The sequence below is a fragment of the Nonomuraea sp. NPDC005983 genome, from assembly GCF_040614375.1.
Taxonomy (GTDB): Bacteria; Actinomycetota; Actinomycetes; order Streptosporangiales; family Streptosporangiaceae; genus Nonomuraea.
The window spans coordinates 1-47,142 of record NZ_JBEXUP010000063.1; the positions used below are offsets into that span (position 1 = coordinate 1).

Annotated in this window: 41 protein-coding genes; 18 read left to right on the forward strand and 23 right to left on the reverse strand. The window is 70.6% G+C overall.

Annotated elements, in window-relative coordinates; all coding sequences use genetic code 11:
- Window positions 1-169: 169 nt before the first annotated feature.
- Window positions 170-664 (reverse strand): hypothetical protein, encoded by a 495-nt coding sequence (locus ABZ297_RS25680; RefSeq protein ID WP_355350814.1) that lies wholly within the window; start codon window positions 662-664, stop codon window positions 170-172.
- 381 nt (window positions 665-1,045) lie between these two features.
- On the opposite strand from ABZ297_RS25680, the gene ABZ297_RS25685 reads away from it, so the two are divergent.
- On the forward strand, window positions 1,046-3,784 hold the full coding sequence (locus ABZ297_RS25685) for an AAA family ATPase (RefSeq protein WP_355350816.1): 2,739 nt from the start codon (window positions 1,046-1,048) through the stop codon (window positions 3,782-3,784).
- Here the strand turns inward: ABZ297_RS25685 and ABZ297_RS25690 are convergent.
- Window positions 3,759-4,298: a ferritin-like domain-containing protein gene (locus ABZ297_RS25690; RefSeq protein WP_355350818.1), complete on the reverse strand. Its 540-nt coding sequence runs from the start codon at window positions 4,296-4,298 to the stop codon at window positions 3,759-3,761. The genes ABZ297_RS25685 and ABZ297_RS25690 overlap by 26 nt on opposite strands.
- Before the next feature lie 252 nt (window positions 4,299-4,550).
- Between ABZ297_RS25690 and ABZ297_RS25695 the strand changes: the two genes are divergently transcribed.
- The 7 genes from ABZ297_RS25695 to ABZ297_RS25725 all read left to right on the forward strand — a co-directional run bounded on the left by ABZ297_RS25695 (window position 4,551) and on the right by ABZ297_RS25725 (window position 11,202).
- Window positions 4,551-4,856: an antibiotic biosynthesis monooxygenase gene (locus ABZ297_RS25695; RefSeq protein WP_355350820.1), complete on the forward strand. Its 306-nt coding sequence runs from the start codon at window positions 4,551-4,553 to the stop codon at window positions 4,854-4,856.
- A gap of 32 nt (window positions 4,857-4,888) precedes the next feature.
- Window positions 4,889-5,812 carry an alpha/beta hydrolase gene (locus ABZ297_RS25700; RefSeq protein ID WP_355350822.1) on the forward strand — a complete coding sequence of 308 codons (924 nt, stop codon included), beginning with the start codon at window positions 4,889-4,891 and terminating at the stop codon, window positions 5,810-5,812.
- The gene (locus ABZ297_RS25705; RefSeq protein WP_355350824.1) at window positions 5,809-6,396 is read left to right on the forward strand and encodes a methyltransferase domain-containing protein; all 588 of its coding nucleotides are present in this window, start codon (window positions 5,809-5,811) and stop codon (window positions 6,394-6,396) included. The genes ABZ297_RS25700 and ABZ297_RS25705 overlap by 4 nt, the downstream gene beginning before the upstream one ends.
- A 2-nt stretch (window positions 6,397-6,398) precedes the next feature.
- On the forward strand, window positions 6,399-7,577 hold the full coding sequence (locus tag ABZ297_RS25710; RefSeq protein WP_355350826.1) for a low temperature requirement protein A: 1,179 nt from the start codon (window positions 6,399-6,401) through the stop codon (window positions 7,575-7,577).
- A gap of 108 nt (window positions 7,578-7,685) precedes the next feature.
- The gene (locus tag ABZ297_RS25715) at window positions 7,686-8,210 is read left to right on the forward strand and encodes a 2Fe-2S iron-sulfur cluster-binding protein (RefSeq protein WP_355350894.1); all 525 of its coding nucleotides are present in this window, start codon (window positions 7,686-7,688) and stop codon (window positions 8,208-8,210) included.
- Window positions 8,207-9,148, forward strand: coding sequence for a xanthine dehydrogenase family protein subunit M (locus ABZ297_RS25720; RefSeq protein WP_355350828.1), 942 nt, complete (start codon window positions 8,207-8,209; stop codon window positions 9,146-9,148). Before ABZ297_RS25715 ends, ABZ297_RS25720 begins: the two co-directional genes overlap by 4 nt.
- Window positions 9,145-11,202 carry a xanthine dehydrogenase family protein molybdopterin-binding subunit gene (locus ABZ297_RS25725; RefSeq protein WP_355350830.1) on the forward strand — a complete coding sequence of 686 codons (2,058 nt, stop codon included), beginning with the start codon at window positions 9,145-9,147 and terminating at the stop codon, window positions 11,200-11,202. The genes ABZ297_RS25720 and ABZ297_RS25725 overlap by 4 nt, the downstream gene beginning before the upstream one ends.
- Window positions 11,203-11,208: 6 nt before the next feature.
- Here ABZ297_RS25725 and ABZ297_RS25730 read toward each other — a convergent pair whose 3' ends face one another.
- Window positions 11,209-12,105 (reverse strand): AraC family transcriptional regulator, encoded by an 897-nt coding sequence (locus tag ABZ297_RS25730; RefSeq protein ID WP_355350832.1) that lies wholly within the window; start codon window positions 12,103-12,105, stop codon window positions 11,209-11,211.
- Between the two features lie 610 nt (window positions 12,106-12,715).
- On the opposite strand from ABZ297_RS25730, the gene ABZ297_RS25735 reads away from it, so the two are divergent.
- From ABZ297_RS25735 to ABZ297_RS25750, 4 genes are all read left to right on the forward strand, one after another.
- A complete protein-coding gene (locus tag ABZ297_RS25735) occupies window positions 12,716-14,503 on the forward strand; it encodes an aldehyde ferredoxin oxidoreductase C-terminal domain-containing protein (RefSeq protein WP_355350834.1) in 1,788 nt (595 codons plus the stop codon).
- Between the two features lie 53 nt (window positions 14,504-14,556).
- Complete coding sequence (locus tag ABZ297_RS25740; protein WP_355350836.1) at window positions 14,557-14,688, forward strand: hypothetical protein; 132 nt, start codon at window positions 14,557-14,559, stop codon at window positions 14,686-14,688.
- Between the two features lie 99 nt (window positions 14,689-14,787).
- Window positions 14,788-14,937, forward strand: a complete 150-nt coding sequence (locus ABZ297_RS25745) for a hypothetical protein (RefSeq protein ID WP_355350838.1) — start codon at window positions 14,788-14,790, stop codon at window positions 14,935-14,937.
- Window positions 14,924-15,232: a hypothetical protein gene (locus ABZ297_RS25750; RefSeq protein ID WP_355350840.1), complete on the forward strand. Its 309-nt coding sequence runs from the start codon at window positions 14,924-14,926 to the stop codon at window positions 15,230-15,232. Before ABZ297_RS25745 ends, ABZ297_RS25750 begins: the two co-directional genes overlap by 14 nt.
- Window positions 15,233-15,320: 88 nt before the next feature.
- Here ABZ297_RS25750 and ABZ297_RS25755 read toward each other — a convergent pair whose 3' ends face one another.
- From ABZ297_RS25755 to ABZ297_RS25765, 3 genes are all read right to left on the reverse strand, one after another.
- Entirely contained in the window at window positions 15,321-16,157 is an 837-nt protein-coding gene (locus ABZ297_RS25755) for an amidohydrolase family protein (protein WP_355350842.1), read from the reverse strand.
- Window positions 16,158-16,476: 319 nt separating this feature from the next.
- Window positions 16,477-18,576, reverse strand: a complete 2,100-nt coding sequence (locus tag ABZ297_RS25760) for an AAA family ATPase (protein WP_355350844.1) — start codon at window positions 18,574-18,576, stop codon at window positions 16,477-16,479.
- Window positions 18,577-18,584: 8 nt separating this feature from the next.
- Window positions 18,585-20,939 (reverse strand): LuxR C-terminal-related transcriptional regulator, encoded by a 2,355-nt coding sequence (locus tag ABZ297_RS25765; protein ID WP_355350846.1) that lies wholly within the window; start codon window positions 20,937-20,939, stop codon window positions 18,585-18,587.
- A gap of 274 nt (window positions 20,940-21,213) precedes the next feature.
- Here ABZ297_RS25765 and ABZ297_RS25770 point away from each other — a divergent pair, with 274 nt between their 5' ends.
- The 4 genes from ABZ297_RS25770 (at window position 21,214) to ABZ297_RS25785 (ending at window position 24,624) form a co-directional block, all read left to right on the forward strand.
- Window positions 21,214-21,408: a hypothetical protein gene (locus ABZ297_RS25770; RefSeq protein WP_355350848.1), complete on the forward strand. Its 195-nt coding sequence runs from the start codon at window positions 21,214-21,216 to the stop codon at window positions 21,406-21,408.
- A gap of 368 nt (window positions 21,409-21,776) precedes the next feature.
- Window positions 21,777-22,661 carry a serine protease gene (locus ABZ297_RS25775; protein ID WP_355350850.1) on the forward strand — a complete coding sequence of 295 codons (885 nt, stop codon included), beginning with the start codon at window positions 21,777-21,779 and terminating at the stop codon, window positions 22,659-22,661.
- A 161-nt stretch (window positions 22,662-22,822) separates the two neighbouring features.
- Window positions 22,823-24,055 (forward strand): MFS transporter, encoded by a 1,233-nt coding sequence (locus ABZ297_RS25780; RefSeq protein ID WP_355350852.1) that lies wholly within the window; start codon window positions 22,823-22,825, stop codon window positions 24,053-24,055.
- 155 nt (window positions 24,056-24,210) lie between these two features.
- The gene (locus tag ABZ297_RS25785; protein WP_355350854.1) at window positions 24,211-24,624 is read left to right on the forward strand and encodes a peptidase inhibitor family I36 protein; all 414 of its coding nucleotides are present in this window, start codon (window positions 24,211-24,213) and stop codon (window positions 24,622-24,624) included.
- Window positions 24,625-24,800: 176 nt separating this feature from the next.
- On the opposite strand, the gene ABZ297_RS25790 is transcribed toward ABZ297_RS25785, so the two are convergent.
- The 12 genes from ABZ297_RS25790 to ABZ297_RS25845 all read right to left on the reverse strand — a co-directional run bounded on the left by ABZ297_RS25790 (window position 24,801) and on the right by ABZ297_RS25845 (window position 39,844).
- A complete protein-coding gene (locus ABZ297_RS25790; RefSeq protein WP_355350856.1) occupies window positions 24,801-29,222 on the reverse strand; it encodes an AAA family ATPase in 4,422 nt (1,473 codons plus the stop codon).
- Window positions 29,203-29,628, reverse strand: coding sequence for a hypothetical protein (locus ABZ297_RS25795; protein ID WP_355350858.1), 426 nt, complete (start codon window positions 29,626-29,628; stop codon window positions 29,203-29,205). The genes ABZ297_RS25790 and ABZ297_RS25795 overlap by 20 nt, the downstream gene beginning before the upstream one ends.
- Before the next feature lie 243 nt (window positions 29,629-29,871).
- Window positions 29,872-31,131, reverse strand: coding sequence for an SGNH/GDSL hydrolase family protein (locus tag ABZ297_RS25800; RefSeq protein ID WP_355350860.1), 1,260 nt, complete (start codon window positions 31,129-31,131; stop codon window positions 29,872-29,874).
- A 149-nt stretch (window positions 31,132-31,280) separates the two neighbouring features.
- A complete protein-coding gene (locus tag ABZ297_RS25805) occupies window positions 31,281-32,108 on the reverse strand; it encodes a hypothetical protein (protein WP_355350862.1) in 828 nt (275 codons plus the stop codon).
- A gap of 149 nt (window positions 32,109-32,257) precedes the next feature.
- On the reverse strand, window positions 32,258-32,623 hold the full coding sequence (locus ABZ297_RS25810; protein ID WP_355350864.1) for a hypothetical protein: 366 nt from the start codon (window positions 32,621-32,623) through the stop codon (window positions 32,258-32,260).
- Between the two features lie 9 nt (window positions 32,624-32,632).
- Window positions 32,633-33,943, reverse strand: coding sequence for an alpha-glucosidase/alpha-galactosidase (locus ABZ297_RS25815; RefSeq protein ID WP_355350866.1), 1,311 nt, complete (start codon window positions 33,941-33,943; stop codon window positions 32,633-32,635).
- Window positions 33,940-34,908, reverse strand: coding sequence for a carbohydrate kinase family protein (locus ABZ297_RS25820; protein WP_355350868.1), 969 nt, complete (start codon window positions 34,906-34,908; stop codon window positions 33,940-33,942). Before ABZ297_RS25820 ends, ABZ297_RS25815 begins: the two co-directional genes overlap by 4 nt.
- Before the next feature lie 26 nt (window positions 34,909-34,934).
- Complete coding sequence (locus ABZ297_RS25825; RefSeq protein ID WP_355350870.1) at window positions 34,935-35,816, reverse strand: carbohydrate ABC transporter permease; 882 nt, start codon at window positions 35,814-35,816, stop codon at window positions 34,935-34,937.
- Window positions 35,813-36,763, reverse strand: a complete 951-nt coding sequence (locus tag ABZ297_RS25830; RefSeq protein ID WP_355350872.1) for a sugar ABC transporter permease — start codon at window positions 36,761-36,763, stop codon at window positions 35,813-35,815. Before ABZ297_RS25830 ends, ABZ297_RS25825 begins: the two co-directional genes overlap by 4 nt.
- Window positions 36,764-36,774: 11 nt before the next feature.
- The gene (locus ABZ297_RS25835) at window positions 36,775-38,079 is read right to left on the reverse strand and encodes an ABC transporter substrate-binding protein (RefSeq protein ID WP_355350874.1); all 1,305 of its coding nucleotides are present in this window, start codon (window positions 38,077-38,079) and stop codon (window positions 36,775-36,777) included.
- 62 nt (window positions 38,080-38,141) lie between these two features.
- Window positions 38,142-38,957 (reverse strand): endo alpha-1,4 polygalactosaminidase, encoded by an 816-nt coding sequence (locus ABZ297_RS25840; protein WP_355350876.1) that lies wholly within the window; start codon window positions 38,955-38,957, stop codon window positions 38,142-38,144.
- A gap of 263 nt (window positions 38,958-39,220) precedes the next feature.
- Entirely contained in the window at window positions 39,221-39,844 is a 624-nt protein-coding gene (locus tag ABZ297_RS25845; RefSeq protein WP_355350878.1) for a methyltransferase domain-containing protein, read from the reverse strand.
- A gap of 91 nt (window positions 39,845-39,935) precedes the next feature.
- Between ABZ297_RS25845 and ABZ297_RS25850 the strand changes: the two genes are divergently transcribed.
- Window positions 39,936-40,544 (forward strand): XRE family transcriptional regulator, encoded by a 609-nt coding sequence (locus ABZ297_RS25850; protein ID WP_355350880.1) that lies wholly within the window; start codon window positions 39,936-39,938, stop codon window positions 40,542-40,544.
- A 66-nt stretch (window positions 40,545-40,610) separates the two neighbouring features.
- Here the strand turns inward: ABZ297_RS25850 and ABZ297_RS25855 are convergent, their stop codons facing one another.
- A complete protein-coding gene (locus ABZ297_RS25855) occupies window positions 40,611-41,468 on the reverse strand; it encodes an alpha/beta hydrolase (RefSeq protein ID WP_355350882.1) in 858 nt (285 codons plus the stop codon).
- Between the two features lie 541 nt (window positions 41,469-42,009).
- Between ABZ297_RS25855 and ABZ297_RS25860 the strand changes: the two genes are divergently transcribed.
- Window positions 42,010-43,218, forward strand: coding sequence for an FAD-binding oxidoreductase (locus tag ABZ297_RS25860; RefSeq protein WP_355350884.1), 1,209 nt, complete (start codon window positions 42,010-42,012; stop codon window positions 43,216-43,218).
- Window positions 43,219-43,297: 79 nt separating this feature from the next.
- On the opposite strand, the gene ABZ297_RS25865 is transcribed toward ABZ297_RS25860, so the two are convergent.
- The 4 genes from ABZ297_RS25865 to ABZ297_RS25880 all read right to left on the reverse strand — a co-directional run.
- Window positions 43,298-44,116: a nucleotidyltransferase domain-containing protein gene (locus ABZ297_RS25865; RefSeq protein WP_355350886.1), complete on the reverse strand. Its 819-nt coding sequence runs from the start codon at window positions 44,114-44,116 to the stop codon at window positions 43,298-43,300.
- 185 nt (window positions 44,117-44,301) lie between these two features.
- A complete protein-coding gene (locus ABZ297_RS25870) occupies window positions 44,302-45,210 on the reverse strand; it encodes an LLM class flavin-dependent oxidoreductase (RefSeq protein ID WP_355350888.1) in 909 nt (302 codons plus the stop codon).
- A 184-nt stretch (window positions 45,211-45,394) separates the two neighbouring features.
- Entirely contained in the window at window positions 45,395-45,916 is a 522-nt protein-coding gene (locus ABZ297_RS25875) for a MarR family winged helix-turn-helix transcriptional regulator (protein ID WP_355350890.1), read from the reverse strand.
- Window positions 45,917-46,123: 207 nt separating this feature from the next.
- A partial coding sequence (locus ABZ297_RS25880) for a DUF2264 domain-containing protein (protein WP_355350892.1) occupies window positions 46,124-47,142 on the reverse strand: 1,019 nt, incomplete at its 5' end.

Genomic DNA, 47,142 nt, shown 5'->3' on the forward strand with positions numbered 1-47,142 from the left:
GCCGTGGACAAAGTCCATCAAGTCCTACGGAACGGTCAGCTCGCCGGACGGCCAGAGTGGCACATAGAGCCGCGAGCACTCCCTAAACGCCCTCTCAGAGGGCGTTGCGCGAGTTGATGCCCCTTTCGTCCTTTGTCTTGGGGAAGGCGGGCCGGTCCGGCCTCGGGGATCAAGCGAACCATGGTTGGCGCTGAGATTGATCATGGCCCGGTAGTGAACGCAAGGGCGTTGATGCGGTTCGCGTATTCGCGGCGGGCCTTGCGCTGCGCCGGGATCGCCGAGGCGCCGTCGAGCGGCTGGCAGTGTCCAGCAGCTCGGTGATCGCCCGCCCCGCCTCCACCTGGGATAGGGTTTCGTCGCCCAATTCGCGCAACAGTTCCCATTGGACGCGCGCGGCGTCGTCCTCGGCCACGCGCAGCAGCAGCGCGTTCTTGTGCTCGGCGGGCAGGCCGCCGATCCAGGCGGCCAGGGCCCTCCGATCATGTTGTACGGATTGCGCCGGTGGGCTGGCCTCGGCGGCGGCCGCGAGGAGGTCGTCGTCCAGGCGCAGGAAGTCGACTAGGGCACGCTGGGCGGCACTGAGCGAGCCCAGTCCAGGCGGGACAGGTGGCTCCGGCTCGTCCTCTTCGGCGTAGTCGAAGGCTTCCTCGTCGCGCTCCCACATGCCGTAGGCCGACAGCCAGGCCAGGTAGAGGGGCCGCAGGTCGCCAGCGGCGAGCTCGGCGCGAACACAACGACCGCCGACAGAGACCGTTCGACGTCGTCCTCCCAGTACTCCTCTTCTTCCTCTTCTTCCTCGCTGGTGAAATTGAGACGGCCGACGACTGGCCTCGCAGACCGGTGCAATTCGCTCTCGCTATCGGCCCGCCGATGTGCCCGCAAGAGTTGCTCAATGGTCGCGACCTTTTGCCCAATGCCCGCCTTTTGTGGGCAGAGGCGAACGCATCATGTGAGGTCGATGGGGTGACGGTTATGCTCGCAGCAGCTTGTAGTTGGGCGGCACGCCGGGTGGCTGGTGGGCAATAACCGACGCCGTGAGGTACCTGTGGCCAGCGTTGAACTTTTTGGCCGCCGTGCTGAACTCGAAGAGCTGTCCGGCTTTCTCGACAGCGCTCGGCGGCATGGCGACGCGCAGCTGATGCGGGGCGAGCCCGGTGTGGGCAAGTCCGCTCTGTTGAGCGCCGCGGCCGAGCTCGCCATAACGGCAGATATGCGGGTGCTGCGGGCGTCCGGGTCAGAGTTCGAAGCGGACGTCAGCTACTCCTGCCTCAATCAGCTGCTTCTTCCAGTGAACGCGGACATCGAGCGGCTGCCATCAGCTCTGCGGGAGGCGCTGTCGGTGGCGCTCGGGTTCGGCGTCGGCGCGCCCACGGACGCGCTCCTGGTCTGCAACGCGGCCCTCCTACTGGTCAAGACGGTGGCCGCCGAGGTGCCGCTGGCCCTTCTGGTGGACGACTTCCAATGGATTGACCGGGCCAGCGCCGTGGTGCTGGGATTCGTCGCGCGCCGTCTGGAGGGCGTGCGAGCTGGTCTGCTGGTCTCCGCGCGGACCGGGTCGGTGAGCTTCCTGGACCCGCGGGGATTGGCGGAGATGGTGGTCCATCCGCTGGATCACGTGGGGGCTCGGCAGCTGGTCGATGCCAACCATCCGGAGATGCCCGCGCGAATCCGGCAACGGTTGCTCGATCTCGCACAGGGCAACCCGCTGGCGTTGACGGAGCTGCCGTCCACATTGCTCGGCTCGGCGCATCAGGCGATGGTGCAACCCGAGGTGGTGCCGCTCAGCGACCGGCTCCAGGCGATGTTTGCCGCGCGGATCGCTGATCTGCCGGAATCGACCCGCAGGATGCTCTTGCTGGCCACGTTCGAGGGCACCGGCGACGTTCGGCCGCTCAGGGCCGCCCTTGAGGACGGTCAGGGGCTGGCCGACCTCGCCCCGGCCGAGCGGGCGCAGCTGGTACGCGTGGACGATGCCACGGCGCGGATCGCCTTCCGCCACCCGCTGATCCGGTCGGCGATCGTGGCAGAGTCCACGCACGAGGAGCGCCGGAGCGCGCACATCGCACTCGCGGGCGCCCTGATCGATGATCAGGAACGCCGGGCATGGCACCTCGCCGCGGCCGCCGCCGGCCCGGACGAAGCGGTCGCGGCCCTGCTCGAGGATTCGGCGCATCGCGTCATGCTCCGCGGGGACGCATTCGCGGCGATCGCGGCGCTGATCCGCGCCGCCGAGCTGAGCGCGACAAGCGCCGATCGGGGCCGGCGGCTCTCCGAGGCCGCCTACATCGGCGCCGAGGCCAGCGGCGCTCTCGACGATGCGAAGACGCTCCTGTCCGATGCGCGTAGGGCGGCCCCGGATTCCGTCGGCTCGCTCCATGCGGCGAACGCGGCCGCCTTCCTGATGCTCAACGGGGACGGCGACGTAGCCACAGCCCACCGACTGCTGGCCGGCGCCATCGAGACCGCGGACCACGGCTACCACGCCGAGGATCCCGCGCTGATCGAGGCTATGCACACGTTGATGCTGCTCTGTTGGTACGGCAGCGCCCCGGAGTACTGGGAGCCCTTCGATCGAGCGCTGCGGAGGCTGGAGCCACGACCGCCAGACGTCCTGGCGCTGGCGAGCAAAACCTTTCCCGATCCGGTCCGCACGGCAGCGTCGGCGCTGGAGAGCAGCCAGGCCGTCCTCGCCACGCTCGCTGATGAAACCGACCCCACGCGGATCATGCGGATCGGCACGGCGTCGGTCTACCTGGACCGCCTGGGTGACTGCCGTGAGTCCTCGTGGCGGCTGGTCCAGCAGGGACGAGAGGGGGGAGCTCCGCGTCGGCACCTCGGCGCCCTGATGCACCTGTGCCTGGACGACTACCTCGTCGGCCGGTGGGAGGAGGGCGAGCGGCTCGCCCTCGAGGGACAGCGGGTCTGTGACACCAGCGGCTTCTCCTTCTTCAGGTGGTACTTCTTGTACAACAGGGCGATCCTCGCCGCCGGACGAGGGCGGTTCGACGAGGCGTACGCGCTAGCCGACGAGATCACCCACTGGGCGCTCCCACGCGGCGTGACGGCCGCGGCCCTGTTTGCCCAGCATCCGCGCGTCCTCTCGGCAATGGGCCAGGGAGACTTCGACGCCGCCTTCCACCACGCTGCGGCGATGAGCCCGCCGGGCGTCCTGGCCTCGCATGCGCCCCACTGCACGTGGGTCATGTTCGACCTGGTCGAGGCGGCGATGCGGACGGGGCGCACGGTCGAGGCCAGAGCGCACGTCGAGGCTATGCGGGCCGTCGACGTGGCCGGGCTGTCGCCCAGGATGGCACTGATTCAGGAGGCGGCAGAGTTCCTCGTGTTCGACGGTGATCCTGAAAAGGTGCAATCCCTGCTGTTGGATCCTGCGGTGGAACGCTGGCTGTGGGACGCGTCGAGAATCCGGCTCGTCCTCGGCGAGCGGCTGCGGCGTGCCAGATTGGCCGCGGAGGCCCGCCGCCACCTCCTCGCCGCGCGTGACGGTTTTGCTGCGATGGCTGCCGAGCCCTGGCTCGAGCGCACGCGGAGGGAGATCCGCGCTACCGGATTCCGGCAGGCCGACGGGTCGTCCAGCGGCCCCGCCGCTCTGACGGCGCAGGAGTTGCAGATCGCGCGGCTGGCGGCGAGCGGACTGACCAACAAGCAGATCGCGGAGCGGCTGTACCTGTCTCATCGCACGGTCGGCGCGCACCTGTACCGCATCTTCCCCAAGCTTGGCGTCACGACGCGGGCCGGGCTCAGGGATGCGCTGTCGGACCGGTAGCGGTTCTCGCCTGTGACTGCGCGCTGAGTTCGTCTGCTTGGGCCTCCTTGTCCTCCAGTAGCCGCTCCAGAAGGCGCCGGGTGGTGGGATCGTCGGCCCCGACCCAGCGCGCCGCCTCCTGCAGCGTCTGAACGAGGATCCGCACCCCGACCAGGTCCTGTGTCACGATGCCGGCGAGGTCTCCGTCCGGGAACGTCTGGAAGGTGAGGCGCGACCACGCGGGCAGGTGCTGCGGGTCGTACTCGGCGACGAAGCCGAGCTGCCCGATGCGTACAGCAAGCATCCGCGCGCCGGCGCGGTCGCGGTCGGCGCAAGCGTAGAGAAACTCGGCCACCGGCCGATATGACGGTGCACGGACCAGCAATGCATGTTGCTCGTACTGCAACGAGGACACGACCATGCTGGCCAGCAGGGCGTTCAGCAGGTGTGCGAGCGCGGTCAGCTCGGCGCGGTTCGACGGGGTGACCGGCCCGTCGTCCAGGTCGAACAGGGCTCGGTCCCGGACCTCGCGCATGCGCAGGACGACTGGCGGCTCTGGAGGACTCGTCACGTGACGATGGTCGAGCATGGGCCGGAGCCATGCATCTGTCAAATGACCTAACGCCCCCGACCAGGCCTGATGGGTGGGTCGCGGGGCCCGCCGTACATAAGCGGTTAGGTCATCGGCTGCGGCGGGCCATCCCCCGCAGAGTCGGATGACTGATGTGGTACGGCCGGGCCACGCCGACAGTGGGCTGCAACGAGTTCCACGAGTGAGGAGAACCTCATGACCATCGGCCACGGCTTCCACGCCACCATGACCGCGCAGGCCGGAAAGGGCGACGAGCTGGTCGAAGCCCTGCTCGACGCGCCGTCCCTGCCGAACGACGACTGCGTCGTCTTCCTGGTCGGCCGCTCGGCCGGCGACCCGGACACCGTCTATGTCACCGAGGGCTGGGTCAGCCAGGAGGCCCACGCCAGGTTCTTCGCGACCGAGCCGGCCAAGGCGATGGTCGCGGCGCTGCAGCCGCTGCTGGCTGGCGAGTCGCGGTACACCGACGAGGTGCCGGTCGGCGGTAAGGCCGCGCTGTGAGCCCGCACCGTTCCCAGCGAGGGGAGTCCACGATGGCACGACCCCACCTCGACCCTGAGCTGCAGGCGCTCCTCGCCGACTTGCCCCTCAGGTCCGAGCTCGACACCGAGATACTCGCCCAGCTGCGCCTGCTCCCGTCGACGGCGATCGACGCCCTCCTCGAAGGGCGTTGCGTCGCTCGCCGGGAGGTCACCGACCCCGTCCCGCTGTCGATCTTCAGCCCGGCCGGTCACCCGGCGGGGGCGCCGTGCGTGTTCTGGATCCACGGCGGCGGCATGGTCATGGGGGACAGATTCTCGCAGATCGGCATCGCCCTGGACTGGCTCGACCGGTTCGGCGCCGTCGTCGTCTCCGTGGAGTACCGGCTGGCGCCTGAGGCCACTGGTACGGCCCTGGTCGAGGACTGCTACCGGGGCCTGCTCTGGGTCGCCGAGCACGCCGCCGAGCTGGGGGTCGACCCGGATCGCATCATCGTCGCGGGGGCCAGCGCCGGTGGTGGCCTCGCCGCCGGGCTCACCCTGCTGGCTCGTGACCGCGGCGGCCCCTCGATCGCCGCGCAGGTACTGATCTGTCCGATGCTCGACCACCGCAACATCACCACCTCCAGCCACCAGTACTCCGGCGACCCCGGTGTCTGGACCCGCGAGATGAACGAGTTCGGCTGGCGCTCGGTGATCGGGAACGGGGAGGTTTCCGGTTACGTGTCACCCGCGATCGCCGACGACCTGTCCGGCTTGCCGACCACCTACATCGACGCCGGGACCGCCGAGGTGTTCCGCGATGAGGACGTCACCTACGCCACCCGGATCTGGGCCACCGGCGGCCAGGCCGAGCTGCATATCTGGGCGGGCGGCTTTCACGGCTTCGACGCGCTGTACCCGAAGGCGCGGATTTCGCTCGCGGCTCGCCGTACCAGAAACGACTGGCTGGCCCGGATCCTGGAGGACGTCGAATGAGCGAGCGTGCCGCGTTCCTGCACGAGTTCGTCCGCGCCCCCTTGACCGTCGGCGCCGTCGCGCCGAGCGGTGAGCCGCTGGCCGACCTTGTCACCGCGCCCGTCCCGCGGAACGGCGCCCCGCTGGTGGTCGAGCTCGGGCCTGGCACGGGGGCGTTCACGGCCGCTATCCAGCGGCGGCTGGACGGCCGCGGCCACCACCTGGCCGTCGAGGTCAACGAGCGGTTCGCGCAGCGTCTCGCCACTCGCTTCCCGCAGGTCGACGTCGCCGTGGCCGACGCCCGCGAGCTCCGCGAGGTGCTGGCGGCGCGCGGCCACCACCGGGCGGACGTGATCGTGAGCGGCCTGCCCTGGGCGGCGTTCGCCGCGAGTACACAGCGCGACCTCCTCGGCGCCGTCACTGACGTCCTCGCCCCGGACGGCGTGTTCACCACGTTCGCGTACACGTACACGCGGTGGGCGCCGTCGGCGCGACGGCTGCGGAAGTCCCTGGCCGGGCGGTTCGAGGAGGTCGTGGTCAGCCGGACGGTGTGGGCCAACCTGCCGCCCGCGTTCGCCTACATCTGCCGGAGACCCAGAGGTTGATCATGAAGGTGCGACATGGCAAGAACCGGCCGGCCGTACGCTCGACCGGCGAGGACCACCGGGCGACGCCCTTCGAGCTGTTCTTCGACCTCGTCTATGTCTTCGCGATCACCCAGATCACCGGGCACATGGCGCGCGAGCGCAGCGCCGGCGGCGTGCTCCAGGGGCTCTTGACGCTGGCCTTGCTGTGGGGTGCCTGGTCGGGCTACACCTGGCTGGGCAACCATTCACGGGCCGACGAGGGCCTGCTGCGGGCCAGGATGATCGTCGCGATGGCGGCGATGTTCGTGGTCGCCCTGACCATCCCGGAAGCCTGGGCCGACGGGCCGGGCGGCTTGAGCAGTCCCCTCGTGCTGGTGGTGGCCTACTTACTGGTGCGCTGGGTGCACCTCACGGTCTATGCCGTGGCCGCGGACGGTGATCCCGGCCTGCGGCGTCAGATCGCCATCACCTGGCTGCCCTTGCTGGCGAGCGCGGCGTTGCTCGTGTCCGGGGCCCTGCTCGGGAGCTGGGCACAGGTCCTGCTGTTCGGCGTCGCTCTGTTGGTGGACTGGGCCGGTATCTACTTCACCACCAGGCACGGCCACTGGCGGCTGCACAGCCCGGCGCACCTGACCGAGCGGCATGGCCTGTTCATGATCGTGGCCATCGGCGAGTCGGTCGTTGCCATCGGGGTCGGCGCCGCAGGCCAGCCGATCAGCGTGGCCCTGCTACTCGCGGCCATCCTGGGCATCGCCGTCGCGGTGTGCCTGTGGTGGCTGTACTTCGACGTGGTGTCGCGCGCTGCCGCGCACCGGCTCGGCAGCCTGCGTGGCGAAAGGCGGGTCAGCCTGGCGGTCGAGGCCTACACCTACGGGCACTTCCCGATCGTCGCCGGCATCATGCTCACCGCGCTGGGCATCGAGGGCGTGGTCGCGTACGTCGACGACGGCGAGCCGCTGGGAGTGTTCTCGGCGCTCGCGCTCTACGGCGGTGCCGCGCTCTACCTCGTCGGGCATCTGCTGTTCAGGTTCCGGATGCACCACACCTTCGGTCCCCCTCAGTTGGTGGCGGCCTGCGCCCTCCTGGCGGTCGCGCCGGTCGCCGCGCTGCTCCCGCCGCTTGCCGGGCTGGCCGGCGTGGTGGCTGTCCTGACTGCCCTGATCGTCGTCGAGACCCGGCGATACGCGGGGTTCCGGTGACGGTGTGGCAGGCAGGAATGGGCAAGGACGCGCGAGTTTTGGGGCTCGTTCTGCCCCTGGCCTGCCTGGTTGCGTGAATCCATGCTTGTCGAGAAAGGAAGAACGATGATGAACGAGCATCGCAGCGAGATATCGCTGCGGGTCAACGACGTGACGCATCGGTTGACCGTCGACAATCGCACGACGCTGCTGGACGCGTTGCGTGAAGACATCGGCTGCACCGGACCGAAGAAGGGCTGCGACCACGGGCAGTGTGGCGCCTGCACCGTGCTGATCGACGGCAGGCGCGTGGTGTCGTGCTTGACGCTGGCGGTCGCGGCCGAGGGCGCCGCCGTCACGACCGTCGAGGGCCTTGCCGTGGATGGCGAGCCGCTGCCGATGCAGGAGGCGTTCATCCGGCTCGACGGCTTCCAGTGCGGCTATTGCACCTCCGGGCAGCTCTGCTCGGCCGTCGGCATGCTGGCCGAGCATGCGGCGGGCTGGCCCAGCGCGGTCACCGCCGATGTGTCACCGGACTGCCCGGCGCCGGCGCTGGACGCGGCGGAGGTGCGCGAACGGATGAGCGGCAACCTGTGCCGCTGCGGCGCGTACCCGTCGATCGTGCGTGCCGTGCTCCAAGTGGTGGCGGAATGAAGGAGTTTGCCTATCAGCGTGTGGTGGACGTCCATGACGCGCTGATCGCAGCCGACGGCGGCGCCCGCTACCTGGGCGGCGGCACGAACCTCGTCGATCTTATGAAAGACGGGGTCGAGGCGCCCACCCGCCTGGTGGACGTGCGCTTCCTGCCGCTCGACGGCATCCGCGAGACAGCGGACGGCCGGCTGGTCATCGGTGCCACGACGACCAACAGCGACCTTGCCGCCCATCCCGACGTGCGGCGACGGTATCCGGCGCTGAGCCAGGCGGTGCTGGCGGGTGCGTCGGGCCAGCTACGCAATATGGCCACGGTGGGTGGCAACCTGCTGCAGCGGACCCGGTGCGGGTATTTCGCCACGCAGGTGTGCAACAAGCGGGTGCCAGGCACCGGGTGTCCGGCGATCGCCGGGGAGCACCACAACCACGCGATCCTCGGCTGGACCTCAAGCTGCGTGGCCACCCATCCTTCGGACATGGCGGTGGCGCTGCTGGCGTTCGACGCGGTCGTGCACTACGAGACGCTCGACGGCCCCGGGGAGATCCCGCTGGCGGGGTTCTACCTGCCCGTCGGGGACACGCCCCACGAGGAGTCGGCGCTGCCGCCGGGAGCGTTGATTACTGCGATCAGTCTCAGTGGGTCGTTTCCGCGGTCGCGCTACCGGAAGGTCCGCGAGCGTGCATCGTATGCCTTCGCCACCGTCTCCATCGCGGTGGGCATCGATGATGAGGGCTCGGTGCGGATCGCCCTCGGCGGGGTCGCCTCACAGCCTTGGCGAGCCCGGACCGCTGAGGCCGTTCTGCTGGACAATCCTGGCGATTTCCGGGCCGCCGCCGATGCCGAACTGTCCGCCGCCGAACCGCTGCCCAGCAACGGCTACAAGGTGACGCTGGCCCGCAATCTCATCGTCTCCGTCCTGAGCGAGGTGTGCGCATGAACGCCGTCGGAGTCGCCCGGCCGCGAATCGAGGGACCAGCCAAGGTCACCGGGGCCGCACGGTACGCGGCCGACGTGCCGATCGAGGGCCTGGCCTTCGGTGCGGCCGTCCTGTCGACCGTGTCCCGGGGACGCATCCGCGACATCGACATTTCGGCCGTCCAGGATATGCCCGGCGTGCTCGGCGTGCTCGACCACCGCAACGCGCCCCGCCTCAACCCGAAGGCGGGCGGCTTCTTCGGCCCGGACGGCCAGCTCCAGCTGTTGCAGGACGAGGTGATCCCCTTCGCCGGCAGGCCGGTCGCGCTGGTGGTGGCCGAGACGCTGGAGCAGGCCCAGGCGGCAGCGGAGGCGCTGCTGGTCACCTACGACGAGGAGCCGCACGACACGGAGTTCAGCGCCGATCATCCGGCGGGCCGTCCGGCGATCACCCTCTTCGACGGGCCCGTGGATGTCGGTGACGTGGAGGCCGAGCTGGCTGCGTCAGCGATGATCGTCGAGGAGCGGTATCGAACGCCTGAGGAGCATCACAGCGCCATGGAGCCGCATTCGGCGACCGCCTGGTGGGAGGGCGACCGGTTGGAGGCCATCGACTCCAACCAGGGGCCGTTCACCATCGCCGCCGCCCTGGCCACGCTGTTCTCCCTGCCGCTTGATCGGGTGCACATCCGTACCGAGCATGTTGGCGGCGGTTTCGGATCAAAGGGTCTATGCGGCCCGCAGCTGATCCTGGCAACGATGGGTGCTCTTCGATTCCAAAGGCCGGTGCGGGTCACCCTGACCCGCTCCCAGGTGTTCCTCTCGACCGCGATGCGGCCGGCGACCGACCAGCTGATCCGGATCGGCGCCGAGGCCGACGGCAAGCTGCGGGCGATCTGGCACGAGCCGGCCTTCGAGATCTCGCCGCTGGCGGAGTACATCGAGGGCTGCACCGAGCTGACCAAGACCCTCTACGCCGCCCCCGCCATCCGGACCGGACTCACCGCGGTCCCGCTGGACATCCTGCCGCCGTACTCGATGCGGGGACCCGGCGCCGCGCCCGGATCGTTCGCCCTCGAATGCGCTATGGACGAGCTGGCCGAGCGGCTGGGCATGGATCCGCTCGAACTGCGGCTGCGCAACGAGCCGTCGGTCGGGCCTGTTTCCGGCCTGCCGTTCAGCAGTCGCAACCTCGTCGCGTGCCTGCGGGAAGGCGCGCGACGGTTCGGCTGGAACACCCGTGATCATCGGCCGCGGCTGCGCCGGGAAGGACCGCTGCTGGTGGGCACCGGACTGGCCGCCACGTCGTTCAGCGTCGGGGCGTTCCCGTCGTCGGCGTCGATCAGCGCCGAGCCGGACGGGACCTTCACGGTGGCCATCGGCGCCACCGACCTCGGCACGGGCGCCCGCACCGCGCTGACCGCGGTCGCCGCCGACGCCCTGATGGTCGACACCGAGCGGATCCGGCTCCAGATCTCCGACAGCGCCCTCGGCCCGGCCTGGAGCGCGGGCGGATCCCGGGGCACCACCTCCTGGGTCTGGGCGATCATCGAGGCCGGGACGAAGATGCGCGAGCAGGGATGCAGCGGGACGGTCACGGTCGACACCACCCAACTGCTCGGCGACCTCGCGTCTATGGAGCGGCATGCCTTCAGCGCCGTCTTCGCCGAAGTGACCGTCGATCCGGCCACCGGCGAGGTCCGCGTGCGCCGGTTGCTCGGGATGTACGCCATCGGCCGCGTGGTCAACCCGCTCATGGCCCGCAGCCAGGTCATCGGCGGCCTGATCGGAGGGCTGTCCATGGCCCTGCACGAGGAAGGCATCCGCGATCGGGTCTCGGGCCGGCACGTCAACGCGGACTTCGCTGGTTACCACATTGCCGCGCACGCCGACGTGCCCGATATCGAGGCCGACTTCGTGTCCGACTACGAGCCCGGCATCCCCATGGGCGTCAAGGGTGCCGGTGAGATCGGCAATGTCGGTACGGCTGCCGCGATCGCAAACGCCGTTTGGCACGCCACCGGGACTCGCCAACGATCCCTGCCGATCCGCCTCGACCGCGTACTGGAGGAGTAAGCCCTGTCAGCGCGTTGATCCCGTGGCGGAAGCGCGCAGACGCGAGGCGTCCTGACGGGGAGGGGCGCCGAACTGGCGGCGGTACTCGCGGCTGAACTGCGAGGGGCTGTCGTAGCCCACGCGGCGGCTGACGGTCGCGATGTCGCTGGGGGCTGCAGCGAGTTGGAGTCGAGCCTGCTGGAGCCGGATCTGCTTCTGGAATTGGATCGGGCTCATCCCGGTGACCGCCTGGAAGTTGCGGTAGAAGGTCGAGACGCTCATCCCCGCCAGCTTGGCCACATCCTCGACGCGGAACGGCTGGGCGTAGTGATCGCGGATCCACTGCACGGCGAGGGCGATGTGGCTGAGGCTGCTGTCGGGGAGGCCGAACTGGCGCACAATTGCGCCCTGATCGCTGGTAATCAAGCGCCAGACGATCTCCCGCTTGATGAGCGGCGCGAGGACGGTGATGTCCTCGGGCCGGTCGAGCAGGCGCAGCAGGCGGATGACGGCGTCGAGAAGCTCGGCGGAGGCGGTGCTGACGGCCAGTCCAGGCGGTGCGCCCTCGCCGAGCTCCGGCAGATCGCCCGGCGCCGCCTGCAGCAGCACTTCGGCAACGGTTGCCTGGCACAGGGTCAGCCCGACTCCGAGCCCCGGCAGGTCCGGGCTGGCCTTGGCGAAGTGGGCGGTCACCGGCAGGTCGACCGAGGCGATGAGAAACTGCCCCTCCCGGTACTCGTACATCTGCTCGCCCAGCGCGAAACGTTTCGTGCCCTGGGCCACGATGGCCAGCACCTTGCCGTAGGTCGTCGGCATCGGTGGTTGAGGCTGCTCGGCCTTGAAGATCAGGACGTCCTCGATCGAGGTGCTGAGATCGGGGCGAGCATGGCGGTTCAGGAGGTCGCGTAGCTCATCTAGGACCATGATCCCAATCCAAACACTGGCGAGGCGCAGCAACAACAGACAGCCCTGCCCGGTCGTCGAATATCGGCAAGGTTGGCGGCGCTTTCACCTGCACAGTTGAACCTACAGCTCTCTGACTCCTCGGGCGTGGTCACCGATGGTGAGCGTGAGCGTGCTGCAGGTTCGAAGACAATCACGTACGACGAGTGATCACGAGCAGATCCGTTCGGTAGAAGGGATGTGAGCGGCAGCCGCGGTGAAAGTAGGCGGCATCGGTCGAAGGCGGCTTGAGCAAGGCTTGGACGGGGCTGCAACCAGGCCGGGCGTGTCCCGCTCGAAAGCCCGGCAGCCGGTACCGGGTACGTCCGGGACGGCCGCACCTCCGGCTGGCCATCGCCGCCCTCACCGAGGATCCGGGCGAGCTCGACGAGCCGGCGGACGTGATCGCCCTGGCCGTCAAGCGCCCCGGCGCCGACCAGCAGCCGACAGTGACCGGCGCTGACCGGCGCTGCCAGCGGTCTTGCGCTTTCCGGGGTTCTGTGATGTCGTGCCGCGTCGGGGACCCAGCGAAGAGCCAGCCCGTTCGCGTCCGTCCCGTCCTTCGCGTCGCGTGGCCCTGGGAGGCTCTGCCGTGCCGTTCATCGTCGATCTGACCGCCGGGACCGTCGAGCGGGAGGACCGCTCCGCCGAGAAGGGGCACTTCGGCGGGTCCGTCCTCGGGCTGCGGCTGATGGCCGAGCGCACGCCCCCAGGGCTGGACCCGTACGACCCGCGGGCGCTGCTGTACGTGGCGGCCGGGACGCTCGGCGGGGCTGCCGCGCCGGGGCTGGCCAAGGCGGTGTTCCTGGCCAAGTCGCCGCTGTCGGGGGTGGCCGGGGAGGCGCACGCGCTCGGCCCGTTCGCGGCGGGGATCCGCGGCGCGGGCGCCACGGCGCTGGCCGTCGTCGGACGGGCCGAACGGCTCTCCTACCTGCTGGTCCAGGACGGCCAGGTCTCCGCGCACGAGGCCGAGGAGCTGCGCGGCCTCGGCGTCGCCGCCACGACCGACGCGCTGCGGGCCCGCCACGGCCACGGCGCGCACGTCGCGGCGATCGGTCCCGCCGGGGAGAACCTGGTCCGGTACGCGAGCGTGGTGACCGACTACGCGTACCCCGCCGCGCGGTACGGGCTCGGCGCCGTCTTCGGCGCGAAGAACCTCAAGGCGATCGTGTGCGTGGGCGACGCCCCGGCGGCGGTCGCCGACCCGGCCGTGCTCGCCGAGCTGGCCGCGGGCTACCGCGACTCGATGGCCACGAACCCGCTCGCGGCGCTCCAGGCCGGTGAGCCCGGTTTCGCCGGGTGGGTGGGCGAGCCGCTCGACCCCGGCTACGCGTCCGTGCGCAACTTCTCCGTGCCCGGCGCGACCGGCCTGCGGGTCCCCGGCCCGCGCGACTACGACGGGCGCGCGATGGCGACGTCGGGGGGCTGCCCCGGATGCCCGAACGACTGCCTCAAGGTGTACGCGCCGCCGGCGGCGTCCGAGCGCAGGACGGGCGGGCTCGGGCAGGAGGCGTTCCTGTCACTGGGCTGGAATCTCGGGATCGACGACCTCGACGCCGTGCTCGGCGCGAACGCGCTCTGCCACGACCTCGGCCTCGACCCGGTCTCCCTCGGCGGGACGCTCGCCTTCGCGATGGAGTGCGCCGAACGCGGCCTGCTGCCCGGAGGTCCCGCCTTCGGCGACGCCGCGTCGCTGCCCGGCCTGATCCGGGACGTCGCGGCACGGGGCGGCGCCCTCGGCGACCTGCTCGCCGAAGGGGCGGCGCGAGCCGCCCGGCGGCTCGGCCCGGAGGCGGCGGCGTACGCGATGACCGTCAAGGGCGTGGAGCTGCCGTGCTTCGACCCGCGGATCCAGCCGGGGCTCGGGCTCGGGTACGCGATCGCGCCTGGCGGCCCGCGCTACGACGCCCTGGAGCACGACCTCGACTTCGACCCCGAGCTCGGGCTGGCGTACAGCTTCCCCGAGGCGGAGCGGATCGCGGTCGAGCCCGCCCCGGTCGCCGCGCTCGACGCGGAGCGGGGCCGCCGCACCGCCCGCCTGCTGCGGCTGTGGAGCGGCCTCGACGCGCTGAACCTGTGCGTCTTCGCGTCCTCGCCGACCAGGCCGCTGACCATCCCCCGCCTGACCGCGCTGGTCACCGCCGTCTCCGGGGAGGACTTCACCCTCCGGGACCTGCTGGACGCCGGGCAGCGGCGGCTCGACGAGATGCGCGCCTACGCCGCGCGCGAGGGCGGCGGCCCCGACGAGCTGCCCGCCCGCCTGCACGACGAGCCCATCACGGCGGGACGCCACGCGGGCGCGGTGCTGGACCGCGCCGCGTTCGAGCAGGCCCGCGACGCCTTCCACGCCGAACTGGGCTGGCCCCCCGCGCACCACTGAGCGGGGACATCCCTCATCGCCTGCCCGAAGCGCGGCTGGTCTACGTCCGCGGCGTGGGGCACAACGCCTACCAGGACGACCCGCAGGTGATGGCCGCCATCGCCGCGTTCCTCAATGATCGCCCTCTGCCTCTTCCCCGCTACGACGCCGACACCCCACCCGCCGGTTACCAGGGGCCGCCCTGAGCGGTGACCCCATGGCCACGGTGCGCTCCCGTGACGGGACGGTCGCATTCCGGTTACGGACCGTGGTCGAACCCCGTTCACCTGGGTACGGTTCGTGCCATGGCTAAGGACGACGAGCCGGAGCAGGTCAAGTGCGGCGCATGCTTCGGCGAGGGCGGAAACTGGGAAGAGCTCAACGGCGAGCAGAATCAGGAGCGGCTCTGGAACACGTGCCGCTCGTGCGCCGGGAGCGGCTTTGTCGACGCCTGACCCGATCACCTGCCCCGAGTGCGGTGGCACGATGGTCGAGTGGGTGGCCGGGATGGCGCTGGCCTGCGAGTTCTGCAACGGCAGGGGCCACGACGGCCGTCCGCAGTGGACACCGGAGAACCCGCCGCCGCGCCCGCCCGTGTGGGCCGACCCGCGGTGGAACGACCCGCAGTACGCCCGGCTCAACCTGTGCCGCTACTGCCTGGGGGCCCGCGAGGTGACGCACCTGAACGAGGTCACCCGGACGATGGTGATGGTGTCCTGCCCCGGATGTGCCGGCCGCCCGTCGGAGTAGCCGGCCCGGCACAGCGGCCGGGGCGTCGGCGCCGTGGCCTACAGGTCGTTGTCCACCCCGGTCTTCTCGCAGGCCGGAGCGGCCCGCGTCAGCCGTCCCCCAGCCGGTAGGCGCGCCGGGCCGTCCCGGCGAAGACGTCCGCACGCTCGCCCGCCGACAGGCCCGCGCACAGCTCGTCCGCGGCGGCGGCCACCTGCCCGTACTCGGCCGCGAGCAGGCAGACGGGCCAGTCCGAGCCGAACATCACCCGCTCGGGCCCGAACGCGTCCAGCACGGTCTCGGCGTACGGCCGCAGCTCGGCCACCTGCCAGGACGCCCAGTCAGCCTCGGTGACCATCCCGGACAGCTTGCAGTACACGTTGGGGTGCCCGGCCAGTTCCCGGATCCGGCTCGCCCAGGGTTCGAGCTCCCCCGAGGCGATCGGCGGCTTGGACAGGTGGTCGAGGACGAACGTCAGCTCGGGCATGGCGGCGACCGTGTCGATGGCGGCGGGCAGCTGGTACGGGAGCGTGAGCAGGTCGTAGGCCAGACCCGCGGCGGCGACCGCGCCGAGCCCGCGGCGGACGTCGGGGCGGGTGAGCCAGCCGGGGTCAGGCTCGGACTGCACGCCGTGACGGACCCCCACCAGCCCGCCCGGCAGCCCGGCCAGCACGTCGGCGGCGTCGGGCGCGGTGAGGTCGATCCAGCCCACGACGCCCGCCACCAGCTCGGACTTCGCGGCCAGGGCCAGGAACTCAGCCGTCTCCGCCAGGTCGGGCAGCACCTGCACCAGCACGGTCGCGCTCACCCCTGCCGCGGCCGCGTGCTCGGTGAGGTCGTCGAGGGTGTAGGTCCGGCGGATGGGCGCCACCGGCTCGGGGTCGAGCCATTCGTGCGCCCGGGCGGCGAGGTCCCAGACGTGGTGGTGCGCGTCGATGCGGCTCATTCCAGCTCACTCCAGTCGGTACGGGTCATTTCTGATCGCTCCGGTCGATGCGCCCCATTCTTCCCACCTCCGGCCGCCGCGGATCCATTGCCCGCCTCCGGTTGCCGTGGCTCACTCCGGCCGCCCGGTCGCTGCGGGTCACTGCGGCCGCCTCCGGTCGCTGCGGGTCGCCACCTCCCGCTCCCGTCAGCACGGGTCGTTCCCGCTGCTTCGTGTTCGGCCAGCGTGCGGTCGGAGCTGCCCGCCACCACCGTCCCGCGGCTGGTGGATGTCCAGCGGTGCTACCCGGGCCGAGAACGGCGGTGCCCGCTGGTGCTCGTCATGGCTCTTCCAGCGCGTAGGCGACCGCCTCGGGCAGCCCGAGCCGCGTACCGTCCCGGAAGGCCGCCCTGTACGCCTGGGCCCCCAGTGCGCGACGTGCCCGCTCGGCGCACTCCTGGTGCGATCTCGCCTGGAACCGCAGCCGCATCGGAGAGGCGGCGACCGCCTCCCACAGGAGGTGGGCGGCGCCCAGCAGCCGGGCGGCCCGCTCGTACCGGCCGCGCGCCCCAGCCGTCCACGCCAGCGCCTCCAGGCACTGGGGCAGGCCCCACCGGTCGTCCGCGACGCTCCAGAACGCGGCCACCTCCCGCATCCTGGCCTCGGTCTGCTGCCAGTCGCCCTGCTCCCAACAGGCCATGCCGACCGCGTACAGCGCGTACGCACGGAAGAGCGTCGCGTTGCGCTCCTCGCACAACCTCACGAGTTCCTCACCGTAGGCGGCGGCCCGGTCCGGGCTCGTCGTGGCGGCGAAGAGCGCGGCGAAGTACAGGGTGATCCCCACGGCGTGGACGTCGCCTCTCGCCCGGTGCCGGGTGCGGGCCTCCTCCAGGAGCGCGATCCCGCCCCGGGTGTCGCCCTCGGACAACGCCGCGACGCCGGAGAGCTGGACGGCGAACGCGAGCGCCGCCTCGTCCCTCAGCTGCCGCGCGAGCGCCAAGCACTCCCTCGTGTCGGCCGCTGCCGCCGGATCACCCTGGTAGTGGGCGAGCAGCCCGTCGGCCCAAAGGCCCATCACCCTGGTGACGCTCGATCCGGGTACGAGCGCGAGGCCGCGTTTCAGCCAGTACCGGCCTTCGCTGAGAGCACCGGCGACGAGCCAGTTGCCCCACAGCGCAGCGGCGATCTCCAACCCGGCGGGAGCGTCGACGGGCCTGCCGAAACAGAGGTCGAGGGCGACGCGCACATTGGGAAGCTCCGGCTTCAGCGTCCGGATGCGATCGATCTGGTCCGGCTCCATCCGGTCCGCGCGCAGTCGCCCGGCCAGTCGGCGATAGTGGTCGATGTAGCGCTCGCGCAGCGCCTCCGCGTCCGCGGCGGGCAGCTGTTCGCCTCCGTACGCGCGGATGGTCTCCAGCATGCGGTGGCGGACACCGGTGCCGTGCTGCTCCGCTCCGCCCAGGATGGACTTGTCCACGAGCCCGATCATCAGATCCAGCACGTCCTCGCGTGCCAGCCCCTGCCCGGGGCAGACGGCTTCGGCGGTCTCCAGATCCACACCCCCCGGGAACATCGACAGTCGCTCCCACAACCGTCGCTCTCCGGACGAGCACAGCCCGAAGCTCCAGTCCATCGTCGCCCGCAGAGTCTGATGGCGTGCCAGCGTGCCGGGGCCGCCTTCGGCCGGTACTTCCAGACGCTCGTCGAGCTCGTCCGCGAGGTCTTCCACCGATGCCGTACGCAGCCGTACCGCCGCCAGCTCGATGGCCAGCGGAATCCCGTCCAGGTGCCGGGTCAGCCGGGCGACCGCCTGGGCGTTGGCCGCGTTGACGAGGAAGCCCGGCCGGGTCGTCGCCGCCCGCTCCGCGAAGAGGCGCACGGCGTCACGCCGTGCGATGTCGCGGGTACTCTCACCGGGCTGCGGGATCGGCAGTGACGGTACGGGCAGCACCTGCTCGCCGTACACCCCGAGCGACTGGCGGCTGGTGGCCAAGATCTGCAGCCGCGAGGTGCCGCGCAGGAGCCGGTGCACCAGTCGGGCGCACGCGCCGAGCAGATGCTCGCAGTTGTCCAGCACCAGCAGCAGTTGTTTGTCCGCCAGATGCTCTATCAGCAGGGCCACGAGGTCCGGTGTGGTGTCGCGGACTCCCAGTGCGGCGGCCACGGCCGGGGCCAGCAGGTCCTCGTCGTCGATGGTGGCCAGCTCCACCAGCCGAACCCCGTCCCGGTACCTCTGCGGCACGACGCGACTGACCCGTCGCGCCAGCCGAGTCTTGCCCACCCCGCCCGCGCCGGTCAGAGTCAGCAGGCGGGTCTTGGCCAGGATCCGCCTGACTTGGGAGATCTCGTGCCGTCGTCCGACGAAACCGTCGGCGTCGGCCTGCTGCCGGTCCGCCGCTGACCGTTCAGCGCCTGGGACGTTCCAGATCGTGTCTTTCACCGGCATGCTCACTCGCCGCCTGGAGGCTCCTCGCCAGTGAGGCGGGCCTGCTCTGCGATCCAGCCGACGACCTGGGTTCTGGAGGTGAAGCCGAGTTTGCTCAGGATGTGCTCGGCGTGGCCTTCGACGGTGCGCTGAGCGATCACCAGCGCCGCCGCGATCTCCTTGTTCCGCATTCCCCGGGCGATGAGCTGGGCGATCTCCATCTCCCGTGGGGTGAGCGGCGAGTACTGACCCTGCTCACCGGATCGGCTGCAAGGTGGCGCTTCCTCCATGAGGGCGTAAGCGAGCATCTGGTCATGGGAGCGTCTGGCGCCTTGCTTGACGGCCGTCTGGAAGGCCTGTTCGCGAAGGGCGCGACGCGTACGGAGCTCGCATTCGTCGTGGTAAGGGATGAGGTGGCCGAACCCTAGGAGTGGCGCGCCGATCGCGTCCCAGATGGTGCGCAGGATGCCCAGCAGCTCGCCGGCCCGCGCGTACTCCCCTTGTGAGCCGGCGATCCAGGCCAGCACCTCGATGGCGAGCCCGACCCCGACCGCGTCGTCCAGCGCGTGGAAGACGCGCAGGCTCTCCTGCGCCAAGGCGGTCGCGCGCCGCGTCTCGCCTTGGCGCCAGAGCTCGATGCCGAGCGCCGTCATCGAGTACGCCCTGTGCCAGCTCTCGCCGTGAGCGTCGCAGATGGCGATGCTCTCCTCGGCCGCGGCGACGGCGCGCTCCGAGCCGCCGAGGAGCGAATGCGCGAGGGAGAGCCAGGTCAGCGCCTGGACTTCGCCCTCGGGGTCTCCGCCGGCGCGATGGTGGGTCACCGCCTCCTCGAAGAGGCTGATAGCCGATGCGGTGTCTCCGTCATGCATGGCGACCATTCCGGAGTAGAGCGCGACGTAGCCGAGCACCGGTTCCAGCCCGAGTTGCTCGCCGAGCGCTCTGCTCTTGGCCAGCAACCCGATGGCCGAGGCCTGATCGCCCTGGATGATGGCGAGCCAGCCGCATGCGCAGAACGCCCGCGCCCTGACCTCGGACCGGCCGGCAGTGTCGGCGAGTCCCTGTTCGAGCCAGTCGCGTCCCTCGCCCAGGTGGCTGCTGGTGATCCAGTGGTCGAGCAGGTCGCTCGCCATGTCGATGCAGAGCCCGGCGTGCTCGGCGTGGCAGTATTCCAGGGCGGTGCGCAGGTTGGGATGCTCGGCGCGCAGCCGGGTCAGCAGCTTGGCCTGCGCCGGGCCGAACAGCTGCGCCCGCGCCTCGCGCGAGAGCTGCTGGTAGTAGTCGCGATACCGGCGTTTCAGCTCCCGCTCCCGCCCGGAGGCGACGAGGCGCTCACGCCCGTACTGCCGGATCGTGTCCAGCAGCCGGTATCGCACTCCGTACGGATGGTCCTCCCGGATCAGGACGGACTTCTCCACCAGGCCGATCACCAGATCGATGATCTCGTCACGGGCGATGCCTTCCCCGGCGCAGACCGCTTCGGCCGCCTCCAGATCCAAGCTGCCGGTGAACACCGAGAGGCTCCCCCACAGCAGGCGCTCTTGCTCGGTGCAGAGCCCGTAACTCCAGTCGATCAGGGCGCGGAGCGTCCGGTGGCGGGGCGCGGTGGCGTGCGATCCCGCGCTGAGCAGCCCGAAGAGATCGTCCAGCCGGTCGAGCAGCTGGCGGATCGAGAGCACGCGCAGTCGCACGACGGCGAGCTCGATGCCGAGCGGCAGACCGTCCAGGCGGCGGCAGATCTGCTCGATGGTGTCCTGGTTCTCACTCGTGACCGCGAAGTCGGGCAGCACGGCCGTGGCCCGCTCGGCGAACAGCCGTACCGCGTCGGACATGGGGGACGGCGTGTCGAGCTGGGATTCGCTGCTTGGCAGCGGCAACGTCGGCACGGGGAACGCCTGCTCGCAGGCGACTCCCAGTGGCTGTCGGCTGGTGGCCAGGATGCGCAGTTCCGGGGCGGAGCGCAGCAACGTCTGGGCCATCATGGCGGACTCGTCCAGGACGTGCTCGCAGTTGTCCAGGACGACCAGCGCCCGCTGCTCACGCAGGTGCTCGGTGAGCACCTCGATCGGCGGCTGGGCGGAGTGACTCTGGATCTTCAGCGCGGCGACCATGGCCTGAGGCAGCAATGCCGGGTTGTCCAGTTCGGCGAGTTCGACCAGCCGGACCCCACCGGGGAAGGCCCGTCGCACGTCGGTGGCGACGCGCAGGGCCAGCCGGGTCTTGCCCACGCCGCCGGGCCCGGTGAGGGTCACCATCCGGGCGTCGGCCAGCAGGCGCTTGACTGCCGCTACTTCGTGCCGACGCCCGATGAAACTGGTTACCTCAGCGGGCAGCCCGCTGGCGTACGTCTGCGCCGAGGTGCGCAATGTGGCAGTGGTCATCGATGCCTCGCATCGGCTTGAGCGTGTGGGTCATCCCACGCCGACAAGAGCCGATATAACCAAAATATGCCCCGGACGGGCGCTGACCACCCGGACAATATGCCTGGTCACCGCACATGTCGGGCGGTATACCAGATTATCGGCGACCTATGGTGAACACCGGACTCGCAGATGGGACAGATTTTGTCGAGAGCCGCCCGGCGACGATCACGATCAATGATCATGCGCATGGCGTGCCGGACCGGTCGCCGACTGTGGGGCGATCGGGGAGCGCTTGACGTCGTGGGCATACCGCCATCAGGGTGCCGAGCGCGAGAGCGGCATCGTCCACTTCGAGAGCAAGGCCGCGATCGAGCGGCACATCCTGGCCCTCGGCGTGCCCACGACCATCCGCGTGATCCCGTACGCCCCACCCATCTCCCCCGCACCAGCCGCCGATCACGTCCCGGCGCGAACGCACGTTTTGTGATGATCGAGCCCGGGGCCCGGATCGGCGGTCCGCTCGGCGGTCTCGGGCGTTCGCAGGCCCTCTGACCTGGGGCATCGCGTTTCTTTCAGGAGAAGTGGCAGGTAGCCTGTCGCCTGCGGCTTCATTAGCTGAGCCGGTGGGTGCTTCATGGCCCCAGCCGCACAGCCCCCCTCCCCCGCATGATCGTCCGGCTCGTCGGCGATCGGAAGTTCGCGGTACGGAATCGGTGTGCGAGGTGGGTCCTGCACGGCTGCCACCGGGATGAGCATGCCGCCGGCAACCCCCAACCGAATCCCGGAACGTTCCAAGGTGTCTCCTCAGACGCACCCCTCAACGCATGGGAGATGTGTGTGTTCAAGATAACTGGCATGCGATCAGCCGTGCTCGCCACCCTCATGGCCGCCGGACTCGCCCTGACCACCGCTTCGACGGCCGCCGCGGCCACCGTCCTCCAGACGTCCCCCGCCGGCGCGGCGAGCGTGGGCCGCCCCGCGATCATCGGCGGGAAGGCGGCGACCGAGCCCTACTCGTTCATGGTGTCCTTCCGGCTGAACACGCTGCGCGAGCACCACTGCGGCGGCGCCCTCATCGCCCCCGACTGGGTCGTCACCGCCGCCCACTGCGAGGGGCTCATGAAGCCCGGCAAGACGCAGGTGCGGATCGGCTCCCCCGACCGCGACAACGGCGGGGCCCTCACCAGCGTCAAGCGCATCATCACCCATCCCGGCTGGACGGACCCCAGCGGGGAGCCCGAGGGCGACATCGCGCTCGTCCAGCTGGACCGGCCGGTGGACCTGCAGCCCATCCGCATCGCCGACAGCCCCGGACGGGTGGGCGAGCCGACCCGGATCATCGGCTGGGGCATGACCTGCGAGTACCAGAAGGACTGCGCGTACGGCCCCAAGCAGCTGCAGGAGCTCGAGACAGTGCGCGTCCCCGACAGGCGATGCGTCTCCCTCGACCGCGGCACCGAGGTGTGCACCGGCGCGCTCGGCAAGAAGGCGGCCAACGCCTGCAACGGCGACTCCGGAGGCCCGCAGATCCGGAAGGTGAACGGCCGTTGGGAGCTCATCGGAGCCACCTCACGCGACGGCGACGACGTTGAGGAGCGCCAGGACGGCGGCGCAGGCTGCGCCACCAACCCCGACGGCAGGCCCGGCCTCGGCATCTGGACGGACGTGACCCACTACCGCTCCTGGATCGCCGACACCATCGGCAAGGACGCCCCCGCGGACCTGCGCAACGCCGCCTGATCGCGTCCAAGCACGCTCCCGCGGGCGCGGGCGCGGGCGACGCCGCCTGATCGCGTTCGAGCACGCCGGCCCGGCTCCCCTGGCCGTCCGACAGCGCGCTGTCGTACAGTCGGGTGGGTCGTGCCGGCGCTGCTGTCGACTGGCGAGGAGGGCGACGGTTCTTGACGCAAGGGAGCCTTTTCGCCAGGGTCCAGGCGCTCGCCAACGCGCAGTTCCGATCACTCCTGTTCAGCCAGATCGCCTCGGTGGTCGGCGAGCAGGTGTTCGCGGTCGCGATCACCGTCTCCGTCCTCAACGCCGGCGGTGACGCCTCGACGCTCGGCCTGGTGCTCGCCGTCCGCGGCGTGGCCCTGGTGATCTTCCTTCCGGTCGGCGGCGTATGGTCCGACCGGATACCACGGCGGCGGATCATGCTGGCCGCGTACGGCGTCCAGGCGATGATGGCCGCCGGGCTGGCGCTGGCGTCCACGCTCTCGTTCTGGGCCGCCGCGGCGGCCGTCTTCGTCTCCGGCGTCGCCGAGGCGTTCGTCCGGCCCGCCTTCAACGCGATCCTCAGAGGCGTCCTGGCAGAGGACGAACGCGTCTCCGGCAGGTCGCTGATCAGCGTCTCGGTGCGCACGGGCATCATGCTGGGACCGGCGCTGTGCGTGGCGCTGGTCGCCGTCGCCGGAACCCGATCCGCGTACGTGGTCACGGCGGTCGTCTTCCTGGTCTCGGCCGTGCTGTTCTGGCGCGTCAAGGAGCCGGCGTGGAGTCCGGCGCCCCGCGCGTCGTTCGCGAGCGACATCGCGACGGGGGTGGCGGAGGCACGGCGGCGTCCCTGGGTTCTCGCCATCCTGCTCTTCTCGACCGTCAGCCTCATGTTCGTGCTGGCGCCGACCCAGGTTCTGCTGCCGGTCGTCAGCACCGCGCACTTCGGATCGCCCGCCGTCTACGGGGTCGCCCTCACCTGCTACGGCATCGGGGGCCTGGCAGGCGGCCTGCTCACGATGGCGTGGCGGCCCCGGGCCGTGGGGGTCGTGGCCATGGTGTCGATGGCCCTCTACGCCGCGGCGCCGCTCTCGCTGCTGCTCTCGGGCTCGGCGCTGCCGATCTTCGTCTGCTTCGCGGTCGCCGGCGCGGGCGTCGAGATGTACGCGATCCAGTGGGAGGTGGCGCTGCAGCGGGAGATCCCCGACCACCTGATCGGGCGCATCACGTCGTTCGCGTGGCTGTGCAGCTTCGGGCTGATGCCCTTCGGCCAGGCGCTGACCGGGCCGCTGGCCGAGCTCACGAGCACGGGCGTGGTTCTCGGGGTGGCGGCGGCCATCGTGCTCGTCGTGCCGCCCTGCCTCCTTCTGGTACGGGGAATGACGATTTTCCGGACGTCCTCACCCGGAGACGCACCGCTGTAAGCCGCCTCGGTCAGGAATCGAGAGGTCAGCCGAGTTGGACGGATTCTCGTGCCCATAAATCCCGAAATCCGCGGGTGTTCTTCCCTTCCGTCAGCAAGATCGGAGCGTGTATGTTCATCGCGTCAGCGAAAGAAAGTTTCAAGCAATGAGGGGTAATGGGCAAGAAACTTCACCTGCTGGTGCTGCCTGCAGCGGCCGTCGCGCTGTCCGTCCTGCCGACCGTTCCGGCCCAGGCCGCCACCGGCTATGACCGGTGTCACGCCGGCTCCTACTGCATGTTCTCCGGCCTCGACGGCACCGGCGACGTCATCGAGATCCAGAGCGACACCCCCGATCTCGCCGCGCTGAACATGGCCGGCCGGGGCAAGTCCGACTGGAACCGGACCGCTTCCTACATCCACCTCTTCTCCGAGGCCAACTATGGCGGCTGCTCGGCCGTGACCACTCCTGGCGGCAAGGGCAACTTCTTCAGCACGTACCGCGACTTCTTCAATTCCGTCCGCATCGGCGGCGCGAACGGCCCCTCGTGCAATACCCCCGTCGAATTCCGGGTCAAGTCTCATACCTGACAGAAACGGCGTAGGGCCCGGCATCGTGTTCGCGATGCCGGGCCGTCCCGTGCTGTCTCGGCCGCTGACTCTGCCGGCTGATCTGGCTGGGCTGCGGCCATTCCGCGCCGATGACGTGACAAAGGGAGGGCCATGCGAACGTCGCAGAGGGGGCATGCAGGTGGCGCAGCCGCTGATCAGCAGGTCGGCTTGTAGGCCATCCCTGCGGGTAGGCGACTCCCCCATTCCTGCTCCGTCATCCCCCCGCCGGCTCGCCGGCAGACCGCGTGGACCGCATCGTCAGTGACTAGATCGATGTCCAAGAGCCTGCCGTCCGCCCCCAGGGTCCGCAGGGTCCGGCTGTCAGCGCTGAAGAACACGGCGACAACGTCGCTCGCATGGTCGGAGATCGGGACCCCGATCGGGGCGTGAGTTTCCGCGTCCCACAGGCGGACGGTGTCGTCGGCGCCGGCTGTGGCAAGCATGGTGCCGTCAGGAGAGAAGACCGCAGCTATGGCTGGCTCCGAGTGGCCCGACATGGGCGGATTTAACGGCTTTCCTGTTGCCGAGTCCCACATCCAGACCCTGGCGTCAATGGACGGGCCGATCGGCCCGCCGCAGGCGCAGTCGTTCTCGCCTCGCACCACCAGTTTGCGCCCATCAGGACTGAAGGCGAGCGCCTCGCTGCTGTGTTCCAGGGCGAAACCCCCCTCCGGCTTGTTCGTGGCGGAGGCCGGATCCCACACCATCGTCTGGCTCGGGTGGCTGAGCGCGAGGTGCCGGCCTTCCCTGTCCCAGGCAAGCGTAGTGATCACGCGGTCGACGGGGACGACCAGTTGGGTCATGCGGTTGACGTCCCACAGCCGAACGTGGAAGTCGCGATCAGAGATGGCGAGAACGTCATGGTGCGGTTGAAACGCCAGGGCGAGCACCTCGTCCTGGTCCTTGGCACGCTCGGACACCGTGATACGCGTCCGCTCGACCGTGCGCGCCACGTCGATGAGCGAGACGACGTGATTGGATCGCACGACCGCCAAGGTCTTTCCATCCTCGGAGAAAGACATGGCCGGAACCATGACCGCCACAGGCTGGAGGGTGTCCCACGTCGTGTCCCAAGGCCCTTTGACGTCCTCGCCCACCTGCTCGCCAGTGCGGCTGTCCCAGAACCGGACGGCGTCCTCGGCGACCGTGGCGACGGTGTGCCCGTCAGGGCTGAACAGCGCCCCCAGCACCGGGCCGCCGGCGACACCGGCCTTGGTGTGCAACACCGTGGGACGGGTGAGCGAGCGCACGTCGACCATGCGCAGGGTTCCGCCACGACCGCCGACCATCAGTGCGGTCTCGTCCCTGCTGAAGCCCACAGTCGTCACCTGGAACCCGGGATAGCTGAACCGGTGCAGTTCCCTCAGCGTCTCGGTGTCCCAGAGCTGTACGGCCCATCCGTTCGCGGTCGCCATCACTCGGCCGTCCCTGGTGAAGGCGCCCGCGTTGACCGAGTCCTCATGCGTACCCGTTGCCGCCTTCACACGCCTGGCTTTCCGCATGCCCGTGGTGTCGAGCAGCATGGCGTCACCGATCGCCAAGACCCACCGTCCGTCCGGGCTCACGTGCAGATCGTTCGGCCCGTACTCGCTACCGGAAGCGCCGTCCGGCCGCAACGCCAACCTGGTGATCCGGGTCGCCGTCGTCCCGATTCTGTACAGGTCGACATGATGATCAGTGGTCGTCACCGCGGCCAGCCCGCCGGACGGGTCGGTCTCCACGCGAAAGGCCCCGGCGGGCAGGCCGGCGATGGGCGTGAGGCCGGGGAGCCGGACGAGCCTTTCGTTCTCTCCGGCCGCGGACGCGACGAGTCCTGACGCCGCCACGAGCCGAATCCGCCCTGACGGCACCGCGAGTGATCGGCCCTCCCGGGTGACGTCCCAAAGAGCGCTACTTCTTCCCGTCTCGTTGCTGTCGCCGAAATTCGTGCCCAGCAACCCCCCATCGTGATTGAGCATTATTTCCGACACGTTCCTGGCCGCGCCGCGCAGAACGGTCTTCAGTCGCCTGGTTCCGATGTCCCAGACCTGGATGTCGTTGCCGACCACCACGGCCTCGGTGGAACCGTCCCCGCTGTACGCGGCGTAGTCCGTCATGGCCGGCGTGAACACGGACAGCTCCGGCTGAAGCAGCGACCCGAGCAGAGACGATCGGGTCTCGTCGGTCTGCGCGATGGCATGAGCCGCCAAGGAAAGCCGCATGGCGGTGATGGGGTCGGACTGGCGCAACTGCGCCGCTTTGGCCGTGAGGTTGTTCGCCTCCGCGATGTCCCGCTGCGCGTTGGCGCTGCGCCGGAGATACTCGGTCATGCCGACGAGACCCACGCTGACGACGAGCAGCACTGTCAGTGCCAGGATGGCCGCGTTCCGCAGGCGTCCGCGAGTGCGGGCAGCCCTCCGCTGCATGGAGTCGTGCTGGATGCTCGCGTCGAGGAAGGCACAGGCGAGCGGCCCGAGGCTCGCCCGATGCGCGGCGCGTTCTGCCCAGTCGCGGGTGAGCGCAAGCCGGTTACCGCGGTAGAGCCCGCTGGAGTCCCGCTCGTCCAGGTCCCATCGGTGAGCCGCCTCCAGCAGTTGCTGTTCCACCAGCAATCCGGCCCGATCGGTGTCGATCCAGGAGCGAAGCGTCGGCCACGCGCGCAGGAGCGCCTCGTGGGTGATCTCCACCAACCCGTCGTCCACGGTGATGAGACGTGCGTGGTCGGAGGCGAAGCACTCCAGCAGCTCACCGACCTCGTCCGCCGCCTGTGGCAGCTCGGCCAGCAGGTGTTCGCGCGGAACACGTCTGCGGGTGTCCTCGGTGCCTTCACCGCCGATATGGACGAGCCGCAGGAACAGGGGGCGCGCGAGGGCGCGCAAGGACTCGTCCATGCCGTCCAGCACCCGGTCTGCCGTGTGAGCTAGCGCGCCATGTATCCCGCCCGTGCTCGTGTAGGAGGCGACGGTCAGCACCTGGCTCTCGCGCCGCTGCCAGGTCATGCGAAGAGCGTGCGACAGCAGCGGCAGCCGTCCCGCCTCGTAGGCTGCTCCGCTCTCACGGGCTCCCAGGTCCTTCAGAAGCAGGTCGGTGAGCCCCGGCTCGACGTCCAAGCCGAGGGTCGCCGCGGGACGTTCGATCGCCGCCCCCAGTTCCGAAGCCGTCATGGGACCGACGACCACGGGACGGGCTAGAGCACGCGCGAGTTCGGGATGGTCAGCGCAGCGGCCCAGAAAATCAGCGCGCATCCCCAGAACGACGAGGGCGGCGGGCTCGGACGCGTGCAGCGCGCGAATGAAGCAGAGCCGACGCTCCCTGTCCGCGCACTCCGTGAAGATCTCCTCGAACTGGTCCACCACCAGGACCAGCCGGCCGGGGAGCGTCTCATCGGGGAAGGCGGCGTTCGCGATCTCCTGCCAGACCTCGGCCGCCTCCGTCAGGCCGCCGGCAAGCCGCGCGGTCAATTCGTCGGCGGGAATGTCGCACACGAGGGCAAGGCGTGACGCCAGGGCAGCCAACGGGTCGGTGGACGGTGTGAGCACGAGCCTCGGCCACCCGGCAGAGCCCGCGATCCCCAGCTCACCCCGCGCGATCGCCGGGAGCAACCCGGCCCTCAGCAGCGAGGTCTTGCCAGAGCCCGACGCCCCGGTCACCAGAAGTGCCGCGGGATCGTCGTAATGCTCGGCAAGTCTCCGGACGAGGTCGGCCGTCGCCTTCTCCCTGCCGAAGAACCACGCGGTCTGCTTCTCCAGGTACGGGCTGAGGCCGGGGTACGGGCACAGGTCCTGCGCCGGCGCGCCCACCTGCCCGGACGGCCGCGCCTCCGGCGCACCCCTCGACAGATGCGCCACGTTGGGCGCGAGAACCAGGTCACCCGCCAGCCCCGTCACCTTCCGCCGTGGGCGAGGGCAACCGGCCGCGGGCAGGACCCGGCTCAGGTATCGGAAGACGTGATTCAGTGTCAGGAATTCGGGCCCCACTAAATCACCGTGGACGAGCAGGCGAATAAGCGCGCCGAAGAAGGCGGTGTGCTCTGCGTTCCTCGGGGCGAGTGCGAGCTCGTCCCTTCCCGCGGAGGTGAGCACGAATGCGCCGGCTATTTCAGTCAGCTCCGCGATTCCCTCTGGATCGCTTAACGAGCCGACGGCCCGCCCCGAGAAGCAGCAGTCGAGTATCACTATCTTCACGCGCGCCGGACTGTCCAGTACGAACTGTCGCAGATATTCGTAGGGCCACGCGGTGTACTCGTGGCGCCTGTGCCTGCCGCTCTCTCGCGTGGCCAGATGCAGCACGCCTCGATCGGTCAGCAAGCCGTGACCGGCGAAGCAGACCAGCAGGACGTCCGATGCCCGCTCCGCCAGGGATTGGAGTGCGTCACCGAATTCGCCGTTGTTCTCGGGATCCACAACGATCCGGATCCGGTCACGAGCGGCGTTGCACCGTTCGACCAGCGTGTCGGCCAGGTCGGCAAGAGTGCCTGGAATGGCCGGCACGTCCGGTAAGCGCGAGCCGGGCAGGTGAGTGCCGGTTCCCACCAGCAGGATGTCCGCTTCCGCCAGCCCGACGAGAGCCGGCCTGGGGTCACTGGTCAGCTGTGTCATCGCTACCCGCCAGTTCACGCAGAGGTGGTCGCCCGGGTTCCCCCTCCAGCCAGCCTCCGAGCTCCCGGGTGAGCGCTGTGAGAGCCTGACCGTCCAGGGCGCGGACCCGTTGCGCCGAGATCTTCACCTCGGTGCGGTCCTCACGGCGGATCGTGATCGTGGCGGTGCCCGTTCGATGGCGAATCCAGGTGATGACAGCCGCGGAGAACGCGGTCACCGCTCCACCTGGAGCGAGCATCAGCATGATCACGTCCGTCGGCACACCCAGACGATCCGGCTCCGGAGTTCCCTCGCTCAGCTTGACGCGGCCCGCCAGTTCGTCCTCCGCGACCAGCCAGTCACGCAGTCCGCGAGCATCGTCTCCCGCTGCGGTCCCCCGTGCGACCACGGTGATATTCGCCGTCACCGGTCCCCCTTCATCCACCGCCGGACCAGTTCACCAAGCTACTAAAAACGTCCTACCCAGCCCGGGCAACCTTTTTACTTGTCGTCGGATACGGATTACTAACGTTACGCTCTTCGGGTGAGCCGGATTTCCCGGAGTCATCGAGCGGGTCAGGCGCATCCATATCCGATCGACGAAGTGAATACACATACATAAAGGTGCGCCGCTCGGGAAGAGGATCTCGCGCTTGAGGCGCAGTCCTCGCTACGAGGGGAGGCGCGGGCCTCCGGCCCCGAGCTTCAGGTCCTCCAGGCGCAGGGCGGACGCGATGGCGTGCGAGCCGGCGTCGTTGGGGTGCAGCCCGTCCACGAAGACGTAGCCAGGCCGGGGACGACCGGGCGCGGCGGGGTCCGCGACGGCGTGGTCGGCGTCCAGGACGGCGTCGTACCCGCCGCCGGTGCGGATCCACTGGTTGAGCGCCGTTCTGGCCTTCTCCACGTCCTCGTTCCAGAACGGGAACAGCGCCCCCTTCAGCGGGGGGATGGTGACGCCGATGGCTCTGACGCCGCGGGCGTGGGCGGACCTGATCAGCGCCTGGTGACCTTCGATGAGCTGCGCCACGGTGACGCGCGGGTTGGGCTTGGTACACGCGCTGTCGATCTGGGGGTAGCCGAGGTCGTTGGCGCCGAGGTGGATGACGACGGCCTTGACGCCGGGGCGGTCCAGCACGTCGCGGCGGAAGCGGTCCGGCGCCTTGTCGCCGAAGCAGGCGGAGTCGTTCAGCAGGCGGCTGCCCGCGATGCCCGCGTTGACCGTCCCGGCCCGGCCGCCCGCCTCGACGAGCCGCTCCGCGAGCTGGTCAACGAACCTGACGTCGGCGCCGGCGCTGGAGCCGACGCCGTCGACGAGCGAGTCGCCGAAGGCCACGACGACGGGCGCGTCCGCGGCGACCTCCACGCCGCTCAGGTAGTACCACGCGCCGGTGGACTGGTTGAAGGCGTCGACGCCCTGGTCGGACAGGTGGTCGCCCTGCGCGCGGTAGGAGGTCGCGGTGGTGAAGCGGTGGAAGGTCGCGGGGCCGGTCGCGCCGGACAGCCGCAGGGTCACGGCCAGCTTCTCCAGCGGCGAGGTGGTCAGCGCGACCGGGTCGCTGACGGCCTCCTTGCCCGGCGGGATCTCCGTCGCCGGCTTCCCGCCGAATCGCAGGACGCGCGAGCTGCCCGGCCACACCAGCGCGCCCCCGGCCGACCTGCCGAGCCGGGCGCCCGTGATCTTCAGGGGTTTCGTGCCGTACAGGTTGGACAGCCGGATGCGCGCCTGGGAACCGGCCGCGGTGACCCTGACGACCTGCCGGAGCGTGTGGTCCCTGAACCCTGCGACCGACCAGTTGGGCCCGTCGTCCTCGGTGCCGGGGGTGGGGCGCTGGACCGCCGCCCCCCACGTCGCGACCCAGTTCTCGGCGGCCGCGCGGTCCTGCGCGGCCGCCGGCACGGCCGTGGCCGCGCACAGCGCCACGGCCAGCACTACCGATCCTCGCCACCTCGATGGCTTTCTCACTTCGGCACTCCAAGTCAGTTGTCGGAACGATCGTCGAAGATCGTCCCGAGAACCGCTCAGGCCGGGGATCGGCCTTTCGGTCGAGCCCGCGTCCGCCATTCGGTCAAATCGCCGCGTCAGGTGTCGAGGAACCGGTGAAGGGACGCCTTCACGCCGGCGACGAAGGCGTCGCGGGTCCGCTCGGGGACCAGGTCCAGCGACAGGTACGGGTTGAGGTCCTCCAGCTCGACCAGCAGCAGCGCGCCGTCGCGGGTGCGGCAGGCGTCGACGCGCTGGATGCCGTGGTCGATGGTGTTCCACTCGACGAAGCGCCGGGCGAAGTCGAGGTCGGCTTCGGTGGGCTCGTACGGTTCCAGGCTCCACCGCTGGTCGGGACGGGGGGCGTGCAGGGCGTACTGGAAGGTGTGGTCGACGTAGTAGAACGACACCTCGTAGCGGAAGTCGACGCGCGGCTGGACCAGGACGTCCCCGTAGGCGACGTCGGCGAGCCGGTCGCGGGTGACGAACTCCAGGCCGATGGAGTCCGCTCCGGCCTTGGGCTTGACCGCGTACTGGTCCGCCTCGGGCAGGCGGCCGAGGTCCTGGGGGCGGTCGACGGTGGGGATGACCGGGTATCCGGCTGTGGTCAGGTCAAGGAGGTACTGTTTGCCCGCCATGTCGGCCCGGCCGGACAGCGGGTTGTAGACGCGGGTGCCGCGCTGGGCGGCCTGGGCGCGGAAGGCGTCGTACTGCTCCTGGTAGTGCAGGACCGGCCCGCTGTTGCGGACCACGACCGCGTCGAAGGCGTCCATCAGGGCGGCGGCGTCCACCGGGTGGCACAGGGCGAGGTCGAAGTCTTCCCGCAGCCGGGAGGACAGGAAGATGTCCTCGTCGCAGTAGCGCCGCCCCCGGGCCTGGTAGGCGAGGTCGGTGACGAAAAGGACTCGGGGCCGGGTGGACGCCATGCTTCTCCTGACAGTTCGGGGTTGCCCCAAACCTACATAAAGCACACCGCCGACCCGTTCCGCGAGAGCGCCGCCGCCTGACGCGCGGCCCTGACGTCCGTCGGGCGGCCGCGAGAGCGCCGCCGCCCGACGGACGTCAGGCCCGTGGCTCAGACTGCCGCGCCGGTGACGAAGGAGACGATGTCGGGAAGCCGGAAGACCCGCCCGGCGGCGCCCCAGTTCCCATCGGAGATCTCGACCACGTGGACCCAGGCGACGGGCCGGTCGTAGAGCCGCTCCGGGTCGTCCTCGGCCTGGGACAGGACGCGGGTGATGCGGGTGATCATGTCGGCTCGCTTGTCGTCGTCCAGCGACCCGGCGGGAACGCTCACCCGCACGACGTAGCGGGGAGGCTCCTCGTCGAGGACCTGCCGCCCGCCGACGTACCAGGCGTCGGGCTCGTTGACCACGAGCCAGGAGATCTCGCGCGCCTCCGGGCTGTCGGGCGCGCCCTCGGCCAGCATCACCTCGGACACCAGCTACGTTCAGCTACCCAGGGTGGCGCGCAATGCGGGCTGAAGGCGGTCGGCGTGGGCCGTCACCATGTCGTCGCACAGCTCCCAGATCTGTTCGACGGTCAGCGTCGCGGCGGTCGCCGGGTCGGTCATGGCGGCGTGGCGGATGTGGCGCGGCTCGTCCTCGATCGCGGCCCTGACGACGAGGTCGGTGACGCTCAGGTAGGTCCGGTTCAGCGCCGCCAGCTGGGCGGGCAGCACCCCGATGCGGGTCGGCTGCACGCCCAGTGCGTCGACCAGGCAGGGCACCTCGACCACGCCGTGGCCGGGCAGGTTGTCGATCAGGCCGTGGTTGGGGACGTTGCCGTAGACGGTCCGGGGCATGCCCGTGGTGATGCTGTGGATGATCTGGGGGGCGTACTCCAGGGTCCCCTCGACCGGGAGCGGTTCTCCGGCGGCCAGGGCGTCGCGTGTCCGCTCGTAGCTGGCCACGTTCTGCTCGACGATGTCGAGGTAGGCGCCGACGGGCAGGCGCAGCCGCTCGATCTCGCCGTCGTGGTGCAGGTACCAGGGCACGTACTCGGAGGAGTGCTCGCTGGTCTCGGTCGGGTAGTAGCCCAGCCGCCGGTACATGTCGACGCGGACCCTGCGGCGCAGCTGCTCGTCGGCCGCGATCAGGGCGTCCAGGCGGGGGTACAGGTCGACGCCGTCGTGCTCGAAGCGCAGCACCCACGCCTGGTGGTTGACGCCCGCGGCACGGTAACGGACCTCCTCGAACGGCACCTGCAGCAGGTCGGACAGGCCGCGTATCGTCCAGTACACCGAATGGCACAGGCCGACCACGCGCGTCAGCCCGGCGGCCTGGGCGAGGTACTGGACGTTCATCGCCATCGGGTTGGTGTAGTTGAGCAGCCACGCCTGGGGGCAGACGGCGGCGATGTCCTCGCCCAGGGATCGCAGCAGCGGGAAGGTGCGCAGCGCGCGGAAGATGCCGCCGATGCCGAGGGTGTCGCCGATGGTCTGGCGCAGACCGTACCTGGCGGGGACGGCGAAGTCGGTGCGGGTCGCCTCGCCCATGCCGACCTGCACGATGTTGATGACGAAGTCGGCGCCGTCGAGCGCCTCCCGCCGGTCGGCGTGGGCGGTGACGCGGGGGTGGGCCCCGCGCTCGGCGGCGATGTGCCGGGCGGCCCGCTCGGCGGTGGCCAGGCGCTCGGCGTCGATGTCGTGCAGGGCGACGTGGACGTCCTTCAGCTCGGGGAAGGCGAACAGATCCGCGAGCAGGCCCTGGGTGAAGACGACGCTTCCCGCGCCGATGAATGTGATCTTGATGGTGCTCATGACAGGTGCTTTCCGATACGGGTCACGTGCGCGACGGCCTCGTCCCAGGTGGCCTGGGCCGAGGTGCCGCCGTGGGCACGGGTGGACAGGGCTCCGCAGGCGGCGGCGACGTCCAGGGCGTCGGCGGGGGGCAGGCCTGCCAGGGTCGCGGCGACGAAACCGGCGTCGAAGCTGTCTCCGGCGCCGACGGTGTCGACGGGGGTCACGGTGATGCCGCGGGTGCTGGTGAGGGTGGTGCCGTCGTGGCAGAGGGCGCCGTCGGCGCCGTTCTTGACGGCCACCAGCGGCCCGCGCGCGGCAAGGAGGGCGGCGGCCGCCTCCGGCGAGTCTGCGGCGGGCCCTATGAGGTGGCGCGCGAGGTGGCGCGCCTCGCGGGCGTTGGGGAGCAGGATGTCGGTCTCGGCGAGCACGGCGGGCAGGCCGAGGGGGTCCCACCGCCCCGACGGGTCGTCGTTGGTGTCGAGCGAGGTGGTGGCGCCGTGGGCGCGCGCGGCGCGCAGCAGGCGGGGCAGCGCCCGCGCGAGCGCGGGCATCAGGAAGTAGGAGGCGGCGTGCACGTGCCTGCTGTCGGTGAGCAACGACTCGGGGACGTCGTCACCGGTGGTCGCCGCCAGCGTGCCGGGGGCGGTGAGGATCGCGCGGTCGTCCGCGCGGGTCACCACGACGGTGAGGGGGGTGGGCAGCTCCGCGTCCATGCGCAGGGCGCCGGTGTCGACCCCGCGAGCGGCCAGGGTGTCGCGGACGTAGCGGCCGGCGTCGTCGTCGCCGACGCGGCCGGCGAAGGCGACCTTGAGGCCGAGGCGCGCGGCGCCGCAGGCCATGATCGCCGCGGAGCCGCCGAGGGTGAGCGCGCCGGCGCCGACGAGCTGTTCACGCTGCTCGAAGGCGAGCGGCGCGTCCAGCGGGCCGACGATGACGTCGGGGTTGGCGTCCCCGATGACGAGCAGGTCGAAAGTGTGGTGCATCGGTTTCCCGTAGTCGGTTGCGGAGGTCAGCCCTTGAGGCCGCTGGACGTGATGGACTGGATGAACGCCTTCTGCGCGCCGACGAAGGCGAGCAGAACCGGCAGCACCGTGATCACGTTGCCTGCCATGACGGCCGCCCACTGGGTGTGGTGCTGCCCCTGGAAGGTCGCCAGCCCGAGCTGCAGGGTGTACTGGGTGTCGTGGTTGATGGCGATCAGCGGCCAGGTCAGATCGTTCCAGGTCGACAGGAACGTCAGGATCGCCACGGTGCTCAGCGCCGGACGCGACAGCGGCAGCACGACGCGGAACAGCACCCGCAGCCGCGAGCAGCCGTCGATCCAGGCGGCCTCCTCCAGCTCCCTGGGCAGGGAGAGGAAGAACTGCCGCAGCAGGAACACGGCGAACGGCGTGACCAGCGAGGGCACGATCAGCGCGCCCAGCGTGTCGATGAGCCCGAGGCGCTTCATGACGAGGAACGTCGGGATCATCGTCAGCTGGAAGGGGATGGCCATCGTGGCCAGCATCAGCACCAGCAGCACGCGGGAGCCCGCGAACCGCATGCGGGCGAAGGCGTACCCGCCGAGCGCGCCGAACAGCAGGTTGGACGCGACCGCGACGGCGGAGACGATCAGCGAGTTGGCGAACCAGCGGGGGAACATGGCGTTGCCCAGGACGTACCGGTATCCCCCGAGGTCGATGCCCGACGGCCACAACGCTGGAGGGAACCGGTTGATCTCCGCGTTGCTCATCACGGAGCTGAGCAGCAGCCAGATCAGCGGGATCGCGAAGACCAGCGCGAGCGGGGCCAGCAGCAGGTGCCAGGGGCTGAACGGCAGCCGGGCGCGGCCCCGCCGTGGCGCGCCGGCGTGCGCGGCCCGGTGAGGGGAGGTGGTCAGGGTCGCCGTCATCGGGTGGCTCCTTCGAGACGCCGGCCTTCGCGGCCCCGGAGCACGCGAAGACCGGCGGCGATCACGAACAGGGCCACGGCGAGGACGTACGCGGCCGCGGCCCCGTAACCGGCGGTGAAGTTCTTGAACGCCTGCTCCCAGATGAAGTAGACGATCACGGTGGTGGCGCCGAGGGGGCCGCCCTTGGTCGTCACGTACACCAGGTCGAAGAGCTGGAGTGCGTTGATGGTCTGCCAGAGCACGAGGAACACACTGACCGGGGTGATCGTGGGCAGGGTGACGTGCCGCAGCAGGTGCCACCGTCCGGCGCCGTCCAGCCGCGCCGCCTCGATCAGGGGGCGCGGCACGTCCTGGAGGGCCGCGAGGTACACCACCACGCAGAAGCCCAGTCCGCTCCACAACGTGACGGCCACGAGGACGGGCATCGCCTGGCCGGGGTCGGTGAAGAACCCCTGCGGGGAGACGCCGAGCGCGTGCAGCACCGCGTTGGCCGCGCCGAACTGCGGGTCGAGGATGAAGGAGAACAGCGTCCCCTGGGCCGTGGCCGAGGCGACGAACGGCACGAAGATCAGCGTGCGGTACAGGCCGACGAGCCTGATCCGCTGGTTCAGGACGAGGGCGAGCGCCAGCCCCAGGACGATGCTGAGCGGGACGTACAGCACCGTGTACACCAGCGTGTTGCGTACGGCCTGCCCGAAGTGCGGGTCCTTGGTCAGCGCGTAGTAGTTGTCCAGCCCCACCCAGCGGCTCGGCGTGACCAGGTCGTCGGCCTGGAAGGACAGCAACAGCGACCAGACCGTGGGCACGATGCTGAGCCCGAGGATGACCAGCACCGACGGGGAGATGAACGCCCAGGCGGTCCTCGACTCGTGGCGGCGTGACCGGCGCAGGGCACGTTGACGCAGTTCGTGGTCGGAGATGGTGAACGGTTTGGGGGGACCGGGCATGGAAGTGCTCCTCAACGCGGGATGAGCAGGGCAGCGTTGGCCTCGTCGGCGCAGCTGCGCAGCGCTTCGGCGGGGGTGCTCTTGCGGAGCAGCACGGCGACGATGGCCTGCCCGAGCGCCTGGGAGATCTGGGGATAGGCGGGATGGGCCGGGCGTGCCCGCGCCGACTCCAGCGCCTGCGTGAACACCTTCAGGCCCTGGGAGCCGGCGGTCTTCTCCCGCCAGGCGGGCAGGGACTGGGTGGCCCGGCTCAGCGGCAGGCTGCCCGCCTCCACGTCCCAGCGGACGTCCTGGGCGGGCTGCATCAGCCAGATCAGAAAGGTGCGGGCGGCCTGTACGCGCGCGCTGCCGTTGTCGAACACGGTCCACGTGTCGGGGCCCGAGATCGTCACCGGCCGGCCGCTGAAGGTGGGCAGCGGCACCACGTGGTAGTCGATCTCGGCGTCCTCGATGTCGGGCAGCTGCCACGGGCCGGTGAGCACCATCCCCATCCGGCCGGACAGGAAGACCTGGTACATCTGCTCGCTGCCCGGCTTGGGGTCGATGTAGACGCTGGAGGCGCGGGCGAGCGCCTCCAGCACCTGCAGGGCCTGGACCCCGACGCCGGCGAACCCGATGCTGCGGCCGTCGCCGGCGATCACGTCGCCGCCGAGGTCCCAGACGAGGGGCCACAGCCGCCACACGGTGTCCTCGTCGCCCACGCCCGGCCAGCCCGTGCCGAACGTGCCGCGTCCCGCGTCGGTGAGCCGCTGGGCCGTCTCGACGAACTTCTGCCACGTCCAGCCGGGCTCGGGCAGGGGCACCCCGGCCTGGCGGAACAGCTTCTTGTTGCAGACCACGGCCAGCGCGTCGACCACCGCGGGAGCGGCCCGGACCTGGCCGTTGACGGTGACGGCCGCCCGCGCGGGCGCCCAGTAGTCGGTCCACGGCGTGGGGCCGGAGTTGACGGTGCCGGTCAGGTCGACCACCTGCGGGCTGCGCGCGATGCTGGCCAGGTCCGAGCCGAAGATGTAGGCGATGTCGGGGTAGGAGCCCGACGCGAGCGCCGCGGTGATCTTCTGCAGCATCGCGTCGGCCAGCACTCCCCCGCCGATGTCGACCCTGATGCCGGGGTGCGCGCGTTGGAAGTCGGCCACCAGCTGCTTGATGGCTTTCAGGGCCGTGTCGGTCTGTCCGTGCCACAGTTCGATCGTGACCCGCCCGTCGGGGCCGACGCCGTCATCGGCGCCTTTCCCGCACCCGGCCACGGCCACGCTCCCGACCGCGGACAGCGCCAGGGCGCCGGCGCCGCGCAGGAGTCCACGACGTGATGGCATGGGGGCATCGCGATGGATCGCCTCCATCTGTACCTCCGAGATAACAGGGAAACCGGACGTTATCAGCAGGTCTGCCGGACGTATCCGCTGCTGCCCTTGGCAGAGACGTTCACGTCGCGGCGGACGACGCTCAGCCGGCCGCCCCAGCCCGAGCAGGCCTTCGACAGGCCCCGCGCGGTGTACTCGATCACGATCACGTTGTCGCCGAACGCCGCGGTGTAGTCGCCGCACTCGTCGTAGGCGCCGCACTCCTCGGCGACCGCGAAGTCCAGCCCGTTCTGCCGGCGCGAGCCTGCCAGCTCCACGGTGTTCTTCTGGGCGATCGCCAGGCCCTGGGCGTGCGCGTGCGCGGACAGCAGGCGGATGTACGCCTGGGCGTTCGCCTTGCTCACCAGGCCGAGCGACCGCTCGTAGCTGTCGTAGTTGTCGGGCTCGACCGCCTGGAACCCCTTGGCCTTGCAGCCGTCGATCCAGCCGTTCACCTTCGCCGCGACACGCTGCCGCTTGGCGTCGGTACGCAGGTCGAGCAGCGCCTCGTTCCAGTTCTCGTCGACCACCACCTTGCCGTTGGCGTCCCGTAGCAGCAGGTCGGCGTCCCACTCCTGCTCGGCGCCGGTCTGGACCTGGAAGGCGTTGACGTAGCAGATGTTGTACAGACCGGCGGCTGGGCTCGCCTCGTGGTCGCGGCTGACCACCTTGACCCCTGACGGCGGCGTGTACGGGCCGCCGATCTGGTAGTCGAACCCGGCGTGCGCGGGGGGCGACACGACTGTGGCGGCCGACGCCGTGGACGGAGTGAGGAGCGGGGCGGCCAGCGCGGTCGTGAGGGCCACGGCGGCGCCGAGAGATCTACGGGTGGGGAGACGATTCGCTCGCATCGTCGCGCTCCAGACGCTGGAGGGTACGTCCCCGCCTCGGACGCTGACAGCGATCCTGGCGACTTAGTCCGGGCTCGGGCGCGTGCCACATACCGGCTAGGCGTACCTCTGCCGCCGGATGCTCAATCCGGCGTGCATCGGAGTAAATCGAGCGAGAACTCTCCTGTCAAGAGCGTGGAGTTGCTCGAATCAGGCTGATACAGCGCAACATTGCTCACCGGCGGGCCGGTCCCGTTCCACGGGACGGCCCGCCATCCGCGTGGCTAGGCGAGGCGTCTGACCGCGACGACGTTGTCGATGAGGGTGCCGCGCTGCCCGTCCGGGCCCGTGGCCTCGCGCTCCGGGGAGCCCAGCCGTTCGGTGCGCCACTGCCCGGGGCTCAGGTCGAGCACGGCCAGAGTCTCCTCCGGGCTGGGGAAGCGCGGGTGCGGTTCATGGTGCCGTGCCCAGGGCGGGAAGGCTCCGTGCTCGACGATCAGCAGGAGCCCGCCGGACGCCACGGCGCGGGCCGCCGCCCGCAGGACGCGGTCACGGGGGAACTCCACCGGCGACTGCAGGAACTGGGCGGAGACCAGGTCGAACGCACCGGAGGGGAAGGAGTGGGCCAGGTCGTGTCGCTGGAAGTCGATGCGGGCCTCGACGCCGGCCGCCTCCGCGGCGGCAGAGGCTCGGCTGAGGGCGGTGGCGGACACGTCCACGGCCGTCACCTGCCAGCCCAGCCCGGCCAGCCAGACCGCGTCGCCTCCTTCCCCGCAGCCGAGGTCCAGCGCGGCGCCGGCCGGCAGCGGGCCGACAACGTCCACCAGGACGGGGTTCGCCCGCCCGCTCCACACCCGGTCACGCTCCTGATATCGCTCTTCCCAGAACCGCTCTGCCTCGTCGGTCATCGTCAGCCTTCCTTTCCCGTGGCTGGCGCGATCCTGCACGGCCCGGCTCCGGACTGACAACCTTCGTTGCCGATATGGCAAACTGGAGGCCGTGGAAGATGACGAGACGGACCTGGACGAGGTCCTGCAGGCCGTCGGGCCGCGGCTGCGAACCCTGCGCCGGCAGCGCGGGGCCACCCTGACCGAGCTGTCGGAGTCCACCGGCATCTCCATCAGCACCCTGTCGCGCCTGGAGTCCGGGCAGCGCCGGCCGACCCTGGAGCTGCTGCTGCCCCTGGCGCGGGCCCATCAGGTGTCGCTCGACGAGCTGGTCGACGCGCCGCCCACCGGAGACCCCCGCGTCCGGTTGCGCTCGTTCCAGCACCACGGCAGCACCTACATCCAGCTCACTCGCCGGCCCGGCGGGCTGCACGCCTTCAAGCAGGTCATCCCGCCAGAATGGCCGGACACCGAGCCCGACCCCCGCACCCACGAGGGCTACGACTGGATCTACGTCCTGTCCGGGCGGCTGCGCCTGGTCCTCGGCGAGCATGACGTGATCCTCGCGCCCGGCGAGGTCGCCGAGTTCGACACCCGGGTGCCGCACTGGTTCGCCAACCCCGGCCGGGAACCGGTCGAGCTCCTCTGCCTCTTCGGCCCCCAGGGCGAACGCCTGCACGTCCGCGCCCGCCCCACCCGTGGCCCTTCGGTCACGTCCTGACACGCCCGCCGGGCCGTCGCTCCACAGGCGTCAGCGGACCTGCCGGCAGGCGCCGGCGCGGCGGTGTCAGCTCGCGCGTGCCGGGAGGAGCTTGGAGACGAGCCACGGGTGGACGACCGGGCTGACCTGGTTCGCCTGCATGGCCTGCATGTGGTCGAGCCCGTCGAGGACGCGCACGTCCCAGCCGAGCCCTTCGAGCTCCGTGCGCCGGGCGAGGATCGGCCCTGCGATGTCCACCAGGATGTCGTCCCACTTCGGGCCGTATTGGATCTGGTCGGCCGAGCCGGCGAAGCACAGCCTGGGGCAGGTGATCCGGTCTTGGGCGGCCCGGTCGTCGAAGCCCCGGAGCGCCTCGTAGAGGATGACGTACTGGCGGGTCTGGTCCTCCGACAGGGACATGGGGGCGTTCTCCCAGTCGCCCACCTCCGCCGGCTGGGCGGGCGGCGGACTCTGCGGCTCGACGGCCATCCGGTAGGTCGCGGCGGTGACGCCGAGCATCTCGGCGTACGGCCCGCCGACCGGCGGGAAGCCGCCCATGACGAGCGCTGTGAGGCGGTCGGTGCGGATCGCCAGCTGCATGCCGATCACGGCCAGCCACGAGTATCCGTAGTAGGCGAAACGGTCGGCGCCGGCCGCGTCGGCGACGGCGAGCAGATCACGGGCGACGTTGTCGGGGGTGAGCGTCTCGGCCTTCGGGTGGGCCTGCACGTGCCCCTCGTAGTCGAAGGCGACCACTCGGAACGTGTCCCGCAGGCCGGTCAGAAGGGAGTGGCCGAGCGAGGGGTCCGCTCCCCACTTGCGCATCTCCTCGGCCTGGGGGCCCTCCTCGGCCGGCGTGGGGTTCACGGGCAGCAGGACGGTCGGTCCGTCACCGTGAATCTCGATCTCGATCGCGGATCCGTCGTGCAGGGTCGCGGATGGCATTCGGTGTCCTCTCAAGTGTTCTTGTCCAGAGCCCGAAGGCATCTCTATACGCCATAATCTATTGGCTCGGCCACAATACAATATGCCGTAAAGAGTTGCGAACCCGCCCGCCGCCCCACCCGGCGCCCGCGGCCAGGCCCGTCGTCGCGGCGTCCGCCCAACAGGCGCCTGCTCGCAGGCGATGATCGGCAGGCTATTGCCGGAAATGTTCGTCCCCGCCGATGAACACGCCCGCCTGGCTCGCATGCGACCCCGTCATTGACAACGGGGATGAGGCTTCCCGGAACCAATCACAAGCGGCCAAGCCGGGGTGGGCGGGCCGGACCATGGGGCCCGGATCGGCGGCGGACCAGACAAGGCTCAATGGGGCAATGCGCTGCTCAGGCTCCGTATTGGAGCTTGATGCGTGCCCCCGTGGAGGGCAGACCGCCAAGCCGGGATGACGTGGGGGTGCCACATCTCCGTCTTCTATGTCAATATCTATTGTTTTAGAAGCCGTCTACCGCGTCGAGCGGAAGAACGCACGGAGGAAGAGAGCCAGATGCCGGATGTACTGATCGTCGGAGCAGGGGTGGTCGGCGCGAGCGTCGCCTACCACCTCGCTGAACTCGGGTGCACCGATGTGGTCGTCATGGACCGCCGGGCAGCGGACGCCCACCCTGGCTCGACCGGGCTGGCGCCCGGTTTCGTCGGCCAACTGAGCTCCACGCCCGAGCTGGCCGCCCTGGCGCAAGACAGCGTCAAGACCTTCAGCACGCTGCATGACAGCAGGGGAACTGCGGCCTTCCGGCGCGTCGGCTGCCTGGAAATCGCCACCGGTGGTGAGCGGTTGGCGTCCTTCCACGCCGACGTCGAGCAGGGTAAGCGCCTGGGCATCGACGCCCGTGTCATCGCCCCGCAGGAAGCCGCCGGGCTCGCGCCTGGTCTGGTCGATCCGAGCCAGGCGCTCGGCGCCCTGTACGTGCCCTCCGACGGGGCGGCGGAGCCGACCGTTGTCACCACGGCCCTGGTTGAGTCGGCCGCCGCCCGAGGGGTCGCCTTCCGCTGGGGGACGGCCGTTCACGAGCTTGCCTTGGCCGGCGGCCGCGTGGTCGGAGTGGTCACCGATGCGGGCGTCGTACGTGCCGAACGAGTGGTCCTGGCCACGGGCATCTGGGGCACCCGCCTGACGGAGCCGGCCGGGCAGAGGTTGCCCATGGTCGCAGTAGAGCATCCGTACGTGCTGAGCCCCGAGCGGCCCGAACTGGCGGACGCGCTGGAGCCGACGACTCGGCCCATCGTGCGCTACCCAGAACACGCCGTCTACACGCGCCAGCACGGCCGCCGTTGGGGGCTGGGCTCGTACGCGCACCAGGCCCGCCCCGTCGCCGCGCTCGCGCTCGGCGACTCGGCCGAACGCCCCTACCCACATCAAGACTTCGACCCCGTGGTCACGACCGCGGCCGCCCTCGTTCCCGCATGGCGCGGAACGGGTCCGAAGCGCCGCATCAACGGGGTCTTCGCTCTCACGCCTGACGAACTGCCCCTGGTCGGGACGCCCACGGCGCTGCCCGGCCTCTACCTGGCCGAGGCGAGCTGGGTGACCCACTCCGGAGGCGTCGGACGGCTGGTAGCCCACCTGCTGACCGGCAAGGGAGAACCCCCGGTCGACCCCGACCGGCTGCACCCTGACCGTTTCGCCGATTGGACGCAAGCGGAGATCTCCTCCCGCGCGCTCGCTCACTACTCCAACATCTACGACACGCATTGACCTGAACCGCGCCGGGCTCCCTGGACGCGGGCAGCGAATCCCATGCGAACCGGCTGCGTCATCCCGTGAGCTCTGGAGGTCAGCGGCCTACGGCCGTCTTCACCTCCCCCACCAGGGCGGCCGCGTCGGCGACGGTTTCCTCGATCTGCCGCGTCGACTCGCCGATGTCGCCAAGGAGCCTCTGAGCTCGTACGGCGAAGTCCTGCGGGGACGTGGGCAGTCGGCCCGCCGAGGCCACCATGCCCTTCTCGTTGATCAGCCACTGCCCCGCGTGCCCGTGCAGCGCCTGGCAGGCGACGCCCACGGCACGGAACAGGCATCCGGCCGCGTAGGCGGGGTCGGCGCCGACCGCCCCGTAGCGCGCCAGCTGCACGGCGAAGTCCGCCTCCCAAAGGCCCTCGACGAGCGCGGCGCCCAGGGCTGCGGGGTACGCTCTGGTCCGTTCCCGCAGGTCGGCGAGGTCTCCGCTGGGATCGGCCAGGACTCGGCACAGGGCGACCTCACCGGCGTAGGCGTGGGAGTAGAAGCCCAGCGGGTGCCCGGCCTGGACACCGATCTCGTAGCGACCTTCCTGGCAGTCGTCCCAGATCCGGTGGACGCGGTCGAGGTCGCGGTAGATCCAGTCGACTCGCCAGCCGTCGATGGTCAGCCAGCCGCCGCCGTTGACCCACGGCCCCCAGCCGCCCGGCGCGGTCACCTCGGTTCCTTCACCGCCCAGTTCCACGGCCAGCGTCCGCAGCGCGCCGACGTCCAGGGTGCCCCGGTAGTAGAGACCCAGGTCGATGTCGGAATCCGGGCGGTGGGTGCCGCGCGCCCGACTGCCGCCAAGCACGACCGCGACCACTCCGGGGATCTCCATCAACTGATGCGCGACTGCCTTCAGGCCAACCTCATCCATGGGCACATCTGATCACGTATCCCCCCTCCCCCTCCTCCCCTTTTCCGTCGAACGGCCCTTCGCGTCGAGGGCCGGGGCTCAGCGGGACAGGAGGGCGGCTCGTAGGCCGGCGGCCAGGGCTGCCGAGTTGCCTTCTTCAGCGGCGACGCGGACGCCGAACCGCAGCGGATGGCCGTAGTCCACGGCTATCTCCCGGCCCTCGTCGCGCGCTCGGCGGCGACGAGTTCGCGTACCGCCGGGGCGACCTCCTTGCCGAAGACCTCGAGGACCGCGGGGTCGTCGCCCATGAGGATGTAGGCGGTGAACCCGTACTCCAGGGTCAGCACGGCCAACTGCTCCGCCCACTGCGCCGGGGGGCCGGACAGCAGCTGGTCGCTGCGCGGGCCGAACTGGCCGCCGATGTTGAGCAGGCGGCGGACGGCGGCGGGTTCCCGTCCGGCCTCCGTGGCCGCGGCGTCGATGGTCGCGTTGCTGTCGGCGAGTTGGTCCAGGCTCCGGACGTAGGCCAGGGACGGCAGCCAGCCGTCGGCCTTGGATCCGGTCAGGCGGAGCATCCGGGGCTTGTAGGCACCCAGCCAGATCCCGATGTCGTGGGCCGGGGCCGGTCCGCGCTTGGCGCCCTCGACCCGGTAGTAGTCGCCGTCCACCCGGAAGCGCGCCTTGTTGCCGGCGTCCCAGACGCCGCGGATGATGTCGATGGCCTCACTGAGCGCGTCGACGGCCTGCGCGGGAGTCAGGCGGCGCCCGCCCATGGCCTCGATGGCGTCCCAGAACCCGCCGGCGCCCAGGCCGAGCTCGAAACGGCCGCCGCTCAGCAGGTCGAGGCTGGCCGCCGCCCGGGCGAGCACGGCGGGCGGGCGCAGCGGGAGGTTCAGGACGTTCCCCGAGAGCCGGATCCGCTCGGTCCGCGCGGCGACGTATGACAGCAGCGTCCAGGTGTCGAGGAAGGCCGACTGGTAGGGGTGGTCCTGGAAGGTCACCAGATCCAGGCCCGCGGCCTCGGACGCCTGCGCCAGGGCGACCACCTGCTCCGGCGCGCTGTTGGCGGGGGTGACGAAGGACCCGAACATCAGATCGTGGCCGTAGTCAGGCATGGTCGCCCTCATTCCGGTTGAATACGCTACATCACAGATGTTTTGCCCGGCTTACTATATGCAGCACAGACGTGTCGCCCAACAGCGTACTTCCGGACGGTATTCCGGGCCCGCACCTGAGCGAGGCCGCCACCGGGACCGGCACGCACCCCACGGAAGCCGACCTCGGCCTCGGCACGCCGCCTTACCGGGCGGAGTCCTCCCCCAGCACCTCGCTGACCACCTCGCACGGGTCGACGGAGGGCTCGACGTCGCGCACACCGCACGCCGCCCGCCGCAGCAGGCGCCGGAACGTCGCGCGATCGGCCGCGTCCAGCGCGCCGAGGACGGCGTCTTCAGCTCCGCGCACCCGCCGCTCGAGCTCGCGCAGGACACTGTCGCCGTGCGCGGTGGCGACGATCTTGCGCTGGCGACGGTCGGACGGGTTGAGGCGGCGTTCCACCAGACCGGCCTCGACCAGGTCGTCGATGAGGTACGTCATCACGGTGCGGTCGATGCCCAGGTGCGTGGCGAGGGCGAGCTGGTTCGGCTGATCGCCGTGGACCACGGTGGCCAGCGTCTGGTAGCCGCGCGGGCCCTGCGGAAAGTCGCCGATCACCGTGACGACCGAACGGTGGAAAGCGCGCAACAGCGCCCCGAGGGACCACCCCAGGTCGCCTTCGGCGCGGTCGGCCGGCGCCCGGTCTGGCAGCCCCTCGTCGCTCATGCTCGAAATCATACGGCGGCTCCCTGTCCAGCCACCCTTCTCATCCGCATACCGTCTGCGCGACAGCGGGTATCGGGGACGGGGCTCGCGGCCCCGTCCCCGGACGCGGGCAAGCTCGGCCGAGGCTCATCGCGATGCTGTCCGCCACCGCACGCGAGCGGGGAGCCCACCGTCCGACACCGCCGCGAGCGGGAAGCTCGCCGCCGGCTACCGGGCGCAGGTGGGGTGCTCGCCGAGGCTCACCGTCACCTGGTCACCGCCCGGCAGGGTCAGGGCGACCTGGTCGCCTTCGACCCGCACGTCCGGCGCGGGCGGCTCCTCCCCCGTGCCGGTGAGCTGTACGACGCTGACGTACACCGCTGTGCCGCCGGGGTGGGCGTCCGCGAGCACGTACGGCGTGGCCGAGTGCCGCCCGTACGCGTTCGCGCCCTCCGCCGTCGCGACGCCGGACCCCGTGTAGCCGTGCAGGCCGCGCACGGCGCTGGTCAGCCCGTCCGGGCGCCGGACGACCGCCATGGCCGCCCCTGTCTCCACGGTGAGCGGGGCCGCGGCGGCCAGCGCGTGCCCGCCCTCCCTGACCTGGTGCCCGGCGGGGGCGGTGACCTGGTGGATCCGCACCTCGGCGGCCCCGTCGACCACCGAGGCGGTCACCACGCGAACCGGGCCGGCCGGCAGCTCGTCCCGGTAGGCGGAGGCGGCGAAGCGGTCGCCCACGGCGAGGGGCTCGATGCGCCGCCTGAGGGAGACGGCGCCGTCCGGCGAGACGACGGCCAGGTGCCCGTCGACGCCCTCCGCCTGCTCCCCCGCCTCGGGGCCCGTGTGGCTGGTGTAGCCGAACTTGAGGTAGTGCGGGTCCGGCGGCCCGGACGGGCTCTGTATCCGGTCGTTGTCACTGCCGTGGTTGATCAGCCGTACGACGCCGTCGTCCCTCGTGGCGTGTACCAGCCAGCCCGGGCTCGGCATGGCCACCGTCTGGTCGGCGAGGTCGACGGGCGCGGGCTCCTCGGCGTCCGTCCAGGCGGGGTGTTCGGGGGGCAGCAGCAGGCCGACGAACGCCTTGCTGGCCCAGTACGGCGAGCCCGGCCCCGAGTAGGTCTGCACGCAGGGCAGGAACGTGTCGTACCAGCCGAGCGTGAGCAGCCCTCGATCGTCGGGCGCGCCCCGCTCGACGAAGTGCCGCAGCACCCCGCTCGCGATGCGGCGGGTGGTGCCGGGCGCCAGCGGGG

Coding starts and splice junctions, on each gene's coding strand:
- ABZ297_RS25680 (WP_355350814.1), bottom strand. CDS start 664: ATGTGGGAGCGCGACGAGGAAGCCTTCGACTACGCCGAAGAGGACGAG.
- ABZ297_RS25690 (WP_355350818.1), bottom strand. CDS start 4,298: ATGCGCGAGGTCCGGGACCGAGCCCTGTTCGACCTGGACGACGGGCCG.
- ABZ297_RS25695 (WP_355350820.1), top strand. CDS start 4,551: ATGACCATCGGCCACGGCTTCCACGCCACCATGACCGCGCAGGCCGGA.
- ABZ297_RS25700 (WP_355350822.1), top strand. CDS start 4,889: ATGGCACGACCCCACCTCGACCCTGAGCTGCAGGCGCTCCTCGCCGAC.
- ABZ297_RS25705 (WP_355350824.1), top strand. CDS start 5,809: ATGAGCGAGCGTGCCGCGTTCCTGCACGAGTTCGTCCGCGCCCCCTTG.
- ABZ297_RS25710 (WP_355350826.1), top strand. CDS start 6,399: ATGAAGGTGCGACATGGCAAGAACCGGCCGGCCGTACGCTCGACCGGC.
- ABZ297_RS25715 (WP_355350894.1), top strand. CDS start 7,686: ATGAACGAGCATCGCAGCGAGATATCGCTGCGGGTCAACGACGTGACG.
- ABZ297_RS25720 (WP_355350828.1), top strand. CDS start 8,207: ATGAAGGAGTTTGCCTATCAGCGTGTGGTGGACGTCCATGACGCGCTG.
- ABZ297_RS25725 (WP_355350830.1), top strand. CDS start 9,145: ATGAACGCCGTCGGAGTCGCCCGGCCGCGAATCGAGGGACCAGCCAAG.
- ABZ297_RS25730 (WP_355350832.1), bottom strand. CDS start 12,105: ATGGTCCTAGATGAGCTACGCGACCTCCTGAACCGCCATGCTCGCCCC.
- ABZ297_RS25745 (WP_355350838.1), top strand. CDS start 14,788: ATGGCTAAGGACGACGAGCCGGAGCAGGTCAAGTGCGGCGCATGCTTC.
- ABZ297_RS25755 (WP_355350842.1), bottom strand. CDS start 16,157: ATGAGCCGCATCGACGCGCACCACCACGTCTGGGACCTCGCCGCCCGG.
- ABZ297_RS25765 (WP_355350846.1), bottom strand. CDS start 20,939: ATGACCACTGCCACATTGCGCACCTCGGCGCAGACGTACGCCAGCGGG.
- ABZ297_RS25775 (WP_355350850.1), top strand. CDS start 21,777: ATGCGATCAGCCGTGCTCGCCACCCTCATGGCCGCCGGACTCGCCCTG.
- ABZ297_RS25785 (WP_355350854.1), top strand. CDS start 24,211: ATGGGCAAGAAACTTCACCTGCTGGTGCTGCCTGCAGCGGCCGTCGCG.
- ABZ297_RS25790 (WP_355350856.1), bottom strand. CDS start 29,222: ATGACACAGCTGACCAGTGACCCCAGGCCGGCTCTCGTCGGGCTGGCG.
- ABZ297_RS25805 (WP_355350862.1), bottom strand. CDS start 32,108: ATGGCGTCCACCCGGCCCCGAGTCCTTTTCGTCACCGACCTCGCCTAC.
- ABZ297_RS25815 (WP_355350866.1), bottom strand. CDS start 33,943: ATGAGCACCATCAAGATCACATTCATCGGCGCGGGAAGCGTCGTCTTC.
- ABZ297_RS25820 (WP_355350868.1), bottom strand. CDS start 34,908: ATGCACCACACTTTCGACCTGCTCGTCATCGGGGACGCCAACCCCGAC.
- ABZ297_RS25825 (WP_355350870.1), bottom strand. CDS start 35,816: ATGACGGCGACCCTGACCACCTCCCCTCACCGGGCCGCGCACGCCGGC.
- ABZ297_RS25830 (WP_355350872.1), bottom strand. CDS start 36,763: ATGCCCGGTCCCCCCAAACCGTTCACCATCTCCGACCACGAACTGCGT.
- ABZ297_RS25835 (WP_355350874.1), bottom strand. CDS start 38,079: ATGCCATCACGTCGTGGACTCCTGCGCGGCGCCGGCGCCCTGGCGCTG.
- ABZ297_RS25840 (WP_355350876.1), bottom strand. CDS start 38,957: ATGCGAGCGAATCGTCTCCCCACCCGTAGATCTCTCGGCGCCGCCGTG.
- ABZ297_RS25845 (WP_355350878.1), bottom strand. CDS start 39,844: ATGACCGACGAGGCAGAGCGGTTCTGGGAAGAGCGATATCAGGAGCGT.
- ABZ297_RS25855 (WP_355350882.1), bottom strand. CDS start 41,468: ATGCCATCCGCGACCCTGCACGACGGATCCGCGATCGAGATCGAGATT.
- ABZ297_RS25860 (WP_355350884.1), top strand. CDS start 42,010: ATGCCGGATGTACTGATCGTCGGAGCAGGGGTGGTCGGCGCGAGCGTC.
- ABZ297_RS25865 (WP_355350886.1), bottom strand. CDS start 44,116: ATGGATGAGGTTGGCCTGAAGGCAGTCGCGCATCAGTTGATGGAGATC.
- ABZ297_RS25870 (WP_355350888.1), bottom strand. CDS start 45,210: ATGCCTGACTACGGCCACGATCTGATGTTCGGGTCCTTCGTCACCCCC.
- ABZ297_RS25875 (WP_355350890.1), bottom strand. CDS start 45,916: ATGAGCGACGAGGGGCTGCCAGACCGGGCGCCGGCCGACCGCGCCGAA.